The organism is Alteromonas sp. B31-7 (genome assembly GCF_015767655.1).
GTDB classification, from domain to species: domain Bacteria; phylum Pseudomonadota; class Gammaproteobacteria; order Enterobacterales; family Alteromonadaceae; genus Alteromonas; species Alteromonas australica.
On sequence record NZ_CP065233.1, the window covers coordinates 115,343 to 173,013 of the forward strand.

The following is a 57,671-nucleotide window of genomic DNA, read 5'->3' on the forward strand; positions in this document are numbered from 1 at the left end:
GCCGACCACTGAGATTTACTCACAATATTGTTGTTACGAGCGACTGCCGTGCCCTTCTTTTCCAGCTGCTTGAGGGCCAAAAGTTCAGCAATAGAAATGGGCGACACACAATGTTGAGGTTGCTGGTTAACGTTGACGGTAATTTGTGTCATTGGCATATCTCGCATTGGGGTGATGGAGGAAGGTGAAAACTCTGCATGGTGGCCTGAACGGCGTCACTGACGAGGTATTTTCCCCATTGAATGTTGGGGTTTTGGGCGTTGGCTAAATACATCAGCACTTGGGTGGCTTGATGGCACGCGGCCATGCCAACCACAGGGCCTAAAATACCTTTAGTCATGCAGGTTTCTGGTATCGACATTTGCTCAACTAAGCAGGCGTAGCAACCGCTGTTTTGGGGCTTGCCAGCAATATTAATGGCTTGCCACGAGCAGCCGCTGGCTGCCGCAATAAACAGGGGCACATGGTTTTTTACGCATGCGGCATTAATCTGCTTTCGGGTCATGATGTTGTCGGTGCAATCTAGCACACAGGTGGCCTGCGCCATCATAGCCGCTAGGTTTTTACTGTCGGCAAACAGGCATTTTACGTTTAGGTTCACGGCAGCATTAACTTTGCTTAGTTCGCCCTGTAGAGCGTTGGCCTTTAACTCGCCCAAATGCATTTCGTTGTAGGCAATCTGGCGCTGCAAATTGCTTATTTCTACTGTGTCTCCGTCCACTAAGGTAATGCTGCCCGCTTGTGAGCCGACTCCAGCCCCGACGAGATAGTGCGCCGCTAAGCAGCCTAAGCCGCCAAGGCCAATTATCACTACGTGGGCATCAGCCAAATTTTGCTGGCCTTCTTCGTTTATTTCAGACAAAAGCAATTGCCTGCTATAGCGAGCAATGTCTTCTCTACTTAACAAAGCCCGCCTCCTCAGCCAGTGCATGAAAACTGGCAATAGGGTTGTCAGCCTGCGTAATGGCTGTGACCACAGCAATGCTGTTAACGCCGGTATTCGCCACGGCGTTTACCCGAGATAAATTAATCCCGCCAATGGCCACGGTAGGAATGTCATCATATAAGTCCAAGTATTGTTGTAGCCGTGTTATGCCTTGGGGTTGAGAGGGCATATCTTTGGTGGCGGTGGGGAAAATATGACCCAAAGCAATGTACGACGGCTTTAGCATTTTTACCCGCTGCAGTTCGGCAAAGCCGTGAGTCGACACCCCTAACCGCAACCCGGCCGTTTTAATGGCCTGCAAATCGGCGGTGGCTAAATCTTCTTGCCCTAAGTGCACGCCGTACGCTCCATGCTTTATAGCCAGTTGCCAAAAATCGTTGATGAATAGCTGGCACTTTGTGCCTTTGGTAAGGGCGACGGCAGCCTTAATTTGCTGCGAAATATTCGCCATATGCTGATCGAGGTTTTTTTTCTCGGGGCTAAGTTTTATACGCAATTGAATAATACGCACGCCCGTGGGTAACAGCTTGGCTATCCAGTCAACGTGGTCTACTACCGGGTAAATACCCAAGTTTGTTTCGCTAAGTGGCGCAAACCCAGTGTTGTCTTGCCATTTTACGGGGTCGTTAGGGGCAAAAAACACCTGAGGAAAGGCAGATTGTTGGGCAGGAAACCCCACGGGCTTGGCGAAATAAGCGTCTGACCTTGCTGAGTCTAGCGTGGCTTCATTACTAAGGCCATGGTCACGTAAGGCTGTGCGCACTTGCATAACATAAGCATTAGCGAGAGTTAGGGCATCGTCAATGGCGTAGCCTTTCACAATAAAGGCCGCAAGAGCAGACGCTTGCATGCAACCGGTTCCACGCAGCCGACTCACCTCGGAAGGGGCGGATTGGTGCGCCCGTGGCTGGCTAAATTCATATTCTATGGTGTTGGTTTTGAAGGTGTCTATGGCGTCGCTCTGCCATGTGGCGTGGCCGCCTTTAGCGAGCACAGCGTTTGCACCTAACGCTAATAGAGCCGCTATAGCGTCTCGCTTGCTTTGGTTGTCACTTATGGGCATACCAGTTAATGCTGATAATTCGTCGATATTGGGGGTGACAACATCAACCACCTTTAAAAGCAGTTGTACCACGGGGGTAGAAAGCTGGGTAAGCTTTCCGCCTGATGTTGAGCACAGAACGGGGTCCCATACAATGAATGGTTTAGGCTTATTTAAGCTGTCTATGCGCGCGCACAGCACTAGCGCTTGCTCGTCATTGGCAATGGCGCTTATTTTGATGGCGCGGGGAGGCAGCTCATTTTCAAGTAAAAGCCATTGTTCGTTGATGACAGAAGGGCTAACAATGTGACTGTCCAACATGCGGGTATTCGATTGCACGGTAATTTGCGTGGTGATTACGCAGGCATGCAGGTGTAAGTCTGCCAGTGTGAGGGCGTCGCGGGTGACACCCGCGCCCCCACTAGAATCAATACCGCCAATGCACCAAATTACGGGCTGGGTCATGGCATCTCCACTTTACTGTCAGCACTGTGGTATAGCTGTGCGCCAGTTTGATTAAAGGCATCAGCCATCTCTTTCATGCCTTGTGCTTTGTCTTGTTCTGCTTGTTTGGCAACATCGCGTACTTCTTGAGAAATTTTCATGCTGCAAAATTTAGGGCCACACATAGAGCAAAAGTGAGCCACTTTCCCAGAAGCCTGTGGTAGGGTTTCGTCGTGATAGGCGCGGGCAGTATGTGGGTCAAGGGCAAGGTTAAACTGGTCTTCCCATCTAAATTCAAACCGCGCTTTCGACATGGCGTTGTCTCGAATTTGCGCGCCTGGGTGGCCTTTGGCTAAATCAGCAGCATGGGCGGCAATTTTATAGGTAATCAACCCCTGCTTAACGTCTTCTTTGTTAGGAAGCCCCAAATGCTCTTTTGGCGTTACGTAGCACAACATGGCGCAGCCATACCAACCAATCATGGCGGCACCTATGCCAGAAGTGAAGTGATCGTAGCCTGGTGCAATGTCTGTAGTTAATGGGCCTAGGGTATAAAAGGGCGCTTCATGACAATGTGCAAGCTGCTCTTCCATATTGGCTTTTATCATGTGCATAGGCACATGACCTGGGCCTTCAATCATGACTTGAACATCGTATTCCCAAGCAATTTTGGTTAACGCCCCAAGGGTACGTAGTTCTGAAAATTGCGCCTCGTCGTTTGCATCAGCCACACTGCCTGGGCGTAGGCCATCGCCTAGAGACAGGGCAACATCGTATTGTGCACAAATTTGGCAGATGTCCCTGAAGTGTTCGTACAAGAAGCTTTGTTTATGGTGACTTAAGCACCACTTGGCCATAATAGACCCCCCTCGAGAAACAATGCCTGTCACCCGCTTTGCGGTAAGAGGGACGTATTCTAATAACACGCCTGCGTGAATGGTAAAGTAGTCTACGCCTTGCTCGGCTTGCTCAATAAGGGTGTCTTTAAACATTTCCCACGTGAGATCTTCCGCCACGCCGTTCACTTTTTCTAGCGCCTGATAAATGGGCACTGTCCCCAAGGGCACTGGGCTATTTCTTAACAACCATTCCCGAGTTTCATGAATATTTCTGCCGGTGGATAAATCCATAATGGTATCGGCGCCCCAGCGAGTAGACCAAACCAGCTTTTCCACTTCTTCTTCAATGGATGAAGTCACCGCCGAATTACCGATATTGGCATTAATTTTCACCAAGAAATTGCGTCCAATTATCATGGGTTCTAGTTCAGAGTGATTGATATTACAGGGGATAATCGCTCGCCCTGCTGCCACTTCTTGTCGAACGAATTCTGGCGTTATAGTGGTTGGAATGTTGGCGCCAAAGCTCTCGCCCCCATGTTGCTGAGTTAACGCTTCATCTTGAACGGCCTGCCTGCCCATGTTTTCGCGAATAGCAATGTATTCCATTTCTGGGGTGATTATGCCCTGACGAGCGTAGTGTAGCTGAGTGACGTTTTTACCCGGTTTGGCTTTTTTGGGCTTGGCCGCGCGAACAAAGCGAAAATCTTCGGTGAAAATATCTTGTTCCCGCGCTTTAGCGAATGCAGAGGTCACGCCGCTAAGCTCGACAGTGTCGTCTCGGCTGTCGATCCAATTTTTACGCAGAGGCGCTAAACCCTTGTGAACATCAATGGCGCTTTGCGGGTCGCCATAAGGGCCTGACGTATCGTAAACCGGAATGGGCGGGTTGGGTTCAAATAAGGGGTTTTCTTCTGTTCCGCCTACCAAACTGTCGTGCTGATGAATCAGTCGCATGGCTACTTTGATGTCATCTGAAGAGCCCACTTGGTAGTGGCGGGTAGAATTTGGGTACGCCTCTCCGGCGAGTTCATTAATAAATTGTTGCGCTTGCTGGCGCTGTTCGCGTCGTGTCGACATAGCATTTTGGCCTTAATGTTTTAGGTTTAAAAATGCTTGTCAGGAGTGAAGGAGAATAGGGCATATCACGTTAAGGTGTTGAAGAAACCTATGTGATAAACCGCCATTTTACGGTAGCGCTAGTGCAAAAATGGACACAAGCATACGTAAATGGCAGAGCCTATTTTCTTGTTCCCTTCGCAGGTATTAGCCTGATCAGGTTCAACGGATCCCGCTTTCGCGGTCTCAGCTTACTGGGGTTCCAGTGAAGCACTCCGACAAGTAACTGTTTTTTACTATATATCCATAATCAACCCATTGGCAATGGTTTAAATTATGAATTCTGCTTTAGATGAATATCACACCTTAAAAATTACGTCTAACTGTAATGCCGTAAGTACGTGGTTTGGCGTAAGACATTTGGGTTGTACCGTAGAAACCTGATACATCGAAACCAATAATTTCATGATCAGAATCTGTAAGGTTATTCACATAAGCCGCCACGCTCCATAATCCTTGCGTATCTTCCCACGTAACCCGCGCATCTGCTTTGAAGTGGCTTTCAATCGTATGGGCGGTAAAGTTTCGCGCATTATGGAATGATTCTGACTGGTAAGAGCCACTGGCTTGTGCTGCAATTGAGCCGCTATCTAGTGACCAAGTGTAGCGAATGAGTGCCGAACCTTGCCATTCTGGCGTGTAAGGCGGTGTAGTATCTACGAAGATACCAGATGCCACTTCTAAGTCTTCCACCACCGCATCGGTATAAGAAGCGCCTAACATAATATCTAATGCATCAACGGGGTTGAGTAGTATTTCTACTTCCGCTCCTGTGAAGTGCGCCTGTTCGTTAAATACAACGCCAGCATTGTTCACCCAAGAAAACGATTGGTAATCTTCGTAATCATAGTAAAACACGCTACTGTTAACCTGTGCTTTACCGTCCATCAAGGTCAACTTGGCACCTGCTTCGTAGGCCAGCAGAACTTCGGGGTCGTAAGTACTAAACGCACCGCCTAATGGCGCATTAAAGTTGCCAGCTTTTACGCCTCGGTTCACACCGGCATACAACAAGGTATCTTCATTTGGCTTGTAATCGAGTTGCAGTTTAGCCGACCACATAAATTTGTCGTTTTCTAAGGCAACGTCAACCAAGGGAGTGGCAGTGTCATCCACTTCAATAACCCGGTCGTCCAGGTTGGCATTTTGAACAAGCTGGCCGTCGAGTGACTTGTTTTCTTGCACTAATCGCAGGCCTGCTACTAGCACCAGGTCGTCGTCCAAATCGTAATCTATTTGGCCAAATACCGAGTATGAATCTGTAGCGATATCGGCCAGCGTGTTTTGCTCTTCGCCCGCTAAGTAGCCCCCGGTTGGGCTTGCCGCCAAGCCTTGTAGGTACTCGGTATCAATGTTTAGGTAATAAAACCCCGCTACCCATTTCATGTTCATGGTGCTGCCATTTAAGCGAAGTTCTTCACTAAACTGGGTAATGTCACCGTCGGATTGGAATATCAGTTCAGGAGAAGCGGTTTGGTCCGAATCTAGCCCTATTACGCGGGTAAAGTTTTTCCAATCTGTCACTGAGGTGAAGGTAAATGCATCAAACTCGTAGTCGTAGGTGGCGGCTAACCCTTTTGATTCAATTTTGTTTTGATCGTCAAAAGCAAAGTCTTTATTAACTAATTCACCGCTGCCATCTGGGTCGATATTACCGTTAAAGTCGCCCCCTTGCACTGGACGGTAAGGGTCGCCATTAAAATTACCGTCTACACAAACGCCGGCTTGTATGGCGTCACAACCTAGCGGGTCATCGGCCGCATAAATAACGTCAACCACGTTGCCAGCCGCGTCTTTCACTTCTGTGGTATTAATCACCTGATACGGGCCTTCACTTTTTGTGGAGTCGGCCCAATTGGCACTTAAAAGCAGATTGGCGTTATTTCCTAAATCGAAATTAAGTTGACCACGAACGGCTTTGGTATCGTCATTGTAGCCGTCTTCGCCGCCACCTTCTGTGCCTGCTCGGGTGTCGGGTTCAGCGCCGTCTTCATAAATATTTTCAAGGATATTGCCCATTTTATTGGCCATCACAGAGATACGGCCAGTCACATTTTCGTTGAGCGAGCCAGAAAATGCGCCTTCAAAACGTTTTTGCTCAAAACTGGCGAACGTTACCTCAGCGTAACCTTCCGTTTCTTCTGTTGGTTTTGCAGTTATGGTGTTAACCATGCCGCCTGTTGCGTTACGCCCAAACAGGGTGCCTTGTGGGCCCTTTAGTATTTCAACTCGGCTAATGTCGAACAAACCAAAGGTTTGTGCCTGAGTACTGGCTAGGTAGCCGCCATCCACATACACCGCCACTGGCGCTTCGGCGATATCTGCATAGTCGTTTTGCACCACACCACGTATGTTAAAAATGGCACGCTGACCGCCAATATCACCCGCAAGCGATACCCCTGGGGTAAAGGCGATTAAGTCGGTGCTGCTTTCAAATCCCAACGCGTCCATTTGCTCACCGCTAAATGCGGTAACGGCAATACTGACGTCGTTAATGTATTGTTCGCGCTTTTGTGACGTCACGGTGATTTTTTCAAGCACAACCGAATCGGCTGCCAGTGTGTACGAAGAGTGAAGCGCCAACCCTATTGCCGCCGCACAAAGGGTTTTACTCATTTTATGCTTTGGTTTTTCGTGGTACTTGGTCATTGTGTGTTCCCTTTATTGTTTTTTTCTCACTGACTGCTGAGGAGAGGTTTGTAGTGTTAGTTTGTTTAACTTTTGTTCTATTGAAACTAAAGGTGTTTTACCAATGGGTAAATATTCTTGTGTCGAAGTGATGTTTCATATTTATGAAACTTAATACGGCTTACGTGCGTAAATTAACTTTTTGTTAACATTGGGTTTGCGTGATTACCGCGAGGTAAATGGAATGAAGGCTGCTCCCTTTGTGGGCGAGCGCGTAGGCAGCAAGGCAAATCAGCAAGGGGGGAGAAGAGAAATGTGTGGACGTGTGAATGCCATTAAGGCGCAAAAATGCGCCTTAATTAGCGGTTTTAATATGGCCTATCGAAGGTTAGCGAAACGCAGGAATAACTTCGTTACCGTAGCGAGTAATGATGTTTTCTTCGTCGCCGTTATCTAGGTATATATTAAACTGAGTAGTCCCCGCATTTTTGAGGGCTTGAATTTTCGAGATATGATCCTCCGCTTCGCCTAATACACAGAAGCTTTTAACAATGTCTTCGGTAATAAAGTCGAGGTAAGGGTTGTCGCTTTGCCCATGTTTGGAATAGTCGTACCCACGGCGTTGCTCGATGTAATCGGTGAGACTTTTAGGAACTAAGCCTGAGTCGCTACCATATTTTTCAACGATATCGGCAACATGGTTACCTACCATGGCTGGGAACCATTTGGTTTTTTCAATGCAGGTTTCCATATCCCCAAAATAGGCCGGTGCCGCAGCCTGTACTTTGAAGTTGCTCATATCGCGGTCAACTTTATCCCCGGCGGTTTGGCACTGTTGTTGAAACCACTGTACAAGGTCTGGGTCACCAATTTGTAATATTACGCCATCGCCATGTTCGCCGGCGACAGCAAGCGCTTTAGGGCCATACGCGGCTACCCAAACAGGTAATTCGTAGCCGTCTGCCCAAGGGAATTTAACTGGCTTCTCGCATTCCCCGTACATCACCTCTTCACCGCGCACCATGGCTTTTACTTTATGTGTGAATTCGGTAAGGCGAGCAAGGTTAGCAGGCTTTTTGCCCATGACACGCATTGACGAGTCACCACGGCCCAGGCCAATATCAAAGCGGCCATTACTTTGTTTTGCCAAGCTGCCGTATAAACTTGCCGCCACTGACCAGTCGCGTACATTGGGGTTAGTGACGCAGGGGCCAAAGCGCATCTTGGTGGTGTGTTCCATGCACATTGCCATGGCCACAAACGATTCACGCCATAAAATATGGGAATCGTAAAACCAGCAATAATCAAACCCTGCCTCTTCTGCCATTTTAACCAATTTACGTGCGCGATCTGGGCTAACAAAGCCTTTAAACGTAATGCCAAATTCCATTGTAGTTTCCTTCTAAACCTGTTGAGCTTTTCAATTTTTAGTTGTTTTGACGCTGTTGATTAACAGCGCGAAGTTGCTTTAAGCACTAGTGATTGGGTGCCCAAATACGAATGCCGGCATGAGTAAAAGGCACCGACTTAGAAATATTTAAGCGAATCAAAATAGGGGTAATGGCCTCTATACACCGTGCGCTGTCGGCAAGCCCCGCGTTATAGCTTTGCACGCCAAGGTTTTCGAGTAGGCCAATCACCTTGTTTTTCGCGTCTAACTGATTACCGCAAACCAACACATCGCAATTAATTTTTTCATCCAATTTGTTTAACGTGACGGCCGATACATTGTGAAGTGCGCCCACTACGGCGTAGTCGTCACCCAGTAAAGCTTGTGCCGATTCTGTGGCGGATCCTTCTGGCGGCATTACTACCGCTTTTGGATTGTTTTCAGCCAGGGGCACCACAATGTCGATAAGAATTTTGTCTCTTAACAAGGGGCGAATTGCATCTAGCGTGGCGTGATGAGCAGCCCAAGGCACGGAAAGAATGACAAATTCAGTGGCTTTTGAGGCTGCTGAAATGGTATCTGCCCCTGTAATTTTGCCTTTAGCTTCAGGTACGGCTGCTTGTAGCTCGGCAGCTTTTTGTGCGGCCTTTTCTCCGTCTCTTGAACCAAGAACAACATCTAGCCCGGCTAATGCAAAGCGTTTTGCTAAGCCTGAACCTTGAGGGCCGGTGCCCCCTAAAATTGCAACGGTCATGCGAATAAATCCTCTTTCGTGGGTCTTAATAAATCTGAAGCTTGGCTGTCAGGCTGACACGCCCACTCCAATCCTTTAAATAGAATGACGGGGCATTTGCCCTGTTTGCTCATCAGCAGTCCAGATGCACCGGCGAGCTCGTCGGCCAGGGCGGGAGCGGTCACTTTCAGGGGCCGTCCGTAAGCATCTAATTCCCCCTCTAATAAATTTAGGGCGGGAATATTGGCAAGCCCGATAGCGACGTTGGTTTGCCCTAGTCGCCATGGCCGGCCAAAGGTATCGCTAATGACTATGCCAATTCGACACTGATAATGATGTGACAACGCGCTTGCTATGCGTTTAGCACTGGCGTCAGGATCTTTGGGCAGTAAAATAAGTTCGCCGGGTGTGTCGGTATTGGATTCATCTACCGCGGCATTGGCGCTAATGTGGCCAAGGTTATGCTCGGTAATAATGATGCCTTCATTGGCATTCGGGTGTTTGTGTACCTTAACCAGTCGTTTCGACTCAGATAAAATTACTTCGACTTTACGCGGGTCTTTGTTGACTTTTTTGGCCAGTTGAATGGCTTGGTCGCTGGCGGTAACCTCGTCAATGTGAACGCAGGCGCCCTCCGCCTTCGACACCACCTTTTGTGCAATCACTAAAATGTCACCGTCATCCAGTTTTTGCCCCTGGTGAGTAAGCCCCTCAATGATGATAGCGGCCAAATCATCGCCCTTTCGAATGTAAGGAATACCTGCAATGGTTGTGATGGTCAGTGATGGCATAATTGCGCCCTAGGCTATCAGTGAGTTCATCACATCGTTAATGTGATGAAGGTCGCTAGGTTGGTCGATGTCTTGGCTTAAATGCACAGGCTGCACCGTGATATGCGAGTGCCCAGCGTGTATGGCCGCTTGTTGGTGAGCCAGCGACGATTGCTCACCAAACTGATAGCGAATGGCATTGGGTGGGCTGGTACACAAGGCATTGGTGCCGCCATCGTGTGAACTGGCAATCACTACCGGGGTGCCCGATTGCGATAAGGCAACCAATGCATCTAACTCGCTGCGTTCAAGCTTGGCAATGTCGGCAGGTAATATGAGTTGGCGCTGGAATCCTTTCGCGATAGACCATTGGGTAGCTTGCGTAAGGGCTTGATTTAAATCACTGCCTTTTTCTTCAAATACCACGGCGCACCCTAAACTACTGGCAATATCCGCAATGTACAGCGAAGGCGTTACCACTAATTTTTGCCAATGCGGAAATGTACCGTTGAGTGTTTTAAGTGTGCGCTTAAACAACTTTACTGCTAAGGCTTTCCGTAAAGCACTGGGTAAGAAGGGCGATAAACGCTGCTTACTGAACACGGGGTCTTTCATAGGGATAACAACGCATAAATCAGGCATAACAGACCTCCTCCCGTTTAAGGGAAACCTGAATAACTTCTTCCATTAGCCGCGTTTTGTCGCTGTCTGATTTCATCAACGTTGAAGTAGCATGGGTAGCCAGTCCAAATGATTCTATGGCTTGTTCATCGGCACTGTCACTGCTATCGATAATGAGCAAATCGGCAATGTCTTGATAAAACTCAGCAATGCCCGTATTGCCTGGAGGAAATTGCATTTGCTGTAACAGTTTCTCTGCTGGGCCTTTCACGGCTTTGCCATTAATTAGCGGCGATATGGCCACTTTAACGGCCGTGCTTTGGTCAATCGCGTCCTTTACTTCATTCACCGCTAACATAGGCGCAATGCTTAATAGTGGGTTACTTGGCGCAAACACAATAATGTCAGCGTGAGCAATGGCGGTTAATACTTCTTGGCTGGCGTAAGCTGTTTCTGCCCCTTTATAGGTAATGCCAGTCACATGCGGCTCGCAACGTCGGTGAACAAAGTAGGTTTGAAAATCTACCCAACCGTCGTCGGTGTTTAAGCGGGTTTGCACGGTGTCGTTGGTAATGGGTAGCACAGGTACGGTCACCCCTAAGCGCTGGCGAATTTTCTGAGTAATGGCGGTCATAGACTCGCCTTTGGCCCTTAATTCACTGCGAAAAATATGGGTAGCAATATCTAAGTCACCTAAATGCATCCAAGTGTCGCTGCCAAATTGCGCTAGCCGTGTGAGGATTCTGCAGCTGTCATTGTTAATGCCCCAGCCGGTAACGGGGTTCACGTCGTTCGCTAAGGTATACACTAAAGTATCTAAATCGGGAGACACCCAGAGGTTATGAAAGTTGTCGTCATCTCCCACGTTGCCAATAACCGTCAGGGCCTCTTTGTAGGTAGAGTGGTACAAGCCCTTTGCGGCCTTTGCGCCACCGACGCCGCCAGCAAGAAGTACGATATTTTTTGGGGTGTTCATGCGCTTACCTTTACAGGAATAGATTGAGGCGAGGAATACGCGGCGCTTACCTGCACAGAGCGTTGATAGTCGATAAGTGACAGCTGTGGTTCTGGCTTGCTTGTGCGGCCATAGTGAGCAAGTTGCTGATACAGGGTATTGCGTTGAGCGGCCTGTAACCCTGCGTGCTGAATAAAATTCACCATGTCTCTAGGCACTATCTCCTGACCATGACGAGCACCTGCCGCCCGAGAAATACTTTCATTCATCAAGGTGCCGCCGAGATCGTTAGCCCCAGCCCGTAATACTTGCGAGGCCATATCAGGGCCCATTTTCACCCATGAAGCTTGGATATTGTCGATATACCCCTGCAGCGCAATTCGGGCAATGGCGTGCATTTTAAAATGCTCGTCGCGGGTGGGGCCGGTACGTACTTTATCTGGGTTTTGCGTGTACAAAGGGCTATCTGCGTGAATAAAACCTAAGGGGACAAACTCGGTAAATCCCCCCGTTCGCCCTTGTATATCTCGCAGTAAGGTTAAGTGAGCGGCCCAGTGTTTAGGGCCATCGATATGCCCATACATAATGGTTGACGTGGTGGGAATATTCAGTGAATGGGCAGTTTCAATTATCTCTACCCAGTTTTCGGTACTTAACTTGTTTTTGGTTAGCTGACGTCGAACTTGCGTATCCAGAATTTCCGCTGCGGTGCCTGGCATGCTGGCGAGTCCCCGCGCTTTTAAGTCAGCCAAAAAGTCCCGATAGGCTGTACGCCCTTTTCGTGCGCCGTACCAAATTTCAAAAGGTGAAAAGGCGTGAATATGGATGCCGGGCACCTGCGCCGTTACTGTGTCGAGCAGTTCACCGTAATAAGATGCGGGCATATCTGGATGTAAACCGCCTTGAATGCACACTTCCGTCGCGCCTCGGCCCTGCGCTTCTTGTGCGCGCTCTGCTACTTTTTCCGTGTTTAAAAACTCGGCGTTTTCGGCGTTTTTATTAACCCCAAAATTACAGAATTGGCAGCCCATGTGACACACATTGGTAAAATTAATATTTCGCGTAATCACAAAGGTTGCGGTGTTACCGCATCGTGCCTCGCGCACTAGGTCTGCGGTATGCAGCAAGGCGTCAACCTCGGTGCCTTGTGCATGAAATAAGGCTTCAATTTCATCTTCATTAGGTACATTGCCTTCTAACGCACGCTGTAAAATACCGGCTAAAGGCAAAGGTATTTTCGCCAACTTTTTTTCTATTGATGTTGGGCTGAAAGGCAAAGGCAGTTGACTTGAGGGGGAAGTTTTAAGCATGGGCAACTCCTTGCGTACGCGTGACTGAATTTGGAGATAAACATTGCTCAACGGCAAGGCCGTCAGCGCGAGATGCCGGCATGGCTGCATGAACATTCGTGGCTAAATAGCGTTCTGCCGACCTTAGATATTTGGGGTATACCGTTAGGCGCTCTTGCAATTGATAGCCCGCGTTTTCGCATGCACCGGCAAGGGTCGCTATTTGCGGCCAGGCTCGCTCTGGGTTGATAAAGTCTTTCGTCAATGGAGAAATGCCGCCCCAATCGTTAATGCCAGCACTGATATAGGCCGTGTACTCTTGTTCTAAATTTGGCGGTGCTTGCAGCGAAATATCTGGGTGTAAAATGAGCCGCGCGGCGGCCAAGGTTAAACGCATATCGTCCAGTGTTGGTTCTGGGGCATTGGCCATGGCGGTGCCAGCTTTAGCGCGAAAGTTCTGAACAATCACCTCTTGAATATGGCCGTACTGGGCATGCAAAGCATTAATGGCCAGCAAGCTATCGATACGCTCTTCCCATGTTTCACCAATGCCAATGAGAATGCCCGTGGTAAAAGGTACGTCTAGCTTGCCTGCGTTTTCCAAGGTTTGAATACGTACGCCGGGGGCTTTATCTGGGCAGGCGTGATGGGGCTGACCCTTTTTCATGAGCCGAGCGCTGGTACATTCCAGCATCATGCCCATACTGCCACTTACCGGCTTAAGTTGTTTTACTTCCTCAAAGGTGAGGGTGCCCGCATTGACATGAGGTATCATCAAGCTTTTGTCCAATACCATTTCACACACTTCGGTGAGGTAGTTCACCATACTGGTGTGTCCCAAAGTGGCTAACCAGTCACGGGCGTAGGCGTAACGCTTTTCTGGCTTTTCGCCCAGGCTGAAAAGGGCTTCTTTACAGCCTTGTTGTTGGCCTTTTAGCACATCCGATAAAACCCTATCTCGACTTAAAATGTTGCCTTGCCCAGAGTCAGGGTGTTTCACGAATGTACAGTAGCCGCAGGTATCACGGCACATATTGGTGAGTGGAATAAATACCTTACGGGAATAGGTGAGAGTATTTGGCCAATAGGTATCGCGCACCTTAGCGGCTTCGCTACAAAGGTGTTCAAGTTCTTCTTTATCGCAGTTTGCCAGGGCGATAGCGTCTTTTCGCGATAGCATATGATGGCTCTCCTACTGTTCCTGCACGCACGCTTGATTGCGCTTTATACTGTTCTTTTTTTAATCTTTAGCATGAGTTTTACCAAATGGTAAAGAGATTATTTGATGGTTTTTTTGGTGCGTGGCGTGGCTCGAAATAGAGCAGGCTGGGTGTTTTTTAATCTGCCTGGGCGATTTAATGAATGATATATGTTGCTACATTAATCATACAAAACAACATGTTAAGGTGGTTTTTCGAGGGTGTGGAACGAGAGGAGGGATTCTCTCCCTTAGATCGGAGAAAATCTAAGGAAAATACCGTTAAAAAAATTTTGGATGCACAATAGCAGTGCGCTACGGCTTAATGCCTAACGCACTGAGGACAAACTGACATAAAAATTGGGTGGCATCGTCGAAGTCTTCTTGGGTGAGACTTGGCTTATCCAGCAATAATTGAATTTGGGTAGAAAAGTCGGCATAGGTTTGTGTGGCCGCCCAAATTGTGAAAAATAAATGCTTGGGGTCTATTGGCTTGATGAGCCCCGCCGCTATCCAGCGCTCGATAATGGTAATGTCCCTTTCGAAGGCGGGGCGTAAGTTTTCGATAAGGTAGGTTTTTAGTACTGGCGCGCCATTGATGATTTCATGGGCAAACACTTTTGAGCCGTTAGGGTAATCTCGCGACAATTCAATTTTCTGACGAATGTAGTCGCTGATGATGTCGGCAGGCGATGCGCTGGGGTCATCGTTAAACTGCATTTTCTCAAGCCAGAGATCAATCATGTTTTCCAAAACCGCTTGGTACAGTTTCTCTTTGCCAGGAAAATAGTAAATGATGAGCTGCTTAGATAAGCCTGCTTGCTTTGCCACAGCGTCCATGGCGGTGCCTGCAAACCCTTTTTGCGCAAACACGGCTTCTGCTGCGCGCAAAATATTCGCCTCAGTTTTAGCGCGGTTGGCCTGGGTTTTCGTTGCTTTTGTCATGTTGTTTTTGTGTCCTGTCGCCCCTGCTAATCGTCAGCAATGATGGCTTCTTTTCCATGTTCTCGCGCTAACGCGTCTAAGAATAATTTGACCAAACGTGTAGGCTTAGGCGACTTTCGATAAATAGCCGCAAAGTCGCAGTGATAAGCAAAATTTGCTGGTTCTATTGCCCGCATTTGCCCTTTGCCCACAAAGGACTCAGCATAGTGCTCGGGTAAAAAGCCCAGGTAACTTCCCGAACAAATTAACGTTGCTATCCCTTCTTGGTCATTAGCCACAGCCATTCGGTTTAAACCAAGGGCCATGCTTTTGTCCATATTTGGGCTATGAAAGCTTAAACCCGCGTATTTGGCATCACGAATAGCGGTATCTGGAATATTCCCCAGCGCACTAAAAAGTGGATGTTTTGCCCCGCAATACAAGTACATCTGCTCTCCAAACAAGGGCAGATAGTGCAAGCTTGATGAGGTACGGTGGGTAGGAATAATGCCAATATGGTAGCGGCCGTCAAGTATACCTTGTTCTATGGTATTCACAGGAACAACATGTATTTCCACATTCACATTGGGCGCTTGCTGCTGATAAGCATAAATGGCGTCGCTTACTTTGCAGGCTTCGTTAGACACGGTTTTATCAAACATGGCCACGACCACATTTCCCTGCAGGTGGCGGTGCATGTCATTCACTTCATTACGAAAGTCTTGAAGGGATAGTAATAAGCGCTGGGTAGATTCGTAAATACGCTTACCTTCTTCGGTGAGCGCAAAGCCGCCTCTGCCTCGATGGCAAAGCACCATGCCCAATCGCGTCTCCAAATCTTTTAAATGGCGGCTAATGGTGGAGCGTCCAATATTCAGTTCTAGTTCTGCCGCCGACAAGCCTCCGGCTTGAGCAACCACAATGAAAACCCGCAATAAACGAATATCGGTATCGGATAAATTACCTAAGATGGCACGCATAGTTTCATATTTATGAAAGTAAGATTTGAATATTTATAATTTATCGAACATAAGCGGCTGGGTAAAGTGCGCTAAGTAAACTAATTTCGAAGGAAGACAATCATGACCCAGCGGGCTTCTCAGCTATCTCCTCAGCCAATGGATGCGTTGTGGATGCCGTATACGGCTAATCGCCAGTTTAAATCAGCGCCACGCATGATTACTGGGGCACAAGGTAATTACCTGATTGATGACAGTGGCCGTAAGATTTTTGATGGTTTATCGGGTTTATGGACCTGCGGAGCGGGTCATAATCGCCCCGAAATTACCGAGGCGGTAGCCAAGCAACTTGCAACATTAGATTATGCACCGGCATTTCAGTATGGTCATAACTTGGCCTTCGAGTTGGCCGAAAGGTTAGCCGCCATGGCGCCAAGTGACATAAATAAAGTGTTTTTCACCAACTCAGGTTCAGAAGCGGCTGACACGGCCACTAAGATGGCTCGAGCCTACTGGCGTCAGCAAGGTCAGCCTACCAAAACCCGTATTATCGGCAGAGCAAAAGGCTATCACGGGGCAAGCTGGGGCGGTATCAGCTTTGGTGGTATTGGCGCTAACCGCAAAATGTGGGGGCCAGCGATGGAGTCTGACCATTTGTCTCACACGCTACTTCCACAGAACGCCTTTAGCGAAGGTATTCCTGCGCAAGGCGCCAATCTGGCCGACGAGCTTATCGAAATGGTTGCTTTGCATGATGCATCAAACATTGCGGCGGTGATTGTTGAACCCATGTCAGGGTCAGCGGGAGTCATTGTACCGCCCGCAGGGTATTTAAAGCGGTTGCGCCAGCTTTGTGATGAACACGATATTCTTTTGATCTTTGACGAAGTGATTACCGGCTTTGGACGTACTGGGGATCTGTTTGGTGCAAACACATTTGATGTGGTGCCAGATATGATCAACGTGGCAAAGCAGCTTACCAATGGTGCTATACCTATGGGCGCAGTGCTAACACGGCAGTTTATTTACGACACCGTAGTGGATGCAGGCGGCGCACCTTACAACATTGAATTGCCCCACGGATACACCTATTCCGGCCATCCGGTAGCGTGCGCCGCTGCCATGGCATCTCTGGATATACTTGAACAAGAGAAGCTAGTGGCAAGGGTAGCGGAACTTAGTCCTTATTTCGAACAAGGTGTGCACAGTTTAAAAGGCATGCCTTTTATCAACGACATTCGCAACTTAGGCTTCGCCGCCGGTTTTACCATTGAAAGTTATCCCGGTGAACCTGCACGTCGCCCCTTTGAGCTGGCAATGAAGCTGCTAGAAAAAGGGTTTTATGTACGCTACGGCGGCGACACATTACAACTTGGTATTCCATTTACTACCGAAAAATCAGAAATAGACGCGTTAATTAACGCCATGCAAGACACCCTTATGGATGCCCATGGCATGAAGAAAACGGGTTAATCCCTTCACAGAATTTATAGAGATGCAGTTATGACCACCCAAGTAGGACACTTTATTAACGGGCAGCAGGTAGCCCCACAAGATGGCAACCTTATAGATATTCACAACCCTTCTACAGGCGCGGTATGCGGACAAGTAGAAATGGCGTCGAGTGCGCGGGTTCAACATGCCATAGACACAGCACAAGCAGCCTTTCCTGCATGGCGTGCGACACCACCGGCAAAGCGAGCACAAGTGATGTTTCGTTTAAAACAGTTACTTGAGCAACACAGCGATAAAATTTGCGCACTCATCAGTGAAGAGCACGGCAAAGTTTTACACGACGCCAAAGGCGAGCTTCAACGGGGTATCGAAAACGTAGAGTTTGCTTGTGGTATGCCTCAATTGCTAAAAGGTGAACACAGCAAAGATGTTGGCCCTGGCATAGATGCATGGTGCGAGTTTCAACCACTGGGTGTGGTAGCAGGCATAACCCCTTTTAACTTTCCAGCTATGGTGCCTTTGTGGATGTGGCCCAGCGCCATTATGTGTGGCAACACCTTTGTGTTAAAGCCGTCAGAAAAAGACCCTTCAAGTGCGTTATTTATTGCCGAACTCGCGGCAGAAGCGGGGCTTCCCCCTGGTGTTCTTAATGTTGTGAATGGGGATAAAGCGGCGGTAGATCATTTGCTTGAAGACAGCACAATTCAAGCGGTGAGTTTTGTTGGTTCAACGCCAGTGGCTGAAGCGATTTATAAAAAAGCCAGTGAAAACGGAAAGCGTTGCCAAGCACTAGGGGGCGCAAAAAACCACGCTATTGTGATGCCAGATGCCGACCTAGACAATGTCGTTAATGCCCTAATGGGTGCCGCATACGGTTCGTGCGGCGAGCGTTGCATGGCAATTTCTGTGGTCCTTGCCGTAGGCGACGAAGTGGGAGATGCCCTGCGGGTTAGGCTTACACAACAAGTTGAAACCCTCAAAGTGGGCGCGGGTTGTGACAACAGCAATGATATGGGGCCACTTATCAGTGAAGCTCACTATCAAACCGTTGCAAATTTTATTGAATCTGGGGTAAGTCAAGAAGCTGACTTAGTGTGTGATGGCCGAGGGCTTAGCGTTGAAGGGTACGAAAACGGCTACTTTCTTGGTGCTACATTATTTGACCACGTAAAACCACATATGGACATTTACCAAAAAGAAATTTTTGGCCCTGTGCTTGTGATGTTGCGAGTCCCCGATATGCAAAGCGCGGTAAACCTAATTAATGAACACGAATACGGTAATGGCACCTGTTTGTTTACCCGTGATGGTGAAGCAGCGCGCTATTTTATCGACCAAGTACAGGTGGGCATGGTGGGTGTGAACGTCCCTTTACCTGTACCTGTGTCTTACCACAGTTTCGGCGGTTGGAAGCGTTCACTGTTTGGTGATTTACACGCGTATGGGCCAGATTCAGTACGTTTTTATACGCGCAGAAAAGCGGTTACTCAACGTTGGCCTTCAGCCAATTTGCGAGAAGGGAGCCAATTCTCGTTCCCAAGTCACTCATAGAGCGAGCAACGTAAAAGAACGTCAAGTTGGTTCAAAACTTGAATTCAATGAGGGGAAGTGCCTGTGTCATCACAGGTGAAAAGGGTGTGAAAACCATGAAGCCACCATGCTTTGCGGCGGCGTTAAACGAACGTCATTCACACCAAAAAGTACCGCTTACGCCTTTTGTATAGGGTGATGAAGACAAACAGCAAATGCGACAGAAAACCGAATTTGTGTGTAAGCCGATGGCCAACAACAATATTACGGTGGAATCCGTCAAAAGGTTTGACCGTTTGGTAAATAAAAGTGCATGACTGCACACAAATTGGTCATTCGAGGTTCCTGAATGACTTTTCGGTGGCTTGGCGTTACCCGCCTTGGTGTTAAAAAAGGTGTTCAACAAAACGGGCTAAAACGCGGGTTACTTACCCCAAGTGCAACGCAAAAACAAAGATAAGCATCAGCGAGGAAGTGAAATGGAAAAGCTAAGAGTAAATGGTCAGCGATTATGGGACAGCCTAATGGAAATGGGCGAAATTGGCGGCACTGAAAAAGGTGGCTGTAATCGACTGGCTGCGACGGATCTCGACAAGCAAGCCCGTGACCTATTCTGCGACTGGTGCAAGGCCACAGGTTGTGACATCGCCATTGATAAGTTTGGTAATATTTTTGCCAAACGTCCGGGGCTAAATAATGACTTGCCCGCCGTTGCCACGGGAAGCCACCTAGATACTCAACCTACTGGCGGTAAGTTTGACGGCGTATTTGGCGTGCTTTCTGGGGTAGAAGTTCTGCGTACACTGCATGAAAACAATATCACCACCCCCACACCTATCGAAGTCAGTGTCTGGACGAACGAAGAGGGGTCTCGCTTTCAACCGGCCATGCAAGGTTCCGGCGTGTACGTTGGGCGCTTTGACTTGCAAAAAGAATTGGATAAAACCGACGTTAACGGATTACGCCTAGGTGATGAATTGGCGCGTATTGGGTATTTAGGCGAGGAAGAGCTGGGTAGCCGAAACATAGGTGCATTTTTCGAAGCCCACATTGAGCAAGGGCCAATTTTAGAAGACGAAGAAAAAGCCATAGGTGTGGTGCGTTTAGGCCAAGGGATCCGCTGGTATAACGTGGAAGTTCAGGGGCGTGAATCCCATTCTGGTACAACACCCATGCACTTACGCAAAGACGCCATGGTGGCGGCCGGTAAAATTGTGACAGAAATTGAAGCATTGGCCAATCGCTATGAGAATGGCTTAGGGACAGTGGGTTTTATGCAGGTTTACCCCAATTCTCGAAATACCATTCCCGGCAATATTAAGTTTAGCGCCGACCTGAGAAACCCGAACCCAGAGGTGCTAGCCACTATGCACGAAGAGTTTGTGGCATTTTGCGAGGGCGTAGCGAAAGACAGAGACTTAGATATTTCGGTAGACAACTTCTGGTATTTTGCCCCGGTTGAATTTAATGCGTCTGATGATGTAAAGGCCGCCACCGAAAAGCTGGGCTATTCGCATATGGATATTTACGCCGGGGCCGGCCACGACGCCTGTTATATGGCTGATCTTGTGCCTTCCGGGATGATTTTTACCCCCTGTGAAAATGGCATTAGCCACAATGAAATTGAGTACTCTAGCCCAGAGCAGTGTGAAGCCGGTGCCAATGTACTGCTGCATACCATGCTAACGGCCAGTCACCGAATTGCCGAAGCTGCGGGGGCACCCACAGAAGAAAGTGAGGAGGAAATAGCATGAGCGACGATATACGCGAAGTAGAACTTTCCCCAGCGGTTAAAGCCAGCGATTATTTTAACGAAGACCTGGCCCCTACTCAGGTTTCAGAAAGAACATGGGGCACAGGTAATATCGCTGCCCTGTGGGTGGGCATGGCGATTTGTGTGCCTACGTACACCCTAGGGGGGGTGTTAACATCCTATTTTGGGCTTTCAGTAATGGAAGCCCTTTTTACCATTTTGCTAGCCAACGTGGTGGTGCTGATACCACTGACATTAAATGCGTTTCCTGGCACTAAATTTGGTATTCCGTTCCCTGTGGTTCTGCGCTCTTCTTTTGGCATTGTTGGCTCGAACATTCCCTGTTTAATTCGAGGTTTTGTGGCCTGTGGTTGGTTTGGCATTCAAACCATGTTTGGCGGCTTAGCTATTCACCTTTTCTTGTCTTCCATCTCCGATGGCTGGGCTGCACTCGGGGGGATAGGGGAAGTCATTGGTTTCTTCGCGTTTGGTGCGCTTAACGTCTATATTGTGATCAAAGGCTCTGAGTCTATAAAGTGGCTAGAAACCTTAGCAGCCCCTTTATTGCTGATTGTGGGCATTGGACTTATTTGGTGGGCAAGCGATAAAGTCTCGGTGACCGAGGTGTTAGCGACCCCCGCAAATCGCCCAGAAGACGCGGGCTTTTTCAGCTACTTCTTTGCTGGCCTAACGGCAATGGTAGGGTTTTGGGCTACGCTGTCGTTAAATATTCCTGATTTTAGTCGCTACGCTAAAAGTCAAAAAGCCCAAGTGAAAGGGCAGATAATTGGCTTGCCGCTTACCATGTTTTTGTTTGCCGCATTAGGTGTACTGCTGACATCAGCATCTACTACGCTAGTGGGGGAAACCGTGTCAGATCCCGTCACCCTTATTGGCCATATTGATAGCCCATTTTTTGTCGCTATCGCTATGCTGCTTATTATCGTGGCCACCCTTTCAACCAATACCGCTGCCAATGTGGTATCACCCACCAACGATTTTCAAAATATTGCGCCTAAATACATTAACCATACTCGCGGCGTGTTGCTTACCGGGTTAGTGGGTGTGTTGCTTATGAGCTGGGAGCTGCTGAAGAAGCTAGGTTTAATTGAGTCTGACGTTAGCGTTGAAAGCATGTACTCAAATTGGTTGCTGGGATATTCAAGTTTGCTTGGGCCTATTGCTGGCATCATGATTGTGGATTATTTCTTTATTCGCAAACAAGAACTGGACGTGGCCGCACTTTATACGTCGAGTACGCTTTATCCGAAAGTGAATTGGGCCGGCTTTATCGCTTTCTTGGTGCCGGTCGCCGTTACCTTGCTCGCGGTTACCGCCGATGTTTTCACCTGGTACTACAACTATGGCTGGTTTACCGGCTCTATCTCAGGTGCCGTGATTTATTACGTGGCTGCCAATAAGTTGCTATTAGGGGCGCAAAGCCACGTAGGCGACTTAGCGAAAGCATCATAGATGGTCAGTCAAGGCTAGGTTACAAGAGAAAAAGGACAAAACATGGCGCTATTATTAAAAGGTGGCAAGGTTGTCACCCATGAAATGACGTATACAGCCGATGTACTTTGCGAAGACGGTAAAATTACCCGCATTGCACAAGATTTATCAGCGCCAGAGGGGGCTGAGGTTATTGATGTTACAGGCAAACTTATTATGCCTGGAGGCATAGATCCGCATACGCATATGCAGCTTCCTTTTATGGGAACCGTGGCGGCCGACGATTTTGCCTCTGGCACCGCGGCGGCACTGGCAGGTGGCACCACCACTATCATCGATTTCGTAATACCCAGCCCAGGCCAGCCGCTAATGGAAGCCTACCATCAGTGGCGAGATTGGTCTGAAAAGTCTATGTCAAATTACACGTTTCACGTGGCCATTACGTGGTGGGATGACAGCGTTCACCAAGACATGGAAACATTAGCCACTGAGTATGGCATTAATAGCTTTAAACATTTTATGGCCTATAAGAATGCCATCATGGCTACCGATGACATTTTGGTCTCGAGTTTTACCCGCTGTATGGAGCTAGGAGCCATTGCAACCGTGCACGCCGAAAACGGTGAACTTGTGTATCACCTTCAACAGCAATTGATGGAAAAGGGAATAACAGGCCCAGAAGCCCACCCTTTGTCTCGTCCCCCTATGGTAGAAGGTGAAGCGGCATACCGTGCCATTAGTATTTCAGAAACCATTGGCGCCCCTTTATATTTAGTGCATTGCTCGGTACAAGAAAGTATTGATGCTATTCGTTATGCCCAAAGCCGAGGACATCATGTGTATGGTGAGGTGTTGGCAGGGCATTTAACGGTTGATGACAGTGTTTACCAAGACGCCAATTGGGAGCGCGCTGCTGCTCATGTCATGAGCCCTCCGTTTCGCGAAAAGAAACACCAAGATGCATTATGGAAAGCCTTGCAAGCCGGTACACTGCAAACTACGGCAACCGACCATTGTGCGTTTTGTAATGAGCAAAAAGCCATGGGCAAAGACAATTTTACCCAAATTCCTAACGGCACCGCGGGGGTTGAAGAACGCCTGGCAGTATTGTGGGAGAAGGGCGTAAATAGTGGCAAGTTAACCGCCAACGAGTTTGTGGCAGTGACCTCAACCAATGCCGCAAAAATTTTTAATATGTACCCGGCCAAGGGGGCGATTGCACCAGGCTCAGACGCCGATATTGTGGTATGGGATCCTAATGGTAAAAAGACCATTTCCGCGTCAACGCACATGTCTAAGATTGAAAACAATATCTTTGAAGGCATGGAGGTCACAGGCGTGCCTACACTCACTATTTGTAATGGTGTGGTGGCCTGGAAAGAGGGCGAATTACTGGCCAAAGAGGGAGATGGTCAATATGTTATGCGCCCTACTTATGCGCCTTTTTATGAGTCATTGCAGCGCCGAAAAGCACTTGCCGAGCCTAAGCCGGTAAATAGAAAAAGCTAACGTTTTCCACCTACCCTTTGGGTTGATGGTTAAACTAACGCAAAACGCCAATCACAAAGAGAAGTGATTGGCGTTTTTGTATTCACCTCAAAAAAGGCTAACTTGCCACCGTTTGACCTTCTTTGAAATATTGCAGTGCCGCCACCGCATCTTGTTTACGTTCACTAATACTCGCTAACAGCAGCAAGTCTTCTTTATTGGCCGCTAAGGTGGTGGCTTTCAGCAGGGCTTTTTCTGCTAATACATCATCGCCAGAATGATGCGCCACATGCCCTAAGGTAGAGTAAAGTGAGGCATCTTCCGGCGCTTGCTTTATCCAAGCTTCAATTAAGCGAAGCGAGGGAGCAGCATTGGGTAAGTTAAGCTGCTTAAACAAGGGGAATAGGCTGGCTTTTCTACCCCGTTTTTGCCATTCCACCAAGCAAGTTTGGGCGTCGTCGTGCATTCCTTGCGCTAGCAATTGCTGAACATAAGCCGCTTGATAGGCGTCGTCATGACGCATTTTACGAGGCAAGTTTTGCCAGTAGGTTTTCAGCTCGGAAGCCCCTTGCTTACTGGCTATTTCAGCAAACTTTCCTTTTGCGATACGTTGCGACCACAGGGTATAGTTTTCTTTAGACAGGGCTTTTCGCCATTGGCTTAAGTTTTCCTCAAGGGTATTCCACTGTCCGAGTTCAGCCAATAACTCTGCTTTCAAACGCACAACCGGCTTATTGGTTTGCGTATCTTCAGGGAGTGCATTGAGTTTTTCAAGCGCGTCATTCACGTTATCATTAGCCGCATCCAGCCTTGCCATCATAAGGGTGGCGGCCACTTTTGCATTAGGATAATCGCATGCCTGAAGTAAAAAATAGTGAGCCTTTTCGTGCTCACCTTTATTCATCGCAATTTGCGCTGACGCTAGGTAATTTACGCCCTCAAAGTCGCCATTGGTGGTTTGACTCAACGCTTTTTGGGCTTCGGTAAAATCGCCCGCCGCCATTGCCTGAAGGCCGCTATAAAAGGCGCGCTTGCGCTTGCGTTCGCCTAACGCGCCAAACCATTTGTGTGAACCTGTAAGTAGGCTAATTGCCCAAAGTGTCACGCGCCACAAAATGTACCAGCCTAATAGCGAACACAGGGTAATAATGGCAAAGCTAATGACGGTCATTTCTATGGCTTTGTTCCCCAACGAAATCAGTACATACCCCGTGTCACCCAGAATCATAGGGCCCACAATTAACGCAATAATAAAGGCGGCCAGCACCGCTAAGGCAATGACTAACCATTTCATAATGCACTTGCTCCTTCACCAAATACCTTTTTCACGCGGGTATCAAGTAGGCGCTCTAGGGGTTGCTGAGAGGCAAGCTGACTTGGGATAGGGCGAGATATATCTGTTTCACGTAAATTGGTTAACGCCCGACTAAAGCCAGATATCGACGAGCTACTTAGATCGAAGTTTTGATCGATCAAGGTTTGTGCGTATTGCAGTGATTGCTCAAACAACCCTTTTTCGCCTTGCAAAGCCGCTGACTGCGCATGCATAAGCTGCAAACGAAGCTGCTCTTTCGCTAAAAACTGCGCCTCTAAAGACATGACAGGTTCAATGGGGCCGCTCAGGGTTTTAACGGTAAAAAAGCCGTCAACCATAGAACGCCACACCTTGCTTAAGTTTTCTTTCCAGTCGTCTGTCGATTCCGATAGCTCAGGATTTTGTGCATCTGCGTCTACCGGTTTTTCAAACGTGTCTAATGGCAAGTTATCAATTTGTGCCATCATGCCTGTTAACGCTAACGCCACTTGGGTTTGAGATACAGGGTTCAGTTGCTGCAGGGTTTGAATATCTTCTGCTAAGTGAGCGCGAACCGGCAGCACCGATGGGTCAGCCAGCGACGACAGGCGCTTGTCTGCATTCACTAACAACAAAATAGCCGTACGGACATCATTCTCTAGCCACAGTTTGCGCCCGGCCATTCGGACTAAATAATCGGCTTCGGCAATGAGCCAATCGGCTGGACGGCGACCTTCCATTGTATTGAGTTGAGCAAGGGTAGCTTCGCTTTGTTGCGTAAGTGCTGTGTTCTGCTGTTTTAAGCGCTCTACATCCTTAGATAGCTGCAGATTGGCATTCGCCATTTCTTCGAATTGCGCCGTCAAGGTGGTACGCTCTTCGGTTAGCGATTGCAACTGGCGTTGGGTGTCGCTTTGCTGAGAGGCGGTTTGCGCTTCTTTGGTTTGTTGCTGGGTGTAATACCAGTAGCCCGCCGCGGCTATTCCTATGACGAGTAGGAATAAGATGATTACCACAATCCACAGTAGCCCTTTCCCTGAAGATGACTTTTTCTTATTCGCCTTGGGCGAGGCTGAGTCTTCGACCTGGGGGGCAGGTTCTGCGCTAGTATTAATTACTTCACCTTCCACAAGGTTTTTATCATCGTTGTCGGCCATTCAATACTCCCAGTTGTCCTTAATCCACGCAATCAGTGCTTGGTCTGTGGCTTGTTCGCAAACTGCCACATTTTCTATACCCCGTTTACGCAGGGTGCTCGCTATACGTTCACTTACTGTTACCCAAGGTAACGTCAAAATGTGATCTGAATGAGAGGCAATAAGCTGCATTGCCATGTTTTCACTTGTAGCGATAATGCCGCTAACATCGTCTATTTGCCAGTTATTTGTATAAAAAGGTTGCGCTAGCGCAACGCGTTTGTAAACACAGAATGGGTAAACCTGCTTGCCTTGCAACCTTAACGTATTTTGCAAGGTATCGCGCCCACCTTCTCCTTTAATAATAACGATGTCTTCACAGTTTGCCTCATTAAGTTGGTGCATAGCCAGTATACCTTCGGAGGTATGCTGTGCAGGCGTGAAAACAGTGGCTTGAGGTAGATGTGATTTTATTTTAGTGGCTGTGGCATCACCCACCGCCAATATTGGCCAATATGATGGGGCGTCTGGCCACGCTTGGGCGAGTGCCGGTACAGCAAATACGCTGGTGGCTATAAGGGTGGCGTGGCTATGCTGCAAAAGATATTGATGCAGCTTAGCGATAGCGATGTCGTTGTATTCAATATCAGAGGTGGCTACCCCTGTTACCGAAACCCCCGCCTGCCTAAAGGCGGCGACGCTGGCATCTAATTTAGGCAGGGGGCGGGTGAGTAACAACATTACTCGTATAAGGCTTTTAGAATGTCACCGGCACCTTGTTCAAGCAAGGCTTCAGCGACTTCTACACCAATACTTTGCGCATTTTCAGTAGGTCCGGTGGCAGAGGCAAACAAGAGGGTAGAACCATCGGGTTTGCCCACCATGCCGGTGAGAGTGAGTGCACCACCATCTAAAGTGGCAAAACTGCCAATAGGCACTTGGCAGCCACCTTCTAAACGCTCGTTCATGGCTCTTTCAGCAGTGACGCGGGTGTTGGTTTCACTGTGGTTAAGTGCAGAAAGAAGTTCAATAAGTTCAGCGTCATCGTTACGACATTCAATGCCTACCGCCCCTTGCCCTACCGCTGGCAAGGATACAGATTCAGGTAAAGGCATACGAATACGCGATTCCATGCCCAAGCGTATCAGGCCCGCCGATGCTAGAATAATAGCGTCGTACTCATTGGCATCTAATTTAGCTAACCGTGTATTCACGTTTCCGCGTAGGTCTTTAATCACAAGATCGGGGCGGTGCTTTCTAATTTGACATTGGCGGCGCAGACTTGATGTGCCTACTATCGCGCCTTGAGGTAAGGTGTCTAAACTCTCATAAGTATTTGAAACAAAGGCATCAAATGGATTTTCCCTTTCGCAAATTGCATGCAGACCGAACCCTTCAGGAAATGCTACCGGTACATCTTTCATTGAGTGAACGGCAATATCGGCGCGGCCTTCAAGCATGGCGATTTCAAGCTCTTTAATAAATAAGCCCTTGCCGCCAATTTTGGCTAATGGTGTATCTAAAATTTTATCGCCTTGGGTGCTCATGGGCACAAGCTCTACCTGCAACCTTGGGTGGTGTTCCAACAGTTTGGCTTTTACATATTCGGCTTGCCATAGTGCTAATGCACTTTTACGGGTGGCAATTCGAAGAGTTCTTGATGTGTTTGCTTGTGTCATAGCGGTCCCGACAATTAACAAGGATGTGCGATAGATACACTAACCTTTGGCTTTCTGATTAAAACAATGATGCGTTATTGTACTTAAATCTATGACAATAAGCATAGTTTTCAGATTGGTTAAAAGGCAAACCGGCGACTATTATCATTAACAAGCCGATTTAAAGGAGCTTTTTTCGCAGTGGATCATTCTTCCATACGCCAATTGCTGAAATACACACACCAAAATAAGGCGGAGGTTAAGCGTAGGCGTCTAACGCTTTTTTTCATTTCTTATGTGGGTAGCTCCATCATGGCGATTCTTGCCATTGAAAATTTGATGGTAGGCAATAACTTGCTGGCGTTTTTACTAGGGCTTTGGTCTTGCGCTATTTTTTTTAATGCTATTTTTTCCCATTTGTATAGTGGCAGCGACGTTCATTATTACATTGCTGGTGTGCTCGTAATTTTCATGTCCCTCAGCATTGTGTACACCGGTGGTTATAAAAATACGGGGCTGTATTTTATTTTTCCGCTTCTGTTTATTCAAATTATCATTGTGGGATACAAAGCAGCGATTGCTTATGTGACAGTCACTATGGGGCTCATTGTGTATGGTTTGTATAATCAATGGTTGTTGCAGGCGAATTATGACGATGAAGATGTCACGCGCTTTTTAATTTCAGCATTTTGTTTTATTTGTGTAGCTTTTATTGGCGAGTTTTTTTGGAATCAAAGCCGCAAAGAAATGTATCGAGATACCCTTGAAAATATGCGTCAGGCCAACACAGACCCGCTGACCAAACTGCCAAATCGACGTTTTTTAGAAGCGGTTTATTTTGCTCGCGCCACTGAAGACCCCGCCGACTATTTTCCGTTAAGTGTGGTGATATTAGACATTGATCATTTTAAGGTGATTAATGACACCTATGGTCACGACGTAGGGGATGATGTGTTGGTGTATATCACTAAGCTGATGAAAGCGTCTGTAAGGGCGACAGACATTGTGGCACGTACAGGAGGAGGAGAGGAATTTCTCATTATATTTCCGAGTGTTAACTTAAGTGACGCCGTTAAACTCGCTGAAAAAATGCGTGTGCATATTGAGAATAATCCGTACAAAAGCGCCGAAATTGAACACAGGATAACGGCCAGCCTTGGGGTGCAAACTGCACTAACCGATGCCCAAATAGAAGAGGCGATTAAGCAAGCTGACATCAACCTTTATGAGGCTAAACGCACAGGCAGGAATAAAGTGGTGTGATGGGCAGAGCAGGGGATACGCCATGAATGGGTAAACCCTATTTCTCCGCCCTTAGCCTCGTGGCGCTATTAAGGCGCTAGGGCTATGCCAGTACCTTTTGCAGCCATGTGGAAATATCATTGAGTTCTTGCATACACACATTGTGTTGCATGGTGTAGCTTTTCCAGCTCGCATTAAAGCCGTTATCTTTTAAGGTTTTATAGGCCGCATTGCCCATAAACATAGGTACCACTTCATCTTGATTTCCGTGGGCAAAAAAGAAAGGAATGTGGCGATTGGTCTCCTTTGCTTGTTCACTGAGCAAACCAGGCTCACATAAGTACGTAGACAAAGCCATCACACCTGCCAGCTGTTTGTCTAAACGTGGGGCAAGGTGAAGGGCAACAACCCCACCTTGAGAAAAGCCGGCTAACACAATACGGTTGGCAGGAATGCCACTGGCAATTTGTGCATCAATAAGCGCGCTTACTTGCTCTGCTGATTCTTGTACGCCGCTAAGGTCGGCACGACTATTAAAATCCAGCGACTTTATGTCGTACCATGCTCGCATGCGCATGCCGCCGTTTATGGTTACCGGCCGTTCTGGCGCATGGGGGAAAATGAATTTAACCGCCATGGATTCGGGTAATTTTAGCTCAGGCACAATAGGAGCAAACCCATGGCCAGAATCACCTAAACCATGTAGCCAAATAACGCAGGCAGTTGGCGCAACGGAAGGTTTGTGCTCTACGCAAGGCAGTAGCTGTGTCATAAGTGTCTCCCTAAATGATGTGTCGTTTTTTGCTTGTGGTGCGAATGGCTGTCGTTTCGCTATTATTATTTTTTATTGTACGCCAAGGGCAAAACGGCTGAGGAAACACAATTTGCGATGTGCCCCACCTATTGCTACTACGGCTTATTTGTTCAATATGCTACCATTGCGTTCTGAAATCACCACCTATTGAAAATAATTTAATACCTTCATGTCTTCATTACTTGGCAATTTATTTATTCTGGCTGCACCTTCAGGTGCGGGAAAATCTAGCCTTATCAAAGCGCTAATGGAAAAATACAAAGGAAGTGACAGTTATCCTATGCAGGTGTCTGTGTCTCATACCACGCGGCAACCCCGGCCTGGCGAAGTGGATGGCGAGCACTATCATTTTGTGAGTCGTGCGCAATTTGAGGCATTAATCGAGCAGGGGGTGTTTTTCGAATGGGCGGAAGTGTTCGGTAATTATTACGGCACGTCGAGAGTCACCATAGAACAAACCTTGCATAGAGGTATCGACGTTTTTCTGGATATTGATTGGCAAGGCGCGCGTCAGGTGAAAACCTTAATGCCCGATACCTGCGGCGTCTTTATTTTGCCCCCATCCATTGATGTACTCGAGCAACGACTTAACAGCCGTGGCCAAGACAGCGAAGAGGTTATTGCTGGGCGAATGAAAAAAGCCGTGGATGAAATGTCTCACTTTAGTGAATTCGACCACGTGATTATAAACGACGATTTTGCTACCGCGTTGCACGACCTCGAAGCGATAGTGATCGCGCAGCGACTGCGCACGCAAAAACAGCAAATGCGTTATCAGACATTATTGGACGAATTGCTTGGCACAGCTTAATATGTAAAAACAGGGGGTTCCTTGGGCTTTTTGTGGATCGGTAGGGTTTTGCTGGTTCAATTTCACACAAAGCGCTAGGATCGCGGCTTGCAAATGTGTATACTACGCGGCCGTTTTTTGAATTACTTGCTCAACCTAATTTTCGGAGAAATACATGGCTCGCGTAACCGTAGAAGATGCCGTAGATAAAATTGGTAACCGCTTTGACTTGGTATTGGTAGCAGCGCGTCGCGCACGCCAAATTGCCACTGAAGGTAAAGATCCTATGGTTGACGTGCAAAACGACAAGCCAACCGTTACTGCACTTCGTGAAATCGAAGAAGGTTTGGTCACAGCTAGCACGTTAGAGCAGGATCAAATTCGTGATCAAGAACAAGCAGAGCACGCAGAGTTTGCGTCTGTTGCTAACATTCTTTCTGATCAGTAATCTTCCCTTTTTGGGGTAGTAAATTAGAATTGGGCGCCAGTGCTTTGAAAAAAGCACTGGCGCTTTGCTTTTCGTGTATTGGCTTAATGCGCAATTAAACGTATTCTTAGGGTTGTAACGTTATATAAGGGCCGTGCTTCGCTGTGTATTTGTTTGAAGGTTTAAAGCAAAAAGTTGTAGAGTATTTACCTGCCGATAGAGTTCAGTTGGTGCAGGAAGCCTTCGTATTGGCGCAAGAAGCCCACGATGGTCAAATGCGTTCAAGCGGAGACCCTTACATTACGCACCCCGTTGCGGTTGCAGGCATTCTTGCAGACATGCATTTAGACCATGAAACGATTATGGCCGCCTTGCTGCACGATGTGATTGAAGACACGCACTATAGTCAGGAAGACTTAGCAGACGCCTTTGGCGACACCGTCGCCGAATTAGTGGAAGGTGTCAGTAAGCTAGATAAACTCGCCTTCAGCACCAAGCAAGAAGCGCAAGCGGAGAACTTCCGTAAAATGATGATGGCCATGGTACAAGATATCAGGGTTATCTTAATCAAGCTGGCTGATCGCACCCACAATATGCGTACGTTAGGCTCTCTGCGCCCAGACAAGCGCCGTCGTATTGCTCTAGAAACGCTGGAAATTTACGCCCCCATTGCCCACCGTTTGGGTATTCACGATATTAAAAATGAACTGGAAGACCTTGGTTTTCAAGCCATGTATCCTATGCGTCACAGAGCACTTAAATCAGCTGTGCGCCAGGCTAGGGGTAATCGAAAAGAAATCATTGAAAATATACGTGAAGAACTGCACACACGTTTAGATGCATTCAAAATTGAATCAAATGTCTTAGGCCGCGAAAAGCATCTGTATTCCATTTACCGCAAAATGAAAAACAAAGAGTTAATGTTCAACGAAGTTATGGACATCTACGCGTTTCGTATTGTGGTAGACAGTGTTGATAACTGCTATCGCTCGCTAGGGGCGATGCATGGTTTGTATAAGCCAATTGAAAACAGATTTAAAGACTATATTGCTATCCCGCGGACCAATGGTTATCAGTCGTTACATACTTCGCTTATTGGTCCTCACGGTATTCCCGTAGAAATTCAAATACGTACCAAAGAAATGGATCAGATGGCAGATAAAGGCGTTGCCGCTCACTGGCTTTATAAAGAGCCAGGAGATAACGGTACGACTGCCCAGTTACGTGCGCGCAAATGGATGCAAAGCCTACTTGAACTGCAACAATCGGCGAGCTCGTCATTTGAATTTATTGAGTCGGTTAAAACAGATTTATTCCCAGATGAAATTTACGTATTCACGCCAGATGGCCGCATTATAGAGTTGCCCATGGGCGCGACCGCTGTGGACTTTGCCTATGCAGTGCACTCAGATGTGGGGAATACGTGCGTTGGTGTGCGCGTTGAACGCAGAAACTATAGCTTAAGCAAGCCACTTCAAAACGGTCAAACGGTAGAAATTATTACCTCTCCAAAGGCCAAGCCCAACGCTAACTGGTTGAATTTTGTAGTTAGTGCCCGCGCCCGTACCCGCATTCGTCAATATTTACGTAAGCAACATTCGCAAGAAGCGGTCAATATGGGTAACCGTTTACTTCGGCACGCGCTAGGCGCTGTTAAATTAGATGATATTGCTCAGCAAGATATCGATCGGGTAGTGGCGGAAACCAAACATAATGACTTTGAAGCCTTGCTGATAGACATTGGTCTTGGTAACGAATTAAGTGCAATTGTTGCTCGTCGTTTATTGGGCGAAAATACCGATTTACCTGATAAAAAGGGTAACGTGGCTATTCGTGGTACAGAAGGTTTGCTGGTGCACTTTGCACGTTGCTGCCACCCTATTCCTGATGATGAAATCGTGGCTATTTTGAGCCCAGGTAGAGGTATGGCTATTCACCAAACTGGGTGTAACAACATTAGAAAGCTGACCAAAGAAGAGCCGCAACGCGTATTACCTATGCGATGGGATGAAGAACCACAAGGTGAGTTCAAAGCCTCGCTACGTATTGAGCTAATCAATCACCAAGGAACCTTGGCTACGTTAACCAATACGATTTCTGGGTGCGACTCGAATATTATTGGTCTTCAAACCGAAGAAAAAGAGAGTAATATCTACTTTATCGACCTTGAGCTAACCACCCACAATCGTGTGCATCTAGCCAGAGTCATGAAGAAGATTCGTACAATGCCAGAAGTTCAAAAAGTGTCACGTCACAGCCAGTCTCGACACTAAACTATTAAATTTTAGGAAAAATTATGTCTAAGTCTATTATTCAGACCGATCAGGCACCTGCTGCTATTGGTACTTACAGCCAAGCAGTGAAAGCCGGTACCACTGTGTATTTATCAGGCCAGATCCCATTGGCGCCCGCCACAATGGAAATGGTGTCTGAAGATTTCGCAGAACAAGCCGTACAGGTATTTGAAAACCTAAAGGCCGTTTGTGAGGCCGCAGGTGGTACAACGAACGATTTGGTCAAGGTTAACATTTTCCTTATCGATCTTGGCCACTTTGCCACGGTTAATGAAATCATGAGCCGCTATTTCAACAAGCCTTACCCAGCACGGGCAGCGGTACAAGTTTCCGCATTGCCAAAAGGCGCGCAAATAGAAATTGACGGTGTGATGGAATTGCCGGAGTAAGCCATGTCACCAGAGCGTTACCAGCGCATAAGACAAGTGCTGGATAAAAGGCAAACCGATTTAACGGTTTGCCTAGAAAATGTGCATAAACCTCATAATGTGTCAGCCGTGGTTCGCACCTGCGATGCCGTTGGTATTCACCGCGTGCATACGGTATGGGAAGAGAAGTATCAGTTTAGACGTGGTACTGCCATGGGTAGCCAACAATGGGTACGCCAAACTAATCACGAGAACATCGGTGATGCCATGGGCGCGCTGAAAGGCCAAGGCATGCAGGTATTGGTAACACATTTGTCGGACACCGCAGTAGATTTCCGTGATGTAGACTATACCAAACCCACCGCCATTTTGTTTGGCCAAGAAAAATACGGCGCCACTGACGAAGCCATAGCCTTGGCAGATCAGGACATTGTTATTCCTATGATGGGCATGGTGCAGTCGTTGAATGTATCTGTGGCCGCTGCGTTGGTGCTTTACGAAGCGCAACGACAACGTACCATTGCGGGTATGTATAATGAACAACATCTGCCAGAAGCAGAATGTCAGGCTTTGGCTTTTGAAAACGGCTACCCGCGCTTATTCAAGCTTTGCCAACGCAAAGGGCTACCGTTTCCACCTATTAATGCGTTAGGGGAAGTTGACGCTAACGATAGTTGGTGGAAAGAAATGCAAATCACCCCATTAGGAGCGAAAGCCCTTAGCCAGCAAGAAGGGTAGTATCAACCTCGGTTTACGGCGATGAATCCTGTCCGTAAACCGTACTCGCCAAGTCCTTCACAATCCATTACACTTCAGTTTTCAAATAACTACTTCAACAAAATCAGCCGCTTGATTTAAGGAAACTGGGTCTTATGCAACCATTGGCCACGACACCGATTACTGCCCTCAAAGGGGTAGGTGCAAAAGTGGCAGAAAAGCTAAACAAAATTGGTTTGTTTACATTGCAAGATATCTTGTTTCACCTTCCTTTACGCTATGAAGACAGAACCCGAATATACAGCGTGGCGGAATGCAGGCCCTTTACCCACGTGAGTGTTCAAGGTGAAGTGAAAAGTGCAGATATTCAATACGGCAAAAAGCGTATGCTGGTGGTTAAACTGAGTGATGGCACAGGCACCATTACTTTGCGCTTTTTTCACTTTGGCGCTGTACAGCGTACAATGATGTCTCCGGGTAATATAGTGCGCTGTTTTGGCGAAGTGCGTACCGGTAAGTGGGGCATTGAAATGATGCACCCTGAATTCAAGCTGGTCGATGAAGATGCCCCTTTGGCAGAAGAGTCACTCACGCCGGTTTACCCTACCACCGAAGGGGTAAAGCAACTTACGCTACGTAATTTAACCGAACAAGCCTTAGCATTATTAGACAAAGGCGCATTGGCTGACTTACTGCCAGAAGGCATGTACGACAACCAAATTTCCCTGAACGAAGCGCTGCATACGGTACATCGGCCGCCTCCCGATGTCGACGTTCACGAAATGGAAGAGGGCTTGCACCCCGCCCAATATCGACTGATTTTGGAAGAGCTTTTATCTCATCATTTAAGCGTATTGAAAGTGCGTAAGCTGTCTGATGCTCAGCCAGGTATTGCTATTTCGGTGAACCAAGCGCTTATTGATAAACTGCTTGCACAACTTCCATTCTCGCCCACGGGCGCACAACAACGCGTGGTGGCGGATATTCAACAAGATATGCGCCATGCTCGGCCAATGATGCGCTTAGTTCAAGGCGATGTGGGGTCGGGTAAAACACTGGTGGCTGCCCTTGCAGCGTTATCGGCTATTGGCGGCGGCTATCAGGTGGCATTGATGGCACCCACTGAATTATTAGCCGAGCAACACGCGAACAATTTTCGAGAATGGTTAACACCCTTAGGTATTGAAGTGGGGTGGCTTGCTGGCAAGCTAAAAGGGAAAGCGCGGGCCGAAGTATTGGCGCGTTTAGAAGCGGGTGATATCCAAATGCTGGTGGGAACCCACGCCATTTTTCAGGAAAGCGTGAATTATCAACAGCTGGCTTTGGTCATTGTTGATGAGCAACACCGTTTTGGCGTTCATCAACGCCTAGCATTGCGAGATAAAGGGGAGCAGCAAGGGCGTTACCCACATCAGCTTATTATGACGGCAACGCCAATTCCCCGAACGCTCGCCATGACGGCATACGCCGATTTAGACACCTCAATTATAGATGAACTGCCGCCGGGCAGAACGCCAGTGCAAACCGTGGTATTACCGGACACCCGTCGTGCTGATGTTATTGAACGGGTGCGTCAGGCGTGCAAAGACCATGGTCGGCAAGCCTACTGGGTATGTACCCTTATAGACGAGTCGGAAGTGTTGGAATGCCAAGCCGCGGAAGATGCTGCGGTCACCTTGCGTACCGCACTACCAGACTTAAACGTAGGCTTAGTACATGGCCGTTTAAAGCCCGCTGAAAAAGCGCAGGTTATGGCTGATTTTAAAGAAGGGAAGCTCGACTTACTGGTGGCCACTACCGTGATTGAAGTAGGGGTAGATGTTCCCAATGCCAGTATTATGATTATAGAAAACCCTGAGCGACTGGGCCTTGCGCAACTGCACCAGCTTCGAGGCCGGGTAGGGAGAGGTGCGGTAGAAAGCCAATGTGTGCTTATGTACCAAAGCCCGCTATCGAAAACAGCCACACAGCGTTTAGGGGTATTAAGAGAATCGAGTGATGGCTTTTATATTGCCCAGCGCGATTTAGAGATACGTGGGCCTGGTGAGTTTATGGGCACCCGCCAAACCGGCATGGCAGAGCTGAAAATTGCAGATTTAGTACGAGATGCTGCCCTGATACCGAAAGTGCAAGAGATTGCCTATACCCTTTGGGAGCAATACCCCTCTCATGCACAAGCGATTATAAACCGTTGGATAGGGCATAAGGAGCAATATGGTCATGCTTAGCCGTTTGCCACTTTGGGTAGCGAGTTCGCCACAGCAAGATAGCTTCAGTGCCGATGAGAAACGAGCCGCTGCTATTAGTGATGCTTGGGGCTTCCCCATCGTAGATCGCGCGCTTAAGCCAACGGACGGATTCTATTTGCAAGTGTGCAATGATGTTTTAGGTTTGGTTGATGCCAGTGAAAAGAAAACTCTGCCTGTCGACGTCGATTTTGCTTCTCCGGCCAGCCTTTACCGAAAGCAACACGGTGGCGGAAGAAAAGAGCCCATTGTTAAAGCCATTGGGCTAAAAGGGGATGCACCTTGGCATGTCATTGATGCCACACCAGGGTTAGGGCGGGACGCATTCGTATTGGTTAGCGTTGGTTGTACGGTGACTATGATAGAGCGTTCGCCGGTGGTTGCTGCACTTTTAGAAGACGGAATTCGCCGGTTAGCTCAGCGTTATCCAGAACTAGCCCAAAGAATGGTACTGCGGCATGGAAATAGTGCCGAGGTGATGCAATACTTCAGTGGTGAGGATGTTAACGCTATTTATTTAGACCCCATGTTCCCACATAAGAAAAAGTCAGCCTTGGTGAAAAAGGAGATGCGGCTATTTCAGCAATTGCTTGGGCACGACCCAGATGCTGATGCGCTGCTCGCCCCTGCGCGTCAGCTTGCAACGCATAGAGTGGTGGTAAAACGCCCTAACAGTGCTGAAGTATTGGCTGGAGAAAAACCATCAATGGCAATAGAAAGTAAAAAACATAGATTTGATGTGTATTTGTGTCAAAAACCCTAGGAGAGCAGCATGATACAAGTTGGTAGCACCTTGCCCGAGGTGGATTTCGGTCTTTTAGTCAACGGAGAAATGACGAACCCAGGTACGAATGAACTTTTCTCGGACAAACGAGTGGTAATGTTTGCAGTGCCTGGCGCGTTTACGCCAACCTGCTCTCAGGCACATTTGCCGGGTTTTGTGGCGTTAGCCGACAAAATCAAAGCTAAGGGTATCGACAGCATTATTTGTTTGTCGGTAAACGATGCGTTTGTTATGGACGCATGGGGCAAAGCAAATAATGCTGAAGAAATTATCATGCTGGCAGATGGCAACGGCCATTTCACCAAGCAAATTGGCCTAGATATGAACACCAGTAACTTTGGTGGTTTACGTTCACTACGCTATTCCATGCTGGTAGAAGATGGTGAGGTGAAAAAGCTTAATCTTGAAGATCCTGGTCGCTTTGAAGTGAGCGACGCGCAAAGCATGTTAGATAGCTTATAAGCGCGTTACATCAATAAGCGTTACTTGACTAAGCTCGCACGCTAGAGATGTCTAGTTTGCGAGCTTTTTTATGCCACGTTTAGCCTAGTATTTTGTTTTACTCCTTACTGTCGCGTGGGGCACTTGCCAGTATGTGCGAGTAAAGTGCAAATCAATGGCGCGAGATGATCTTGCTTTGGCTTACCCCCGTTATAGAAGAGCACCGTTTAATAAGCGCGTTAGCGCCACAGGGGCTAACGCGCGTGCTGCAATAAAAGGCTCGAAATACAAGTGGTTGTAAACATTGAGGCAAGAAGCGCAGATATTCAGCACATTCACACGGTGAGTTACCTTTACTTGGTTAATGATAATAAGTATCATTTGCGAAAGAAGACAACGATTTAGGAATAATTATGACAACAACACTGAAAAAAATGGGTGCCTTGGTTTTCGCATCAGCGGTTTCATTTTCGTTACTCTCTGGCAACGCAATGGCGAATGGTGCAATTGGCGATCACGTTAATAATTTGCATGCCCACATTGGTGAATATACAGAAGAAGTGCATTGGCTAGAAAGTAAGTTTGGTAGTGTTGTTGATGCTTATGAAGCCAAAGATAAAAACCTAAAAACCGATGTTTTAATGGAATATTGGGAAGAGGTAGATTTCCATTCTGCAATTGAAACCCAATACGTGCCTATTTATGCCACTATTTGGCAAGGCATTTACGGTGTAAAAATGGCCATTGATAATGGCAAGCCTGTTGCCGATGTTCGCGTAGAGCAAGAGAAACTCAATCATGCCTTGTGGCAAGCGCTAGGCGCAGTTAAACTTGCGTCCCAATATCAAAAGAAAGGCTTGATTGATCAGGTAAAAACCACCGAAGTTGAACCTACCACAGGCCCAGAAGTTATTGACGATATTAAAACACGTTTAGATCGCGTAGTGGCTAAGTACGCTGAGCAACTACATGAAGTGGCAACGACCCTGGTACATGACACCTATCTTCAGCGCTTTGAAGGTGTAGAAGGCGACTTAATCGCAAAAGACGCTGCATTAGTGGAAGACTTAGAAAAAGACTTCAACGTAACCTTGCCACAAGCCATTTCTCAAGATAAAGGCGTAGATGCCGTTCGTCACGTGGTTGAAGCTATGCAAGTTAAGTTAGACAAAGCGCGTAAACTGCTAGTAGAAGCAGAAAAAGGTCGTAAAGACGTATTTTAAGGAACCTTTATGCAACGAAGAACATTCTTACAAGGGTTAGCCGCCGCCACAGCGTTAGGGAGTTTACCTCTTGGAGTCGCAAACGCCCTAAGCCCCATGGCCAGTGTGTCAGTGGAGTCACTACCTAAACTAGAGGGTGATTTAACCCTGTATTTAGGTCGAGGCGAGGGTGGTTTATACGAGAATGTTCTTCAAGCCATAGAAAAGCGTAACCCTAAGCTTAATCTTAAAATTCGCCGCGGTGGCTCTGCTGCCTTAGCGAATACCATAGTGGCGGAAAAGAAAGCGGGCGTGAAGCGAGCTGATCTTTTCTGGGCTGTGGATACGGGGTCAATTGGTATGGTAACGGATGCAGGGGCAGCTAAACCTTTGCCATCCGATTTAACCACACAGTTAAAAGAAGGGTTTCAATACCCGAGTTGGTCACCTGTTACTGGGCGTGTTCGTACCTTGCCTTATAACACACAACGTGTGTCACCCGAGCAAATTCCAGACAGCGTGATGGCGTTAGCTGACAGCGACCTCAAACTAGGTTGGGCGCCAGCGTACTCTTCGTTTCAGTCATTTGTTACCGCTATGCGTCTGCTTGAGGGCGAAAAAGCCACCCGAGCTTGGCTAAAAGGCGTAAATCGCAACGCCAAAAAATATGCCGGCGAACTCGGTGTCGTTATGGGCGTTGAACGGGGGGAAGTTGATGTCGGGTTTGCGAATCACTACTACACACTGCGCTTAAAATCCGGTAAACCTGATGCGAATGTTGCCTTGGCTTATACCAAAAATGATGCGGGCTGTTTAGTGAACGCATCAGGCATAGTGGCACTGAGTGACGGTGATTTACCGGTCAACTTTATTCGCTACCTGCTCACTCATGAAGTACAAAGCTATCTTGCTCGGGAAGCTTATGAAATTCCTTTGGTTCAAGATGTAGCGCAGCCAGAAGGTTTAGCGAGTTTAAGTACATTGACACCTCCTGCAATGGACTTACGCAACCTTGCTGATTTACGTCCCACCCTTAACTTGATGAGGGATGTTGGCGTACTGTGACAAACTGGCCAAAGTCGTACCCCCTGGCACTATTGATAGCGCTGATGGCTTTATTGCCCGTCGGCGTTTTGTTTTCTTTAGCCCAAGACAGTGCGCAATTTTTCGATACCCATAATTTGCGGGTTTTAGGTAACACCCTTGCCTTAATGACGTTAACCATAATAGGTTCGGTACTTATTGGTGTTCCCCTAGCGTTATTCACCGCTTATGTACAAATGCCGTTTAAGCGATTCTGGCTGATTGTTTTAGCCGCGCCTCTTGCGCTACCTAGTTACATTGGTGCCTTCGCCATGTATTTTTCGTTTGGTCGCGGGGGAGAAATTGAAAATGTTTTGGGTGTGAGCACGCCTCCTATTAGCGGGTTATGGGGCTCGGCACTGGTGATGAGCCTTTATACCTACCCCTTTGTTATGATGACCACACGCTCAAGCCTACTCAGCTTAGATGCAAGCTTGGTGAATGCCGCGCGAACCTTAGGGTTATCGTTAGGCGCCAGTTTATGGCGGGTGGTATTACCGAGAGTGGTCAATAGTATTGCCGCTGGCGCTTTATTAGCGGCTTTGTATGCGTTATCTGATTTTGGTACGCCGGCCATTATGGGGTTAGACACCTTTACCCGGGTTATCTTTGTGGAATACAACGCCTTTGGCTTAAGCCAAGCGGCCATGTTAAGTCTGCAGCTTATGGTTATTGTTGGGCTAATACTCTTTATTGAAAGCCGTATCAGTGGCGCCACAGAGCGCCCAGGTAGACATTTATCTCTCTTTCCGGCGCCTTGGCAACGTAATCTGATGTTGTTTGCAACCATGCCCATTGTATTCATGAGTATTGTCCTGCCATTGGCAATATTTACGCTTTGGTTGGTACGGGAAGGTACGGGTGGCTTCGAGTTAAGTTATGCTTGGAATTCCGCCCATGCGTCTTTTATTGCCGCTATTGTGGCTGTGCTATTAGCCATTCCAGTTGCTCACGCTGCTATTGCAGGCAAAGCGGGGCGTTTAATGGAAAGGATTACCTATTTCGGCTTTGGCGTGCCCGGTATTGTGATGGGAACAGCTTTGGTTTACGTGGGTCTGCAACTCCCAGCGTTTTACCAAACCTTAAGCTTGTTGGTGATGGCTTATGTGCTGCGGTTTATTCCCTTAGCGGTAGGCAGTGTAAGAACCACCGCAGAGAATATCGATTCCGGTTTGGTGAAAGCCGCGCGGGTGCTTGGCGCATCGCCACGAGAAGCCTTTATCCGCATAACGCTACCTTTAACCCTTCGTGGTATGATTGCTGGCGCAGCGTTGGTTTTTCTAGAAGCGATGCGTGAATTACCGGCCACATTAATGTTGGGGCCAACGGGGTTTGAAACTCTTGCTACCTATATGTGGCGAGTATACGAAGCTGGCTACTTCGGCCGCGCTGCGGTGCCGGGTTTACTACTTGTCTTGTTATCTGGCGTGGGGTTAATACTCATGCTGTCGGGCGAACGCAAAGCCCAATTTACTGTTACTGAGGATAAAGGGTCGTAATGCTACGTGTAAGTGATTTATCAGTGAATTATGGGGATACCCGTGTTGTCGACAAGTTAAACTTAGCACTTGGGCAAGATGAAATCCTTATGCTGGTAGGCCCAACAGGTTGTGGCAAAACCACCATACTGCAAGCGCTGGCAGGGCTTATTCCTATCTCTGAAGGAGAAATAAGCTTAGGCAATTGGGCAAGTACACCTAAAAAGCCGATTCCCCCTGAAAAGCGTAATGTGGGCATGGTATTTCAAGACTTCGCGCTATTTCCTCATTTAACCGTGCAACAAAATGTATGTTTTCGTTTAAAAGACACACAACTTGCTGATCATTGGCTCAGCCTTTTGGGGCTAGAGAATTTTCGCGATGCCAAACCCGCTCGCTTATCTGGCGGCCAAAAGCAACGCGTCGCTCTGGCGCGTACCTTAGCCCATGAGCCCGCGTTTGTGTTGTTAGACGAGCCACTTTCAAACCTAGACGCAGCCTTAAAAGACAGCTTGCGCTGGGAAATACGCGACGCCCTTAAAAAAGCCGATGTGCCTGCTATTTGGGTGACTCACGACCAAGAAGAAGCCCTTAGCGTAGGCGATAGAGTAGGCATATTAAATAAAGGTGTTTTAGAGCAGCTAGATACACCAGAAGCCTGTTATTCCACGCCGGCAAGCCGCTTTGTGGCCCGCTTTATGGGCGAGGCTAGCTTTTTACAGGCAAGCTACGACAATAACAGTGCATCAAACCCAAATAACACAGTGATAACGGACATAGGTAACGTGCCAGGTACGCCGTTACACCATGCCCATGGTGACGTAGATTTACTGGTTAGACCCGATGATTTAAGCCTAAACGGCGCGCATCCCTCTCCCAATGGGACGGTGGAATGGGTACGTTACGAAGGGGAAAGCCGCTTGTATGCAGTAACGCTAGATAATGGTAGCCACCTTAAAGTAAGGGTTAGCCATGAAAACGCGATTAAGCCGGGAGAGCGTGCCCATGTGCAGCTTGTGACTACCCATCCTTTGGCTGTATTTCCGAAATAGCAGTTTAAGCAATTTATCAGTTTAAAAAAGAAAGGGCGGTGAATAAAATCACCGCCCTTTTTCGCGTTAACCTATGGGTAAGTTTCAGCGAAATTCGTTGCTACGCACTTTCGTTAACCACAATCACTTTGCGATGAGGGAAAGGTATTTCAATATTGGCTTCATCCAGCGCTTTTTTGATTTGCTCAGGGACTGAGAAGCGAATGTCGAAATAGTGCTCACCATGACAAAATGGGCGAACAATAAAATCGACAGAACTGTCGTTCAAGGTAGATACTTCAACAAAGGGCGCAGGATCTTTTAGCACGTGAGGGTGTTCAGCTAATACCTTATCAATAACGGCCCGGGCAGCATCAGTATTTTCGTTATAGGCCACACCAAACGTCATATCGACACCACGAATTTCATGATGGGAATGGTTTACGATTTGCTCGCCCCAAATTTGGCTATTGGGAATAATAATTTGTTGGTTGTCGAAAGTTTGTAGAATGGTGGTGAATAAATCCACTTCGGTAACTTTTCCAAATTTACCTGCCGCGTCAACAAAGTCATTAACTTTATAAGGGCGAAAGATAAGTAGCATAACCCCAGCAGCAAGGTTTGAAAGCGTTCCTTGCAGTGCCAAACCTATGGCTAAACCTGCCGCGCCTAATAGCGCGATAATAGAAGCCGTTTGAACACCAAATCGATTCAGTACGGCAATGCCCACAAAAGCTAATATAGTGTAGCGGGCCACACTACCAAAAAATTTAAATAGGGTGTCATCTAATTGGGGGTGGCGGCTAGCAATGGCTACTATGCCTTTATACACTTTACCTGCTACCCAAAGGCCAACAATTAAAATGGCTAACGCAAGCAAAATATTGGTTGCCCACGCTAACGCGGCAGGCAAATATTGATTGATGTCTAAAGACGCCAAAAAGTCTTCCATGGACTCAATTCCTCTAACATTTAATGTGTGATTATTCGTTTTTATTGAGTCGCTGCTCAATGTAGGGGGTAGTTATAGGTGAATTACTCTACATTTAGTATTGTTAATAAGTATGAATATCCAAATCTAATGCCAATGACAGAAGATTAAATTCAGCGTAAAACACGGGTTGGCGTTGAGCAACGTGGGTTATTACGTATAATCCACGCACACGTAAAGCGCTTACACAAGGTAGAACGCTTCGCGTGGACTCATGTAATAACCTAAGGTGAAGGCAAAGTGATAAAGCGTGATGTAATTGTAATTGGTGCCGGAGCCGCCGGGCTGTTTTGCGCAGCGCAAGCCGGTGCGCGAGGCCGTAGCGTAGAGGTGCTAGATCACGCCAAAAAAGTGGGGCGAAAAATACTGATGTCTGGCGGTGGGCGTTGTAATTTCACCAATATGTATGCTGAACCCGCTAATTTCTTATCGCAAAACCCGCACTTTTGTAAGTCGGCATTAAGCCGCTATACCCAATGGGACTTTATCGCCTTAGTGGCCGAGCACGGCATTGCCTATCATGAGAAAACCTTGGGGCAGCTATTTTGTGATGACAGCGCGAAAGACATTGTCGATTTATTGCTAAAAGAATGCAGCAAGGCCCATGTCACTGTGACTACACGCTGTGAAATCCTCAGTGTGGAAAAGTGCGAAAGTGGGTACTTACTATCTACATCAAACGGCGATTACCAGTGTGAGTCTTTAGTGGTCGCCACAGGCGGATTGAGTATGCCGAAACTAGGCGCCACCCCTTTAGGGTATAAAATTGCCCAGCAGTTTGGCTTAAATGTGCTTCCTACCAGAGCCGCTTTGGTGCCCTTTACCTTACATGAAAAAGACAAAGAGACACTGGCTGAGTTAAGCGGTATCGCGGTGGATGTGTACGCAAGTTGCAACGACACCACGTTTAAAGAAGCCATGCTTTTTACCCACCGAGGCTTGAGTGGCCCGGCCATGTTACAAATTTCCAGTTACTGGGAAGCGGGCGATACACTGAGCATTAACACATTGCCCGACGACGATAGCCATGAATTACTAGAGACAGCCAGAACATCCACACCCGATGCGCTACTGGCTACCTGTTTAAACAAAGTGTTTCCCAAGCGCATGGTGCAAAGCTTCATTGATTATCATCAGTGGCGAAACGTACCCGTGAAGCAACTGACTCATGGCGAATGCGATGCCATCGCGAATACGCTAGAAAACTGGCAAGTGAAGCCCAACGGCACCGAAGGTTACCGAACCGCAGAAGTCACCATTGGCGGCGTAGATACCAACGAACTCTCATCAAAAACCATGATGGCTAAAAACGTGGAAGGCCTCTATTTCATTGGCGAAGTGGTAGACGTCACCGGCTGGCTAGGCGGCTTTAACTTCCAATGGGCCTGGAGCAGCGGCTGGGCTGCGGGGCAGGTGGTGTGAGATGTTTTTGCATAATAAAGTTTGTACACTGAATAAAAAGTTTGTACATAACTCCAATCTGGAATAATAAAGTTTGTACATTAAGCTATACTAGTTAAATAAAGATACAGCGGAACCAACAATTTGCCTCGCTTCAGAGAATTAAAAACGTTTGATGATTTTCAAAGAGCGTTAAAGAACAAGTACGGTATTGGCGAAGGTGAAAACTATAAGCCTTGGTTAAGAGTCCAGGATGTCCCCTCGCAAGGTAGCAGCGCGAAAATTCAAGGTATAAAGATAGATAGAGAGCACCACACCTTGTCGGAAGGCGAAACTTCGTTTTTATATCTGGCTGAATTTAGAGATAGCGTTGTTGATATACGAGAGCAATTTCCGCTACTGCCGATCGACCTCTCAATCAAGATTGCAAACACACTAGATTTGCGTCATCCGACCATTCCTGATTCTAAAGTTTTAAATGTTCTGACTACGGACTGCTTACTAACGTGCTATGACAAGCATAAAGGAGTTTGGTATGAAGCTGTGTCTGTGAAATCTAAGGCAGAGGACTTGGCAGACAAGCGTACAGCGGAAAAGCTAGATATAGAGAGAATTTGGTGGGAGCTGTTGGATGTCCCTTTTCGTGTTTATGTTAATACCCCCGAAAATCAAACTAAGTCGAAAAACATTCAATGGTTTACCGCTCCAGTAAGGCATGGTGAAACGTTCTCTGACTCTTTACTTTTATCGGCTTGTGAATTACTTCATATCGGTCCTATGATTACAGAGCAAACCTGTTCTGAGCTCGCTACAAATTTTAATCTAGATGGTGCTCAGGCACTGAGCTTACTAAAAACGCTTTTTGCCAAAAAAATCGTTGATGTGAAACTAGATAAGCCAATTCCTGAGTCAGGAGTGTTCGAAGTTATGAGAATTGCGCCGTTTAGGACTCAACAATATGCAGGTTGAAGTAAACAGTATTTGGCAAGTTCGTTCACTAGATGGCAATTCCGACGGCCTATATCGGGTTTTAGCAATTTATTCAGAAATTGATCAACTGATATTGTTCCGTATAACAGAAGATAAGAAACTTGAAAGACCTATCAGCGCTCCCTTGAGTTCGTTCACTGACTTAGTGAGTAAAAAATCTATTACTACGTCTGAGTATGAGCTACCTGCATATTTGAACTGCAAAGAAGAAGATATACCCGAAACTCAACTTCTTAAACGGGATAATAACTATCAGTTAATATCTGATTTGGTCTCTCTACCAGATTTCTTGTTAGAAATAACGACCAACAACAGAAGTAAACTTCTAGTCGCCCAAGCTGACAAGCAAAAAACTTACGTTCAGAAGATTTATAGAGCTCTAAATTTGTACTGGAAGTATGGGCAAGAGCCCAATGCATTGCTGCCGGCCTACAAACTTTCTGGTGGTCTGGGAAAAGTACGAACAGCTGGCAAGGTGAAAAGAGGAAGACCAGTACAAATATTCACTCCTACCTTTTCTGTATTTGAAGGCGTCAATACTGAAGAGCATGATAAGGCAATAATTCTAAAGGCAATGAAAAAGTTTGCTCTTAAGGGTAGGAAAGTGCCTTTTACTAAAGTGTATGACCAAATGCTGAAGGAGTTTTATTCTGATGAGCTACTTTCGGCTGAAAGTGAACAGCGGGAACCAAGTATCCCCAATTACAGAAGCTTTCTGTATTGGGCGAGAAAGCTAATACCTCAAAGTGAACTTATCAGGAAACAAACTAATAAAGGAGACTTCGAGCGAAATCGAAGAGGTCTGATTGGAAGCGCAACAGACCATACAGAAGTTCCTGGCAGTTGTTTTGAGCTAGATGCCACCGTCTTAGACGTTCATATTGTATCAGAATTTCAACGAAACCACGTGCTTGGTAGGCCCACCTTATATTGTGTGGTAGATAAAGAAAGTCGAATGATCGTAGGTCTGCATGTGTCGATGGAATACGCGTCGTGGAGAGCAGGCAGACAGGCCTTAGTAAACAGCTTTACATCAAAGAAACAATATTGTGACCGGTTCGGGATTACGATTGAAGAGGCAGAATGGCCTTGTCACCATATACCCCAGCGATTGCTTTGTGACCGTGGCGAATTTATTTGTAAGGATGCCGAACAGCTAGCAGTGCCACTAATCGGTCATTTGAGTATTGCTCCGCCTTATAGAGCTGACTGGAAAGGAATTGTTGAAAGACGATTTAAAATACTAAACGATACCTTAGTCCATCAATTGATGGGGACAACCAGAGGTAGGCATTACATTCGTGGTGACAGAGATCCTCGGTTAGAAGCCGCGTTAACATTAAACGAAATCACTAAGATGCTTATTGATGCCGTTCTTGAGCACAATAGTGCTATTTTTGAATCACTGGCTGCACAAAGCACACTTCTTGTTGAATCAGATCTGAAGCCTACACCTCTCAATTATTGGATGATTCATCTTCACAAGCATAGACATGCTTTAATCAAAGCAAATGAAGCTGACATTCGTGCTCGATTATTACCGTCTGTTACCGTATCGATGACAAGTAAGGGGATTCGACTAAATAAAGATATGTACTACCAGTGTGAACGAGAGGAATTTGACACTTGGAAAACCATTGCTCGTAACACAGGAAGTTGGAAACTAGAGGCAAGAATTGATCAAGATAATTCATCATTTATCTATGTGCGATTGCAAAGTGATGAAAGTTTTACTCGATGCGAACTGATGAAACGATCTTCTATTTTCGAAGAAAGACACGCTGCTGATGTCGTTTTCTTCGAAGATTGGAAAAAACTACAGCTTAAGAATGATAAGCCTGGGAAAGCATCACTGGAACGCTATGACCGTAAAAACGTAACGATTAAAAACGCCAAAGAGTCTTTGAAATCAGAATTACCTTTAGCCAGCAAAGCCGAGAGAACTAGAGACATGAAGGAGCGCAGAAGACAAATGATCCTCGACAGTAGGTTGGCGCCCGACGACTTCGAACATGTGGGGGAACTCTCAAATATAATCACTGAGACCTCGAGTAGCATCGGCAATAAAAAGAATAAAGTCATTTCTTTGTTAAAGCGTAACAAGGATGAAAAGTTGTGAGAATTCGTTTTGCTGAATATCGGGAGGCGATTCTTCCAGAATACAGAGGAAATCCGCTAATCGAAGCTCTCCCTCAAAAGCCAAGAGACGAAGAGCTGTTAGATAAACTTGGTTTTTTCCCACCTCATGACGAAGAGGAAAGGGAATTGGAAGCTTTCGACAGGATAGAATACCTCGTTCGCTTAGAGCATTTAAGGCAACCCCTCCCTGTTTATATTGACGTATATAGGTATATCGAATCTGCACTTAAAAAAGGGTACTCAGCAAAGAGCCCATTTTCACCCACAACAGCCAACTATTTGCACTACCCGTTGGATAAACGCCCCTCGATTGAACCGAGAACAGGTTTCTTTAAACCAAAAGGTAGTGGGATAACTGTGATTGGGGAAAGCGGCGTTGGCAAAACCAGTATGTTGGAGCAAATTCTAAGTTGTTATGACGACGTAATCGAGCATGTCAAATATAAGGGTAAATCGCTTCCACTAAAACAGGTGGTCTGGATAAAAGTAGATTGTCCGGAAGATTCAAGTGTAAGAGCTCTTTGTCATAAAATTTTGGCTGAAATTGATCGTAAGCTAGGACATAAAACAGAAAAACGGGCCACGACTATTCCTGCACTAGTGGAACAAATTGAAGCCAGAATAAAATCTGGGTTCTTGGGCATTTTAGTTATCGATGAAATGCAAAACCTTAACTTAGCAAAGACTGGCGGTGCTGACCGATTAATAGCTTTCCTACATAACCTAGTGAATAACCTCGGGATCCCTTTACTATTCTGCGCAAACCCACCTTTTAACAAGTTGTTGGAACAAACATTAAAGATAGCGAGGAGAGCAGAAAGTAGCGGCTATGTAGATGTTGAACTATTAAAAAATGATGAAGAGTGGGAGCTTTTCGTTGATGAGTTATGGGGACTCCAGTGGACCAATATCAGAACTCCCTTAACAAAGTCATTAAGCGACAAGTTATACGATCTTTCCGTTGGCAATTTAGATTTGGCCATGCGGGTTTACAAAGAGGCTCAACGTCAAGTAATTGGTAGCGGTGATGAGCGAGTTAACGAGAGTGTATTGGAACATGCCGCGAACATCACTATACGTGCGTCGAAAACATCAGTAGACAAAATTAAACGCGACAATAAGCTATCACTTCTGAAGCGGAAAAAAGTTAAAAAATCTGTTCTAAATCATTATAACGCGGTCCCCCAAAAGCAAGAACTTACCCACCATGATAAAAGGCTTGTAGCTATACCTGGCGACTTAAGTAGGCCGCATCACCCGGAGTTTGCCGAACAACTAAATGAATTGAGAATTTTGGACACCTTTATCGAACAAATCTCAGATCCAGACATGATTCAAAGAGCTGCAAAACAGATTGATGCACTTTCATATCTAAAAACCCAGAGGCTTTTATGTGATGAGCCTTTAGAAGACCTGACCTAGATGTAGAGGCTTTGGAGAATGTATCAATTACCCAAAGCTTTACCGGATGAACTACTACTTAGTAGATTAATTAGATTCATCACCATTTCTGGCATTTCTAGTAGTGAATTTCTGCAAACTTGTTTTGGGTCGAAGAGAATTTCACTCCATCCGTTTTTGACATCAGGGCTAAGCTCAATAGCTAAGGTCTGTCACGAGAGCACCAATTTATTGCTTAATGAGCAGACCTTAACACCGCTATTCTGCTTTTTCTTGCCAGTGCATGCTCGCAACCTACAAAAAATGATAGTTACTATTAATGGTGCAAGAGCTTTTAGATCTAGCCAACTGGTATCCTTTGAGAGCGGCCATTCACTTGGCTTGAAATCGTGTCCACTATGCGTAGAGCACGATTTACTAAAGTACGGGATCTCGTATTGGCACGTAAGCCACCAAGTTCCAGGAGTTGATACTTGTGGCTATCATGGCGCGAGGCTATCCTTTCTCAAATTGACTCAACGGCAAAGACTAATCAAGTGGTTACTTCCTCAACCTGAAATTGATATACGATATTCGCCCTTGATAGAATACGAAGTGGCTAAATTTTCGACTAAACTCTTAAGTTTGTTAGCTGCAAGACAGCATATGAATCAGATCACGGAAGTTTACCGCCACTACCTGAAGGAAAATGGCTACTTAACCCCAAATGGAAGAGTTCGAAGAAAGGCTGTGATGCAAGAGTTTTTCAAATATATAGAAAATCACAGCCAAACTAATCCGGCAATGGTACCTAGAACACAGCAGGACTACCGTTATGTATCACAACTACTAGAAGCAGGCGGTAGCCATCATCCCTATAGACATCTGTTATTTGGAACGTGGTTACTTGGTGATGCCTCCCAAGCCTTTTCTAACCTCCCTAAAGCAGATTTTTCGGATAAGAAAAATACCCCCGAACCCGTGAACAATATTAGCAATAAATGCTTAAACCTTCTTAAAGCGGGGAGCTCACTGGCACATACAAGTAGAGTAACGGGAAAGAGCAGATGTTATTTAAAGCGAATAGCGTTACTGAACGGTATATCTTTAAACCTAAAGCCAAAAACTCTCACACAGCAGGTCACCAATGCAATATGCAGTCTTGCCTATTCCGGATTCCATCGGCGTGAAATTGCGAGACGATGCGGCGTGGGGATTGGGTCAGTAGAGCAAACAATATCAAGTCATTCAGGGCTTGTTGAAAGACGAAAACAATGCCACTTTCAATCTGCTAGAAGGAAAAACCGATTTGTTATACTGAAATATTTAGGCAGTCATCCGGTTTCTATAAGAAATGATGTTAAGCAGCAATGTAATTCTGCTTTCTACTGGTTATATCTTAACGATAGAGCTTGGCTGGAAGAAAAGTTACCGATAGCTTGTAAGCCAAAAGGTAGATACTAAGTCAGATTTCACGGACGTATTTTTCAGGACGAAAATGATTAGTGAGGTGAATTATGCAACTCGAAAGGGATTATTATTCCTGATTTCATAGTGAGAGAGTTGAACTTAGCTATCAATCAGAGAATGGCTATTAAGATTGAGGCAGGTTCAATTATTCTTGAACCCTTTTATAAACAACAATACTCGTTAGATGAGTTGCTTAGTCAATGTAGTTCAAAAGTCATAGAGCAGGACGAAGAAGATAAACTGTGGCTGAATGGACCGAATTCTGGAGATAAATTTTATTAGAAGGCTTGAGACGCTATCTGAATAATGTGAATTTATAAATATTCATTGTGTGAAATACTTCATTTTTTTGAGTATTTCGTATTAAAGTTTAGTCATCTAGATAGAAGAAATTAGGGATATTACATGCGATTTGCTTTATTAGAAGGGAGGCGAGTTGAAGCAAAACCAAAGCAACGGGCAACTTGTCCAGGCTGTCAATCGGAAGTGGTCGCAAAGTGCGGTAAAAACAATGCTTGGCATTGGTCCCATAAAGCAAGAGCTCATTGTGACCCATGGTGGGAAACAGAAGGGGAGTGGCATCGTAATTGGAAAAATAGATTTCCTGTAGATTGGCAGGAAATAATTTGTGATGACTCAGCTTCTGGTGAAAGGCATATCGCCGATGTTAAGATTCCTTCGGGCCTCGTAATTGAATTTCAGCACTCTACTATAAGTCCCGACGAAGTGAAATCCAGAGAAGAATATTACAAATCTATTATTTGGGTAATTGATGGATGTAAAAATGATTTTGATAGAGTCAATTTCTCTCTAAGTCACAGTCGCCCAAATGAGGAGGGATTGGCTCATTTTACTTGGTATGGAAGAAGTCAAATCTTCAAGCGTTGGCATACAACTAAACCTGTTTTTATCGACTTCGGATCAAAACATGGATTCTGGCGTGTACTTCACTTCGATACAGTAAATAAAAAAGGAATAGTGGGACTAGTAAATATTGATAAATTTGTAAACGCTGTTTGCTCTGGAACGACAGATTTTAGTTCTGCTGGAGGCCCCGCATCACCAATGGAGTTTGTTTGATAAGGATAAAAAGAAATTAATTCGCTACATATCAACTGAATATCACAACTAAGTTTTCATAATATAATTCATAAATTGGCAAAAGCATGATATTCATCGGGAATGAATCGCTACAAAGTTTTATCTTTAGACATATTCAAATAGCGGGAGGGACAGATTTTTCATGCGTTGTCGAAGATACCGGCGCTTGGGTCAGTAGCCCTAGAATACCAGAGAAATATCAACACAATTTTCACTTGTTTGACGAAGAGTTGCTTTTGGATATCACGAAAAACTCTGGATTAGCGCCTGAACCGGATTCTATATTTAGCAACCCTACGTCTTCCATAGTTGCTTTGTCGAAGATATTCGCCGGAAATAATAGCGAGACGGTGAGTACTAGCAGTATTCAAATAGCATATTGTGAGAGATGTATCGAGTCCTCTTTAGTCGAAAATGGGTTTGCTCATTTTGACTCAAATTGGCTCTTCAGTAGTTATTGTGAGGAACATAATGTCCGACTCTCCATTCTAAAACATAGTAGGAGAGGGGGAGCAATCAGTGCTATTAAAAAAATCTTGACTGGGGACTCAGCAACAGAAATAAACTCTTTGAGGAAGTCATTCGAGAAGGAACGATATAGAGGGCTCTCGTTCAATAAAAAGCAAAAGTTCGAAAATCCAGTTTATTTTATGCCTTGTACTGTTAAGCCGTTACTACGTTGGTTAACTGATAATATTCAAAAGCTCAAGAACAATAGAAGCTTGGAAAAGAGATATTGGATGAGGAGTTTACTTGAGTCAAAGTTCATAATGCCACATGATTTGGAAAAAATTTGTATAGAACTGAACACAGAAGAGCCTAACTTATTTAAAAAATTTGTCGTGGATAACTTTATGGAAAAGAAAATTGGCTATGGTGTCTGGGACGATACGAAATTCTCTTCTCAAATATACAAAGTAAAGGGTAAAAGGTGCACTCAATGCTTTGAGTCAATAGGGCTAGGTATATGTCCTATCAGCCCAGAAATGCAGAATATAGATAGTCGTACGGATGATCCGCTTTCCAATGAAATTCTAGTTGAAAGTAACATCCTTTACACACACAAAGTCGAATTTGGTCGATGTAAGTTAAATATTCATTTGGAAATTTAAAGCCAACCACGACTGTGAAGCTATGAACATTGTACGGTGGGCGTTTACGACAATACAGTTTGTGAAAGTAAACCAGATGGCGCAACATCATCTTGGAGCTGCATATAATTCCCAACACTATTGGCGCCAAAATCGATAGAAAATGGATACACTATCTCATCCACAGGTGTGATTTGTTTATACATCGCACCGCGAGCTCCCACATAAGAGAGATTATCTGTGCTCTTCATTTGTGAGTTGAATAATACGTTTTCTATAGCGCGTGCTGATAACACTGAAAATGATGTAATTTGTTGAACGAACATCTCATTAATGATACTCGCACTCAGCCAATCCCCACTTCCACATGCATCGACGACATTCTCATTGCGCATGGCCGGTATCGATGCGTGTCGGCCATCACTGCAGCGATATGAAAGACCTTCTTTTCCATGCGTTACTATCGTCAAATCAGGTAAGCATTGATTGAGCGCATCTGACAAATTCAAAGCCGTTTCATCAGAAATTTTTAACACACTGACATGAGGCAGTACCTCAAGGAACTGGGTAACCGATGAGATCTTCTGAGGCTCAAAAAAGACAGGTTTGCCTTGTTGACTAAACCGTGATGCTAACTTCAAAGCGTTGTTGTCTAGACGGTCGAAATAATAATAATCAAATTCATCGACACTTTTTAAAATGTTGCATATTTCGGCGTCATGCAAGGCTTCGTATCGAGGAAGCTTTTGCTGTGTTATGTGACATGTTCGAGAAAATGAATGCCCTGACTCGCTACCTGACATGTTTAAGAATTCGAGAATGATGGGGGTATGAGAATTCTTGTCCTGATAGATAAAATCCGTATTTACGCCAAGTGAAATTAAATCGTGAAGTAAAATTGAGGCAGCTAAATCTTCACCAATTCTGCCAGCCGGACGCGCATCCCAGCCAAATGAAGTCAACATAGCCATTACATTGCCGCAAGAGCCGCCAGCGGCGGCCAACGGCTTAGTCGAATCTTTGTATATTAGGTCCAAAGAAAGCAGGCCTGTTCCTAGACATTTAGGTTGATTCTTCATTTTCAATAACTTACTCGAACTTGTTTACTCATCATACGCATCACCCAATAACCACAATAAAGACAATTCTGCATGCTCGAAATTCACTTTATTGTCCTGTACCTTATACTGAGTTGGTTCAACTAAAGGAACACCAAAATAATATTTGTTTTGAGTGTCGTATGCGCTTATCAATGGTGTGAACGGCAAACGTTCATCAGATAACTCACGACTCGCCTCAAACACAGCCAGTATCGCCCCAACAGACATCAATTTTCCCGACAGCGGCGATACGACGAAACGCCCTCCGCCCAACAGCGTAAAGTTCTTCGCGTACTTCATGAAAGACTTCATTAGCCTTCGGTAGAGGTGAAAAGGGTCGTTTTCAGCAGCGTATAAAATATTAGAATAGTTTACTTCAAATTCCTCAAACAATACATGATAAAAATCGCCTATGATCTTATCTGATAGCTTAGGATCTATTGACGGAAAGGGAAGAATTGGTACGACTTCGACGCCATCTTGGCGCAGCACCTTCTGAATGTCTCGTTTTATCGTCTCAAGTTCGTCTTTTCGAGAAGCCCCCATAATTGGAAACCATACGCCGGGCAGGTCGGGTGACAAACTTGGACTGTTAAGACTGTATTGATGCAAAAACGTCGCGTTTGCGTCAGTTACGTGCTCAGTAATACTGCTGTCAAACTGGGCATTCTCAAGCGCAATGACAAACATGTTTTTTTTATTTAACTCCCCTTTATCCCCGATAAACTGTTCAAGTAATTTGGGAACAAGAGTAAGAAAAGTGACGCGAGGCATGGCACCTACGTCGATAACAATCTGATCAAACTCGTCAAAAAAATGTTCTTTATTCAACCTTTTTAGCAATATACACAACGCTAGCGACGTCGTTTGTTTTTCCGAACCAATGGAATGTTCAATTCGGAGTCTTTCAGGAAAAAGCTCCTTGAGTTTTCGAATGTTGCTTTGCTCTTTTTGCGCTGAATTGGCGCCGACGGCATCAGCAGCACTCTTTATCCCTAAGCAATGAAATTGTTCCGGGGGGGCTTTTTTGTCAAACAGGATCTCAATGGATTTAACAGCCCTTGGATCAAAACCAATCCCTGTGACGAAAAGCGTTTTACCCGATAATCGGCCGATACAACTATCCCAAAGCGCCTTCGTCTCGGACGTCTTTTTACAGTAAAGATTTACGTCCCAGTAAAAATCCGCTTCACTCATAGTCAAACTCTCCTTGTGGGGTGGGCTTATCATCCTGCGTTGTCACGTTTACCGTATCACTGTTCATCCACTCAGTAAGTGTGTCGAGTGAAAACTTGTTCCAGCCACCATAGCCGCCTGCCAAATCAAAATGAACACACAACAATCGGTTGAGATAAAAAACACTCACCTCTTTATTTTTGGGTTTTGTAATGGTGACTAAGTTTCGCTTGCGCAGATCTGTCAGAATCGCATTCAGTACTTCGTAATTCTCATCGCACACCAGTTTGTCCATATCCGAATACGATAGCGCAAAACCGGTAATACTTGGCACATATGGCGATGATTCTCGATTTGATTTGATGTAGGCAGTTTTAGCGAAATTTTTGACCAACCGAATAGCACAATCGCTGTAACGAACAATCCCTCCTAGTTTGTCAAACTTTTCTCTCGCTAGTTCTTTCAGAGTTTGTTGTTGTACCTTAATTTTAAGCGATGAATTGGAACTGTTTTGCTTCATTGAAGCTTTATAAATCGCTTCAAAAAAATTCTCCGCGATCTGTAACACTTCGAATATGCTGGAAGTGGAATACTTTGTCAGCACCTCATTTCCTATGTAGTAAGGCACTTGATACTTCGTATACAGGTAATATTCAACGAATGAAGCATCTGCTTTGGGTTTTTTATCCAACGATTCTTCAAACATGAGTTGATTTGGATTTTTGTTGACGTATTTAGCATGAGACGTGAGTAACGACTGCATTTCAACAACCAAAGCATGCGTAACCTCGAGGTTTTCGTAATCATCCCTCTCAAACCATGCAGAAAACCCGCCGTCTGATCGGAGTTTATTTATGCGTGGAAGCAATTCCTGATACGCTTTTTCACAAGCGCTGTCGCGTTCAATACCGTTAATAGTTAGCCAATTGTCAAAGCCACCGACACTCGACATATCTAAACGTGCTTTGATGATCCCTTCTACAAATTGCTTAAAGTAGTTGTTCTTGGTGTTAGCTTCGATGTGATCTAAATTAATCACATTGTAGTCCCGATGCTGGTCTGCACCGTCAATTAGCGTTTCTTTTTCCGTCAAGCTCGTCAATCGCTCACCTATCCATATCGGATAATGCGGTCGGATAACGGTAATGGACGTTAACAAGTCTTCGCGTTGGGAACGTGCCAAATTATGGACGTCGTCAAACATAACAAGCGTTTTCAGAATATGCCGCTTGCCCTTATACAGAAATTTAACTTTACGTAACCACTTCAGCGCACTGTACTCGGTATGCAAAAGATGTTTTTCGTCTGCAAGTTCTAGATTGGAAATACCCTTTATAATTTGCAACTCAGCATTTTCGGCCCAATCACTAAGAGATTGAAGAGAAGACGTTTTTGGTAAGGCGCCCCATGATACGTCGTTATCAACTTCGATAGTGAAGTCGTCAAGACTGTCTTCAAATTGTAAGTTATAAAAATCTTTGAGCGCCGCGACCAGCATTAAAATGAGTTTGGCATTAATAAACGCCCTAAATACGGGTAACGCTTTATCATCAAAAATTTCGTGTATTTCACTAAATCCATCCGCGACGTTGATGTAAATCCCAAGAACTTTGGGGTGACTTTGTCCAAACACGCCTAAGCTATTGAGCTCGGTTATCGTATCACTGTGCACATGAGATTTTGCATTCCGTTGATTTTGAAGCTCTCGCAATGTTGCAGGTGTAAATAATCGAAAATTTGTACTCTTACCAAAACCAGGCGGGCTTCTAAAGATCCATGTCCCCTCTAACAACGGAGAGCTTGCTGCAGAAATGAGTCGCTTTATGCCGTGATGTGAATAGAAGCGCAGAAATGTTGGAACGTCGGCAAATAACTCCGTGTTCTTTTTTGCAAAGGGATTTCGTTCGCTCATTCTAATGCCTGCTCACGCGCGGGAACAAACCGACAAACTCAGCTGTTTCGAATGCCCATAATAATGAAACGCTATTATTCGGTGTGTTGTGACCTAAGACTAACGGAAGGCGACCTTCAGCAAAACCGAACCTGACTTCTCTTGTTTCACCTACCTCAGAGGCTTTATTGTAAAGTTTTGCATGGTCGTAGTATTTATCTTTTTCAATAAGCCGAATGATGGGCTCGTCATGCGAGTTGGCGTTCGAAATCCTGCATGCTGTATTTAATGACTGAACGACAATCAGTTTTGGAATATCGAACCGCTTTGCAAGCTCTGGTTGTTCTTTCCACAACTTTTCAATTTCTGTTTCAAAGTATTCCTCTGCTTGGCAAGAGGCG

General features: G+C 46.1%; 49 protein-coding genes and 1 riboswitch (2 of these 50 running past the window's edge). Of the genes, 25 read left to right on the forward strand and 24 right to left on the reverse strand.

Translation table 11 applies throughout. The features are described from left to right. The 14 genes from thiS to IUA53_RS00555 form a co-directional block, all read right to left on the reverse strand. A protein-coding gene (gene thiS, locus IUA53_RS00490; RefSeq protein ID WP_044055479.1) for a sulfur carrier protein ThiS crosses the window boundary here: on the reverse strand, nt 1–152 show its 5' portion. Its footprint begins 58 nt before the window's first position; the window shows 152 of its 210 coding nt (coding positions 1–152); it begins with the start codon at nt 150–152; its stop codon lies beyond the left edge, outside the window. Next, the gene (locus IUA53_RS00495; RefSeq protein ID WP_231401222.1) at nt 149–907 is read right to left on the reverse strand and encodes a HesA/MoeB/ThiF family protein; all 759 of its coding nucleotides are present in this window, start codon (nt 905–907) and stop codon (nt 149–151) included. The genes thiS and IUA53_RS00495 overlap by 4 nt, the downstream gene beginning before the upstream one ends. After that, complete coding sequence (gene thiE / locus IUA53_RS00500) at nt 897–2,453, reverse strand: thiamine phosphate synthase (RefSeq protein WP_196897859.1); 1,557 nt, start codon at nt 2,451–2,453, stop codon at nt 897–899. The genes IUA53_RS00495 and thiE overlap by 11 nt, the downstream gene beginning before the upstream one ends. Continuing rightward, nucleotides 2,450–4,351, reverse strand: coding sequence for a phosphomethylpyrimidine synthase ThiC (thiC, locus tag IUA53_RS00505; RefSeq protein ID WP_196897860.1), 1,902 nt, complete (start codon nt 4,349–4,351; stop codon nt 2,450–2,452). Before thiC ends, thiE begins: the two co-directional genes overlap by 4 nt. Before the next feature lie 155 nt (nt 4,352–4,506). Beyond that, a riboswitch (TPP riboswitch) is annotated at nt 4,507–4,618 on the reverse strand. A 78-nt stretch (nt 4,619–4,696) separates the two neighbouring features. Beyond that, nucleotides 4,697–7,039: a TonB-dependent receptor gene (locus IUA53_RS00510; RefSeq protein WP_231401223.1), complete on the reverse strand. Its 2,343-nt coding sequence runs from the start codon at nt 7,037–7,039 to the stop codon at nt 4,697–4,699. A 367-nt stretch (nt 7,040–7,406) separates the two neighbouring features. Further along, a complete protein-coding gene (locus tag IUA53_RS00515; RefSeq protein ID WP_044055482.1) occupies nt 7,407–8,408 on the reverse strand; it encodes a TIGR03842 family LLM class F420-dependent oxidoreductase in 1,002 nt (333 codons plus the stop codon). A gap of 85 nt (nt 8,409–8,493) precedes the next feature. Next, on the reverse strand, nt 8,494–9,162 hold the full coding sequence (gene npdG, locus IUA53_RS00520) for an NADPH-dependent F420 reductase (protein WP_196897862.1): 669 nt from the start codon (nt 9,160–9,162) through the stop codon (nt 8,494–8,496). Then, nucleotides 9,159–9,932 (reverse strand): coenzyme F420-0:L-glutamate ligase, encoded by a 774-nt coding sequence (gene cofE / locus IUA53_RS00525; protein WP_044445895.1) that lies wholly within the window; start codon nt 9,930–9,932, stop codon nt 9,159–9,161. The genes npdG and cofE overlap by 4 nt, the downstream gene beginning before the upstream one ends. Before the next feature lie 9 nt (nt 9,933–9,941). Then, nucleotides 9,942–10,553: a 2-phospho-L-lactate guanylyltransferase gene (cofC, locus tag IUA53_RS00530; RefSeq protein WP_044058633.1), complete on the reverse strand. Its 612-nt coding sequence runs from the start codon at nt 10,551–10,553 to the stop codon at nt 9,942–9,944. After that, nucleotides 10,546–11,508 (reverse strand): 2-phospho-L-lactate transferase, encoded by a 963-nt coding sequence (cofD, locus tag IUA53_RS00535; protein ID WP_196897864.1) that lies wholly within the window; start codon nt 11,506–11,508, stop codon nt 10,546–10,548. The genes cofC and cofD overlap by 8 nt, the downstream gene beginning before the upstream one ends. Then, nucleotides 11,505–12,797: a 5-amino-6-(D-ribitylamino)uracil--L-tyrosine 4-hydroxyphenyl transferase CofH gene (gene cofH, locus IUA53_RS00540; protein WP_196897866.1), complete on the reverse strand. Its 1,293-nt coding sequence runs from the start codon at nt 12,795–12,797 to the stop codon at nt 11,505–11,507. Before cofH ends, cofD begins: the two co-directional genes overlap by 4 nt. After that, on the reverse strand, nt 12,790–13,956 hold the full coding sequence (gene cofG, locus IUA53_RS00545; RefSeq protein ID WP_196897868.1) for a 7,8-didemethyl-8-hydroxy-5-deazariboflavin synthase CofG: 1,167 nt from the start codon (nt 13,954–13,956) through the stop codon (nt 12,790–12,792). Before cofG ends, cofH begins: the two co-directional genes overlap by 8 nt. 333 nt (nt 13,957–14,289) lie before the next feature. After that, nucleotides 14,290–14,919, reverse strand: a complete 630-nt coding sequence (locus IUA53_RS00550) for a TetR/AcrR family transcriptional regulator (RefSeq protein WP_044445898.1) — start codon at nt 14,917–14,919, stop codon at nt 14,290–14,292. Between the two features lie 26 nt (nt 14,920–14,945). After that, entirely contained in the window at nt 14,946–15,878 is a 933-nt protein-coding gene (locus IUA53_RS00555) for a LysR family transcriptional regulator (protein ID WP_044055489.1), read from the reverse strand. 102 nt (nt 15,879–15,980) lie between these two features. Here IUA53_RS00555 and IUA53_RS00560 point away from each other — a divergent pair, with 102 nt between their 5' ends. From IUA53_RS00560 to hydA, 5 genes are all read left to right on the forward strand, one after another. Then, nucleotides 15,981–17,330, forward strand: coding sequence for an aspartate aminotransferase family protein (locus tag IUA53_RS00560; RefSeq protein WP_044055490.1), 1,350 nt, complete (start codon nt 15,981–15,983; stop codon nt 17,328–17,330). 30 nt (nt 17,331–17,360) lie between these two features. Next, nucleotides 17,361–18,863, forward strand: a complete 1,503-nt coding sequence (locus IUA53_RS00565; RefSeq protein ID WP_196897870.1) for a CoA-acylating methylmalonate-semialdehyde dehydrogenase — start codon at nt 17,361–17,363, stop codon at nt 18,861–18,863. A gap of 458 nt (nt 18,864–19,321) precedes the next feature. Next, nucleotides 19,322–20,596, forward strand: a complete 1,275-nt coding sequence (locus tag IUA53_RS00570) for a Zn-dependent hydrolase (RefSeq protein ID WP_044055492.1) — start codon at nt 19,322–19,324, stop codon at nt 20,594–20,596. Beyond that, entirely contained in the window at nt 20,593–22,068 is a 1,476-nt protein-coding gene (locus tag IUA53_RS00575) for an NCS1 family nucleobase:cation symporter-1 (protein WP_196897872.1), read from the forward strand. The genes IUA53_RS00570 and IUA53_RS00575 overlap by 4 nt, the downstream gene beginning before the upstream one ends. 42 nt (nt 22,069–22,110) lie before the next feature. Then, the gene (gene hydA, locus IUA53_RS00580) at nt 22,111–23,556 is read left to right on the forward strand and encodes a dihydropyrimidinase (protein ID WP_196897874.1); all 1,446 of its coding nucleotides are present in this window, start codon (nt 22,111–22,113) and stop codon (nt 23,554–23,556) included. A gap of 97 nt (nt 23,557–23,653) precedes the next feature. On the opposite strand, the gene IUA53_RS00585 is transcribed toward hydA, so the two are convergent. From IUA53_RS00585 to hemC, 4 genes are read right to left on the reverse strand one after another with little or no spacing between them, the layout of a single operon-like run. Then, nucleotides 23,654–24,829: a heme biosynthesis HemY N-terminal domain-containing protein gene (locus tag IUA53_RS00585; RefSeq protein WP_196897876.1), complete on the reverse strand. Its 1,176-nt coding sequence runs from the start codon at nt 24,827–24,829 to the stop codon at nt 23,654–23,656. Next, a complete protein-coding gene (locus tag IUA53_RS00590; RefSeq protein WP_196897878.1) occupies nt 24,826–25,986 on the reverse strand; it encodes a uroporphyrinogen-III C-methyltransferase in 1,161 nt (386 codons plus the stop codon). The genes IUA53_RS00585 and IUA53_RS00590 overlap by 4 nt, the downstream gene beginning before the upstream one ends. Next, nucleotides 25,987–26,706 (reverse strand): uroporphyrinogen-III synthase, encoded by a 720-nt coding sequence (locus IUA53_RS00595; RefSeq protein WP_196897880.1) that lies wholly within the window; start codon nt 26,704–26,706, stop codon nt 25,987–25,989. Beyond that, entirely contained in the window at nt 26,706–27,644 is a 939-nt protein-coding gene (hemC, locus tag IUA53_RS00600) for a hydroxymethylbilane synthase (RefSeq protein WP_196897882.1), read from the reverse strand. The genes IUA53_RS00595 and hemC overlap by 1 nt, the downstream gene beginning before the upstream one ends. Nucleotides 27,645–27,824: 180 nt before the next feature. On the opposite strand from hemC, the gene IUA53_RS00605 reads away from it, so the two are divergent. Next, on the forward strand, nt 27,825–28,886 hold the full coding sequence (locus IUA53_RS00605) for a GGDEF domain-containing protein (protein WP_196897884.1): 1,062 nt from the start codon (nt 27,825–27,827) through the stop codon (nt 28,884–28,886). Between the two features lie 82 nt (nt 28,887–28,968). Here IUA53_RS00605 and IUA53_RS00610 read toward each other — a convergent pair whose 3' ends face one another. Continuing rightward, on the reverse strand, nt 28,969–29,637 hold the full coding sequence (locus tag IUA53_RS00610) for an alpha/beta hydrolase (RefSeq protein ID WP_196897886.1): 669 nt from the start codon (nt 29,635–29,637) through the stop codon (nt 28,969–28,971). Between the two features lie 211 nt (nt 29,638–29,848). Here IUA53_RS00610 and gmk point away from each other — a divergent pair, with 211 nt between their 5' ends. From gmk to IUA53_RS00670, 12 genes are all read left to right on the forward strand, one after another. Next, a complete protein-coding gene (gmk, locus tag IUA53_RS00615) occupies nt 29,849–30,490 on the forward strand; it encodes a guanylate kinase (protein ID WP_044055501.1) in 642 nt (213 codons plus the stop codon). 154 nt (nt 30,491–30,644) lie between these two features. After that, nucleotides 30,645–30,917 (forward strand): DNA-directed RNA polymerase subunit omega, encoded by a 273-nt coding sequence (gene rpoZ / locus IUA53_RS00620; protein ID WP_044055502.1) that lies wholly within the window; start codon nt 30,645–30,647, stop codon nt 30,915–30,917. 143 nt (nt 30,918–31,060) lie between these two features. Then, entirely contained in the window at nt 31,061–33,169 is a 2,109-nt protein-coding gene (spoT, locus tag IUA53_RS00625; RefSeq protein ID WP_196897889.1) for a bifunctional GTP diphosphokinase/guanosine-3',5'-bis pyrophosphate 3'-pyrophosphohydrolase, read from the forward strand. A 23-nt stretch (nt 33,170–33,192) separates the two neighbouring features. Next, complete coding sequence (locus IUA53_RS00630; protein ID WP_044445906.1) at nt 33,193–33,579, forward strand: RidA family protein; 387 nt, start codon at nt 33,193–33,195, stop codon at nt 33,577–33,579. 3 nt (nt 33,580–33,582) lie between these two features. Continuing rightward, entirely contained in the window at nt 33,583–34,296 is a 714-nt protein-coding gene (trmH, locus tag IUA53_RS00635; RefSeq protein ID WP_196897891.1) for a tRNA (guanosine(18)-2'-O)-methyltransferase TrmH, read from the forward strand. Between the two features lie 134 nt (nt 34,297–34,430). Then, nucleotides 34,431–36,503 (forward strand): ATP-dependent DNA helicase RecG, encoded by a 2,073-nt coding sequence (recG, locus tag IUA53_RS00640; protein WP_196897893.1) that lies wholly within the window; start codon nt 34,431–34,433, stop codon nt 36,501–36,503. Beyond that, a complete protein-coding gene (locus IUA53_RS00645) occupies nt 36,496–37,284 on the forward strand; it encodes a class I SAM-dependent methyltransferase (RefSeq protein WP_196897895.1) in 789 nt (262 codons plus the stop codon). The genes recG and IUA53_RS00645 overlap by 8 nt, the downstream gene beginning before the upstream one ends. 9 nt (nt 37,285–37,293) lie before the next feature. Then, nucleotides 37,294–37,767, forward strand: a complete 474-nt coding sequence (locus IUA53_RS00650; protein ID WP_044445907.1) for a peroxiredoxin — start codon at nt 37,294–37,296, stop codon at nt 37,765–37,767. Between the two features lie 392 nt (nt 37,768–38,159). Next, a complete protein-coding gene (locus IUA53_RS00655; protein WP_044445908.1) occupies nt 38,160–38,969 on the forward strand; it encodes a hypothetical protein in 810 nt (269 codons plus the stop codon). Nucleotides 38,970–38,978: 9 nt separating this feature from the next. Continuing rightward, nucleotides 38,979–40,013, forward strand: a complete 1,035-nt coding sequence (locus IUA53_RS00660) for an extracellular solute-binding protein (RefSeq protein ID WP_196897897.1) — start codon at nt 38,979–38,981, stop codon at nt 40,011–40,013. Next, complete coding sequence (locus tag IUA53_RS00665) at nt 40,010–41,530, forward strand: ABC transporter permease (RefSeq protein WP_196897899.1); 1,521 nt, start codon at nt 40,010–40,012, stop codon at nt 41,528–41,530. The genes IUA53_RS00660 and IUA53_RS00665 overlap by 4 nt, the downstream gene beginning before the upstream one ends. Next, nucleotides 41,530–42,561, forward strand: a complete 1,032-nt coding sequence (locus IUA53_RS00670; protein ID WP_044055511.1) for an ABC transporter ATP-binding protein — start codon at nt 41,530–41,532, stop codon at nt 42,559–42,561. The genes IUA53_RS00665 and IUA53_RS00670 overlap by 1 nt, the downstream gene beginning before the upstream one ends. 100 nt (nt 42,562–42,661) lie before the next feature. On the opposite strand, the gene IUA53_RS00675 is transcribed toward IUA53_RS00670, so the two are convergent. Further along, nucleotides 42,662–43,492 (reverse strand): mechanosensitive ion channel family protein, encoded by an 831-nt coding sequence (locus IUA53_RS00675; protein ID WP_196897901.1) that lies wholly within the window; start codon nt 43,490–43,492, stop codon nt 42,662–42,664. A 279-nt stretch (nt 43,493–43,771) separates the two neighbouring features. Here IUA53_RS00675 and IUA53_RS00680 point away from each other — a divergent pair, with 279 nt between their 5' ends. From IUA53_RS00680 to IUA53_RS20225, 7 genes are all read left to right on the forward strand, one after another. Continuing rightward, nucleotides 43,772–44,953: an NAD(P)/FAD-dependent oxidoreductase gene (locus tag IUA53_RS00680; protein ID WP_196897903.1), complete on the forward strand. Its 1,182-nt coding sequence runs from the start codon at nt 43,772–43,774 to the stop codon at nt 44,951–44,953. Between the two features lie 123 nt (nt 44,954–45,076). Further along, the gene (locus tag IUA53_RS00685) at nt 45,077–45,901 is read left to right on the forward strand and encodes a TnsA endonuclease N-terminal domain-containing protein (RefSeq protein WP_196897905.1); all 825 of its coding nucleotides are present in this window, start codon (nt 45,077–45,079) and stop codon (nt 45,899–45,901) included. Then, a complete protein-coding gene (locus tag IUA53_RS00690; protein ID WP_196897907.1) occupies nt 45,891–48,041 on the forward strand; it encodes a DDE-type integrase/transposase/recombinase in 2,151 nt (716 codons plus the stop codon). The genes IUA53_RS00685 and IUA53_RS00690 overlap by 11 nt, the downstream gene beginning before the upstream one ends. Next, nucleotides 48,038–49,483, forward strand: coding sequence for an ATP-binding protein (locus IUA53_RS00695; RefSeq protein ID WP_196897909.1), 1,446 nt, complete (start codon nt 48,038–48,040; stop codon nt 49,481–49,483). Before IUA53_RS00690 ends, IUA53_RS00695 begins: the two co-directional genes overlap by 4 nt. 18 nt (nt 49,484–49,501) lie before the next feature. Beyond that, nucleotides 49,502–50,905, forward strand: coding sequence for a TnsD family Tn7-like transposition protein (locus IUA53_RS20220; RefSeq protein ID WP_196897911.1), 1,404 nt, complete (start codon nt 49,502–49,504; stop codon nt 50,903–50,905). A gap of 411 nt (nt 50,906–51,316) precedes the next feature. Continuing rightward, nucleotides 51,317–51,991, forward strand: coding sequence for a competence protein CoiA (locus IUA53_RS00705; protein ID WP_196897913.1), 675 nt, complete (start codon nt 51,317–51,319; stop codon nt 51,989–51,991). Between the two features lie 86 nt (nt 51,992–52,077). After that, nucleotides 52,078–53,124, forward strand: coding sequence for a hypothetical protein (locus IUA53_RS20225; RefSeq protein WP_231401225.1), 1,047 nt, complete (start codon nt 52,078–52,080; stop codon nt 53,122–53,124). Between the two features lie 44 nt (nt 53,125–53,168). Here the strand turns inward: IUA53_RS20225 and IUA53_RS00715 are convergent, their stop codons facing one another. The 4 genes in view from IUA53_RS00715 to IUA53_RS00730 are tightly spaced (at most 24 nt apart) and all read right to left on the reverse strand, a layout consistent with a single transcriptional unit that may run on beyond the window. Continuing rightward, entirely contained in the window at nt 53,169–54,182 is a 1,014-nt protein-coding gene (locus tag IUA53_RS00715; protein WP_196897915.1) for a PfkB family carbohydrate kinase, read from the reverse strand. Nucleotides 54,183–54,206: 24 nt separating this feature from the next. Further along, the gene (locus tag IUA53_RS00720; RefSeq protein WP_196897917.1) at nt 54,207–55,400 is read right to left on the reverse strand and encodes a hypothetical protein; all 1,194 of its coding nucleotides are present in this window, start codon (nt 55,398–55,400) and stop codon (nt 54,207–54,209) included. Further along, on the reverse strand, nt 55,393–57,291 hold the full coding sequence (locus IUA53_RS00725) for an ORC-CDC6 family AAA ATPase (protein ID WP_196897919.1): 1,899 nt from the start codon (nt 57,289–57,291) through the stop codon (nt 55,393–55,395). The genes IUA53_RS00720 and IUA53_RS00725 overlap by 8 nt, the downstream gene beginning before the upstream one ends. A 1-nt stretch (nt 57,292) precedes the next feature. Next, nucleotides 57,293–57,671, reverse strand: the end of a protein-coding gene (locus IUA53_RS00730) for a phosphoribosyltransferase-like protein (RefSeq protein WP_196897921.1). 740 nt of this gene lie beyond the right edge of the window; only the last 379 of its 1,119 coding nucleotides appear in the window; its start codon lies beyond the right edge, outside the window; the stop codon is at nt 57,293–57,295.

Coding starts and splice junctions, on each gene's coding strand:
- npdG (WP_196897862.1), bottom strand. CDS start 9,162: ATGACCGTTGCAATTTTAGGGGGCACCGGCCCTCAAGGTTCAGGCTTA.
- cofH (WP_196897866.1), bottom strand. CDS start 12,797: ATGCTTAAAACTTCCCCCTCAAGTCAACTGCCTTTGCCTTTCAGCCCA.
- trmH (WP_196897891.1), top strand. CDS start 33,583: ATGTCACCAGAGCGTTACCAGCGCATAAGACAAGTGCTGGATAAAAGG.
- rpoZ (WP_044055502.1), top strand. CDS start 30,645: ATGGCTCGCGTAACCGTAGAAGATGCCGTAGATAAAATTGGTAACCGC.
- IUA53_RS00550 (WP_044445898.1), bottom strand. CDS start 14,919: ATGACAAAAGCAACGAAAACCCAGGCCAACCGCGCTAAAACTGAGGCG.
- hydA (WP_196897874.1), top strand. CDS start 22,111: ATGGCGCTATTATTAAAAGGTGGCAAGGTTGTCACCCATGAAATGACG.
- IUA53_RS00585 (WP_196897876.1), bottom strand. CDS start 24,829: ATGAAATGGTTAGTCATTGCCTTAGCGGTGCTGGCCGCCTTTATTATT.
- thiC (WP_196897860.1), bottom strand. CDS start 4,351: ATGTCGACACGACGCGAACAGCGCCAGCAAGCGCAACAATTTATTAAT.
- IUA53_RS00675 (WP_196897901.1), bottom strand. CDS start 43,492: ATGGAAGACTTTTTGGCGTCTTTAGACATCAATCAATATTTGCCTGCC.
- IUA53_RS00575 (WP_196897872.1), top strand. CDS start 20,593: ATGAGCGACGATATACGCGAAGTAGAACTTTCCCCAGCGGTTAAAGCC.
- IUA53_RS00515 (WP_044055482.1), bottom strand. CDS start 8,408: ATGGAATTTGGCATTACGTTTAAAGGCTTTGTTAGCCCAGATCGCGCA.
- IUA53_RS00725 (WP_196897919.1), bottom strand. CDS start 57,291: ATGAGCGAACGAAATCCCTTTGCAAAAAAGAACACGGAGTTATTTGCC.
- gmk (WP_044055501.1), top strand. CDS start 29,849: ATGTCTTCATTACTTGGCAATTTATTTATTCTGGCTGCACCTTCAGGT.
- IUA53_RS00590 (WP_196897878.1), bottom strand. CDS start 25,986: ATGGCCGACAACGATGATAAAAACCTTGTGGAAGGTGAAGTAATTAAT.
- IUA53_RS00705 (WP_196897913.1), top strand. CDS start 51,317: ATGCGATTTGCTTTATTAGAAGGGAGGCGAGTTGAAGCAAAACCAAAG.
- recG (WP_196897893.1), top strand. CDS start 34,431: ATGCAACCATTGGCCACGACACCGATTACTGCCCTCAAAGGGGTAGGT.
- IUA53_RS00610 (WP_196897886.1), bottom strand. CDS start 29,637: ATGACACAGCTACTGCCTTGCGTAGAGCACAAACCTTCCGTTGCGCCA.
- IUA53_RS00670 (WP_044055511.1), top strand. CDS start 41,530: ATGCTACGTGTAAGTGATTTATCAGTGAATTATGGGGATACCCGTGTT.
- cofD (WP_196897864.1), bottom strand. CDS start 11,508: ATGAACACCCCAAAAAATATCGTACTTCTTGCTGGCGGCGTCGGTGGC.
- IUA53_RS00690 (WP_196897907.1), top strand. CDS start 45,891: ATGCAGGTTGAAGTAAACAGTATTTGGCAAGTTCGTTCACTAGATGGC.
- cofC (WP_044058633.1), bottom strand. CDS start 10,553: ATGCCTGATTTATGCGTTGTTATCCCTATGAAAGACCCCGTGTTCAGT.
- IUA53_RS00630 (WP_044445906.1), top strand. CDS start 33,193: ATGTCTAAGTCTATTATTCAGACCGATCAGGCACCTGCTGCTATTGGT.
- IUA53_RS00565 (WP_196897870.1), top strand. CDS start 17,361: ATGACCACCCAAGTAGGACACTTTATTAACGGGCAGCAGGTAGCCCCA.
- IUA53_RS00655 (WP_044445908.1), top strand. CDS start 38,160: ATGACAACAACACTGAAAAAAATGGGTGCCTTGGTTTTCGCATCAGCG.
- IUA53_RS20220 (WP_196897911.1), top strand. CDS start 49,502: ATGTATCAATTACCCAAAGCTTTACCGGATGAACTACTACTTAGTAGA.
- IUA53_RS00715 (WP_196897915.1), bottom strand. CDS start 54,182: ATGAAGAATCAACCTAAATGTCTAGGAACAGGCCTGCTTTCTTTGGAC.
- cofE (WP_044445895.1), bottom strand. CDS start 9,932: ATGCCATCACTGACCATCACAACCATTGCAGGTATTCCTTACATTCGA.
- hemC (WP_196897882.1), bottom strand. CDS start 27,644: ATGACACAAGCAAACACATCAAGAACTCTTCGAATTGCCACCCGTAAA.
- cofG (WP_196897868.1), bottom strand. CDS start 13,956: ATGCTATCGCGAAAAGACGCTATCGCCCTGGCAAACTGCGATAAAGAA.
- IUA53_RS00650 (WP_044445907.1), top strand. CDS start 37,294: ATGATACAAGTTGGTAGCACCTTGCCCGAGGTGGATTTCGGTCTTTTA.
- IUA53_RS00560 (WP_044055490.1), top strand. CDS start 15,981: ATGACCCAGCGGGCTTCTCAGCTATCTCCTCAGCCAATGGATGCGTTG.
- IUA53_RS00555 (WP_044055489.1), bottom strand. CDS start 15,878: ATGCGTGCCATCTTAGGTAATTTATCCGATACCGATATTCGTTTATTG.
- IUA53_RS00510 (WP_231401223.1), bottom strand. CDS start 7,039: ATGACCAAGTACCACGAAAAACCAAAGCATAAAATGAGTAAAACCCTT.
- thiE (WP_196897859.1), bottom strand. CDS start 2,453: ATGACCCAGCCCGTAATTTGGTGCATTGGCGGTATTGATTCTAGTGGG.
- IUA53_RS00720 (WP_196897917.1), bottom strand. CDS start 55,400: ATGAGTGAAGCGGATTTTTACTGGGACGTAAATCTTTACTGTAAAAAG.
- IUA53_RS00570 (WP_044055492.1), top strand. CDS start 19,322: ATGGAAAAGCTAAGAGTAAATGGTCAGCGATTATGGGACAGCCTAATG.
- IUA53_RS00645 (WP_196897895.1), top strand. CDS start 36,496: ATGCTTAGCCGTTTGCCACTTTGGGTAGCGAGTTCGCCACAGCAAGAT.
- IUA53_RS00595 (WP_196897880.1), bottom strand. CDS start 26,706: ATGTTGTTACTCACCCGCCCCCTGCCTAAATTAGATGCCAGCGTCGCC.
- IUA53_RS00660 (WP_196897897.1), top strand. CDS start 38,979: ATGCAACGAAGAACATTCTTACAAGGGTTAGCCGCCGCCACAGCGTTA.
- IUA53_RS20225 (WP_231401225.1), top strand. CDS start 52,078: ATGATATTCATCGGGAATGAATCGCTACAAAGTTTTATCTTTAGACAT.